Consider the following 55,690-nt stretch of genomic DNA (forward strand, 5'->3'; position numbering starts at 1 on the left):
TTGCCATCGACGGAACGGACATCCGCTGTGCTCGCCGTGCACGACCTAGAGATCCGCGTGGGCGCCCGCGTACTGATGTCGGACGTCTCGTTCCGCGTGTCCGACGGAGACAAGATCGGGCTCGTCGGTCGCAACGGCGCCGGCAAGACCACCCTGACGAAGGTGCTCGCGGGCGACCTGATCCCCGCCGACGGCAAGGTCGAGCGCTCCGGCGAGCTCGGGTACCTGCCGCAGGACCCGCGCTCGGGCGACCCCGAGATGCTCGCGCGCACCCGCATCCTCGATGCGCGCGGCCTCGGCACCCTCGCGATCGGCATGCACGAGGCATCCCTCGCCATGGGCAGCGACGACGAAGCCGTCGCCGCCCGCGCCATGCGCAAGTACGCGAACCTCACCGAGCGCTTCGAAGCCCTCGGCGGCTACGCGGCCGAGGCTGAGGCGGCCTCGATCGCGCACAACCTTTCGCTGCCCGACCGCATCCTCGACCAGCCGCTGAAGACGCTCTCGGGTGGTCAGCGCCGCCGCATCGAGCTCGCCCGCATCCTGTTCTCGGACGCGCAGACGATGATCCTCGACGAGCCGACCAACCACCTCGACGCCGACAGCGTCGTGTGGCTGCGCGAGTTCCTCAAGGGCTACAAGGGCGGGCTCATCGTCATCTCGCACGACGTGGAGCTCGTCGGCGAGACGGTGAACCGCGTGTTCTACCTCGACGCGAACCGCCAGGTCATCGACGTCTACAACATGAACTGGAAGAACTACCTGCGCCAGCGGGTGGCCGACGAGGAGCGCCGTAAGAAGGAGCGCGCCAACGTCGAGAAGAAGGCGACCGTCCTGCAGCAGCAGGCGGCCCGGTTCGGCGCCAAGGCCTCGAAGGCCGCCGCAGCGCACCAGATGGTCGCGCGCGCCGAGAAGATGCTCGCCGGCCTCGACGAGGTGCGCCAGGAGGAGCGCGTCGCGAAGCTGCGGTTCCCGAAGCCCGCACCGTGCGGCAAGACGCCGCTCATGGCCTCGGGCCTGTCGAAGTCGTACGGGTCGCTGGAGATCTTCACCGACGTCGACCTCGCGATCGACCGCGGCTCGAAGGTCGTCGTGCTCGGCCTCAACGGCGCGGGCAAGACGACGCTGCTGCGCATCCTCGCCGGCGTCGACCAGCCCGATACCGGACAGCTCGAGCCCGGCCACGGACTCAAGATCGGCTACTACGCGCAGGAGCACGAGAACCTCGACGTCGACCGCTCGGTGCTCGAGAACATGATGTCGGCCGCGCCCGACATCAACGCCACCGAGGCGCGCAAGGTGCTCGGGTCGTTCCTGTTCACCGGTGACGACGTGCTCAAGCCCGCCGGTGTGCTGTCGGGCGGCGAGAAGACGCGCCTGTCGCTGGCGACCCTCGTGGTCTCCAGCGCGAACATGCTGCTGCTCGACGAGCCCACCAACAACCTCGATCCCGCCTCGCGCGATGAGATCCTCGGCGCGCTCGCGCACTACGAGGGCGCCGTCGTGCTGGTCTCGCACGACGAGGGCGCCGTCGAGGCGCTCAACCCCGAGCGCGTGCTGATCCTGCCCGACGGCGTCGAAGACATCTGGGGCCGCGATTACGCGGACCTCATCTCGCTCGCGTAGCGGTCAGCGGCCGCGGCACAGAATCGGATCCGCAGGAGCGGCCGACGGCACAGAATCGGATCCGCAGGTGCGGAGCAACGGGGCGACACGCCGTCGCCGGTCCTGCCACACCGGCGTGTCGTCCAGCGGGCCCGCAGGCGCGGATCCGATTCTGTGTCGGGTCAGTGACCGGCGGCGTCGATCAGGGCGTCCTCATCCTCGGCGTCGCGGTCGCGGCGGCGGGGGCGAGGGGATGCCGGCGGCGCGGCCGATGCGGCATCACCGGGTCGTTCGGTGTCGGGCTCGGCCTCGTCGTCCTCGGCGTCCTCGCGACGGTGCTTGCGCTCGGTGCGGATCACGTAGCCGATGAAGACGAAGCCCATGATCGCGAACATGATCCACTGGATCGCGTACGACAGGTGGGGCCCGGGATCGTCGGACGGCGCCTCGAGCGCGTTCGGCACGGTGGACGGCGCGGGATCCTCGCTCACCATGACGCCGTAGGCGCTGCGCTCCAGCGCCTCGCCGGCGTCGGGCGGGATCGTGTCGGCCACGAGGTCGAGGTTGATCGTGGGCACCTGGCCGGCGGGCGCCGAGCGGCCCGACGACGGCAGCGCCTCGCCCGGGCGCAGGCGCACCACGACGGTCGCCTCACCCGCCGGGGGTGCGGGCACGGCATCGGGCTCGGGCTGATCGTCTCCCGGTGGCACCCAGCCGCGGTCCACGAGCAGCACGCGCCCGTCGTCGAGGCGGAAGGGCACCAGGACCTCGAAGGACGACGTGCCGCCGTGCGGGCGGTTGCGCGCCAGCAGCTGGTCCTCGGCGAGGTACTCGCCGGTCAGCGTGACCGGGCGCCACTCGTCCTGCGGGTCGAGTTCGCCGCCGGGCGGGATCGCCTCCGCGAGCGGCACGGGGTCGGCGCCATAGTTCTGTGCGACCAGCGCGAGCTGGTGCGAGCGCTCCTCGTTGCGCGAGAACTGCCAGTGCGACAGGAAGGCGCACGCGATCGCGAACACGACGGCCAGGGCGACGTAGATCGCCCACCGGCCTGCGCGGGGCAGATTCTGCATGCTGACGCCGCGGCTCATCGCGACACTCCCGTGTCGGCGAGTGACGAGACCTCGAGGGGGAAGTCGCGCGCGGCGAGGAATTCTCGGAGGTAACCGACGTGCTCATCGCACGCGACCCACGTCTTGCGGCGGTCGCCGGTGTGGATGCGCGGATTGCGCCAGTCGATCCGCCATTTTGCGGGCAGACGGCATCCGGCGCGCGAGCAGGTCGCGGCGACGTCGTCGCTCATGCCGCGGGTCCGGGGGTCTCGGGGTCGTCCGTCGGCGCTTCCGGCCCTGGCGCAGACGGCGCCTCGCGCGGCGCTTCGCGCTGCTCCTCGACGCGGATCACGCGGGTGTCGGTGTTCGCGCCGGCCGAGGCGGGACCGGGGGCGGCGGGAAGGGACGGCTCCGGGTCCTCACGGCGGTTGCGTCGCGCCTCCTGTCCCACGTTCGCCGAGACGACGGCGATGTACGGCAGGAAGATCGCCGCGGCGCCGAACACCCAGGTGTACCAGCCGTACGGGGTGATGACGACCATCAGGATGAAGCACAGGATGCGCACGCCCATCATCACGAGATAGCGGGTCGAACGCGCGCCGACGTCGTCGCGCGGAGCGCGCGGCAGGGACGTGGCCGACGGGGCGTGGCTGGAGTTCTTCACGGTGCTTCCAGGGTACGCCGGTTGCACCGCGTGATCGCCCCGGAGCAGGGCTCCGGGGCGATCTGCGATGGTCAGCTGCCGTAGCCGCCCGAATAGGTGCTGGCCGTCGAGTAGATGGCGACGAAGAACAGGACGAACGCCACGATGCCGATGATCGTGAGGCCGATTCCGACCCAGCCGACGATCGTGCCCGCCAGCGCCATGCCGCGGCCCTGCTCGCCGCTCGTCTTGAGCTGCTTGAGCGACATGTGGCCGGTGATGACGCCCACGATCGACCCGACGAGGGGGAGGATCACGAAGCTCGCGATCGATGCGATGAGCGACACGATCGCGAGGGTGTTCGTCTTGGCGGGCGCGCCGTAGCCGTAGCCCGGTGCTGCGGCGTACCCCGGTGCGGCCCCGTAGGCGGGCGCGGTGCCGTACGGCGCGGGCGACGCCGGGGTGCCGTAGGCGGGCGGCGGGTACGCACCCTGGGCGGGCGGCGGGTACGCGGCGGGGGCAGCCGGAGCCGCGGTCTCGGTCGCGGGCGGCGGATATGCGCCCGGCTGCGCGGCCGGGGGAGCGGGCGGCACGGGCGGGTACGCGCCCGGCTCGGGAGTGGGGGAGGTGTCGCTCACGGCGAGGCCTTTCGTCGGTGTCTGCGTCCAGCGTCCCAGCGGCGCGGCGGCAGTGTCAAACACATCCGGGGTGCGGCGCCGCTCGCCGCTAGGCTGGTGCGGTTCCGTCGCAAACCACCGGGAGTGAACCATGTCCACCGATCGCGTCGTCCTCGTCACCGGCGGCAACCGCGGCATCGGCCGCGCCATCGCCGAGCGCTTCGTCGCAGCCGGCTACAAGGTCGCCGTGACCGCCCGTTCCGGCGAGGGTCCCGAAGGCACCCTCACGGTGCGTGCTGATGTGACGGATGCCGCAGCCGTCGACGCCGCCTTCACCGAGGTCGAGAACACGCTCGGACCGGTCGGGATCGTCGTCGCCAACGCCGGCATCACGAAGGACACACTGCTGCTGCGCATGACGGAGGACGACTTCGACAGCGTCGTGGCGACCAACCTCGGTGGTGCGTTCCGCGTCGTCAAGCGCGCGTCGAAAGGGATGCTGCGTGCCAAGTGGGGCCGCGTCATCCTCATCTCCAGCGTCGTCGGCCTCTACGGCTCGCCCGGCCAGATCAACTACGCCGCGTCCAAGAGCGCGCTCGTCGGCTTCGCTCGCTCTCTCACCCGGGAACTCGGCGGCCGCGGCATCACCGCGAACGTCGTCGCCCCCGGCTTCATCGAGACCGACATGACGGCCGAGCTCACCGACGAGACGCAGGCGGAGTACAAGAAGAGCATCCCGGCCGGGCGCTACGGGTCCGCCGATGAGGTCGCCGGTGTCGTGACGTGGATCGCGTCCGACGACGCCGCCTACATCTCCGGCGCCGTCATCCCCGTCGACGGCGGGCTCGGCATGGGCCACTGACGCCCGAGGTTCCGCGGGCGCAGCTGATCTGCGATGCGCCCGCGGAACCCGTGATCAGCCGATGGCCTGCAGGATCGCCTCGGCCACCGCGCCAGGGCGAGAGAACTGCGGCCAGTGGCCGGTCGCATCTCCAGGCTCACCGAGCTCGATGATGTCGACCTGCTGCAGCGCGGCGAGCTCGGCTGCCCACGCGGGCGGGGCAGCGATGATCTCGCGGATCTGCGCCGCCGGCACGGTGCCGGTGATGATCGTCACGGGTACCGCACGGCGTCGTTCGTCCATCAGCCGGATCGGATCCGTGGGGATCTGCTCGGGCACCGACTTCGCGCGGGCAGCCGCATCCGCGCGGGTCTGCGGGTCGAGGTCGGCGACGTCGGACTCGTCGAAGAAGTCCCACCCGGGGAAGGGGACCACCCCGTCGACGATCGGGAACTCCGAGATCGTCCCGCCCTCGCCGGGAGGCCACGTGTCGAGCAGGACGAGGTGGGTCACGCGGTCGGGACGGGCATCGACCGCGCCGTACGCGACGTTGCCGCCGCCGGAGTGGCCCACGAGCACGATCTGACCGTCGAGGGCATCGATCTCGGCGGCGACGGCGGCGACCCAGTCCGCCATCCCGATGCCGGCGGACTCGGACGCGATCGCGCCGACCCCCGGCATTGTGAGGGGGCGGGTGCGATGACCGGCGGCTTCGAGGGCGGGGGAGACGTCGCCCCAGGACGACGCGTCCAGCCACAGGCCGGGGACGAGGATGATGTGCATGTCCTGAGGCTATCGACGGCCGCCGACACGCGCCCGGGCATCGCGCGGCATCAGGGAAGCAGAGCGATGACCTCGCGCAGATCGACCGGGCCGATCACGACGTCGGCCTGGGAGCGCACGGCGGGCTTCGCGTTGAACGCGACTCCGAGCCCCGCCTCCGCCATCATGGCGAGGTCGTTCGCGCCGTCGCCGATCGCGACGGTGCGCGAGAGGTCGACGCCGCGTTCGGACGACCACTCGCGCAGGGCCCGTGCCTTGCCGCCGGCATCCACGATCTCTCCGTCCACCACACCGGAGAGCACGCCGTCGCGCGTCGCGAGGCGGTTCGCGCGCCACACGTCGACGCCGAGGTCCGGCGCGACGATGTCGAGGATCTCGTGGAACCCGCCCGACACGACGCCCACCGCGCCGCCGCGGGCATGGACGGCGTCGATCAGCTCGCGCACGCCGGGAGTCGGCTCGATGCGCGCCAGCACGCGGGCGAACGCCGCGACCGGCACGCCGGCGAGGGCTTCGACGCGCGAGCGCAGGCTCGTGGCGAAATCTACCTCGCCGCGCATCGCGGCCTCGGTCGCCGCGGCCACCTCGGGCCCGCGCCCCGCCTCGTCGGCGATCAGCTCGATGACCTCGTTGCGGATCAGAGTCGAATCGGCGTCGAGCACGACGAGGAAGCGCGCGGGTGCGGAAGGCATGCGTCAACGCTAGCGAACGGTGGATGCCGCACCCGACCGCATGTCGGCCGCAAGCGGTCAGCGCTCGACGCGGACGCCCTTTCCGACGACGGTGATGCCGCTGTCGGTGACGGTGAATCCGCGGGCGAGGTCCTTCTCGCGATCGACGCCGACGGTCGCGCCGTCATCGAGCACGACGTTCTTGTCGAGGATCGCGCGGTGCACCCTCGCACCGGCGCCGACGTGCACATAGTCGAACAGCACCGAGTCGGTGATGGTCGACCCGCCGCCGGCCAGCGTCCACGGCCCCACGACGCTGCGCTCGAGGTGCGTGCCCGACAGCACCGAGCCGAGCGAGACGATCGAGTCGATCGCGTTGCCGATGCGCCCCACCGAGTCGCGCACGAACTTCGCGGGCGGCGAGTTGACCGCCTGCGAGTGGATCGGCCAGTCGGTGTTGTACAGGTTGAAGATCGGCAGCGTCGAGATCAGGTCGCGGTGCGCGTCGAAGAACGAGTCGATCGTGCCGACGTCGCGCCAGTAGTAGCGGTCGCGGTCGGTGGAGCCGGGCACGTCGTTGCGGTTCATGTCGTACACGCCGGCCTCGCCGCGCGACACGAAATAGGGGACGATGTCGCCGCCCATGTCGTGGTTCGACGTCGGCAGCTCGCCGTCGGACTCGACCGCCTCGATGAGCGCCTGCGTGTCGAAGATGTAGTTGCCCATCGAGGCGAGCACCTGGTCGGGCGCGTCGGCGAGTCCCACCGGGCTCTGCGGCTTCTCGAGGAACTCGCGGATGCGGCTGGGGTCGGCCGGGTCGACGTCGATGACGCCGAACTGGTTCGCGAGCGAGATCGGCTGACGGATGCCGGCGACCGTTGCCCGCGCGCCCGACTCGATGTGGGCGGCCAGCATCTGGCGGAAGTCCATGCGGTAGACGTGGTCGGCGCCGATCACGACGACGATGTCGGGCTTCTCGTCGGTGATGAGGTTGAGGCTCTGCAGGATCGCGTCGGCAGAGCCCGAGAACCACCGCTTGCCGAGTCGCTGCTGGGCGGGGACGGAGGCCACGTACGAGTCGAGCAGAGCCGACATGCGCCAGGTCTGGGAGATGTGCCGGTCGAGGCTGTGGGACTTGTACTGCGTGAGCACCACCACCTGCCGGAGCCCCGAGTTGATGAGATTCGAGATCGCGAAGTCGATGAGCCGGTACTGGCCCCCGAAGGGGACGGCAGGCTTCGCTCGATCCGCAGTCAGGGGCATCAACCGCTTCCCCTCGCCGCCGGCGAGGATGATTCCGAAGACCTTGGGCGCTGCTGGCATGTGACCCACACTAGGACGCGTTTCGACCGATGTACTAGCGTTCGAGCATGCGAGTCGACATCGTCACGAAGGAGTACCCGCCGGAGATCTACGGCGGTGCCGGAGTCCATGTCACAGAGCTGGTGAAAGCGCTGCGGGCAGAGCTGGATGTGCGCGTCCGGGCGTTCGGCGCGGACCGCTCGGAAGAGGGGACGACCTCGTACGCCGTCCCGGCGGGACTCGGGGCGGCCAACGCGGCCGTGCAGACCCTCGGCACCGACCTGGAGATCGTCTCCGACGTCGCCGGCGCCGACGTCGTGCACAGCCACACCTGGTACGCCAACTTCGCCGGCCACCTCGCGTCGCTGCTGCACGGCATCCCGCACATCGTCACGGCCCACAGCCTCGAGCCGCTGCGGCCGTGGAAGGCCGAGCAGCTGGGCGGCGGGTACGCGGTGTCGAGCTGGATCGAGAAGACCGCGTACGAGGGCGCGGCGGCGGTCGTCGCCGTGAGCAACGGCATGCGCGAGGACATCCTGCGCAGCTACCCCGCCCTGGAGCCCGACCGGGTGCGCGTCATCTACAACGGCATCGACGTCGAGGCCTGGCATCCCGTCGAGGATCCGGAGCTGCTCGCCGAGCTGGGGATCGATCCGGCGAAGCCGTCCGTGGTCTTCGTGGGCCGCATCACGCGCCAGAAGGGGCTGCCCTACTTCCTGCGCGCCGCCGAGCGACTGCCCGCGGACGTTCAGGTGATCCTGGCCGCGGGGGCTCCCGACACGCCGCAGATCATGGCCGAGGTCGAGGAGCTCGTGCGCGGGCTGCAGGCGACCCGCGAGGGTGTCGTGTGGCTGGACCGCATGCTGTCTCGCCACGAGCTGTGCACCATCCTCAGCGCCGCGACGACCTTCGTGTGCCCCTCGGTGTACGAGCCGCTCGGCATCGTGAACCTCGAGGCGATGGCGTGCGGCGCCGCCGTCGTCGGAACCGGGACCGGCGGCATCCCCGAGGTCGTGGTGGACGGCGTGACCGGGCGCATCGTCCCGATCGACCAGGTGCAGGACGGCACCGGCACACCGACAGACCCCGAAGCCTTCGTGTCCGATCTCGCCCGCGTCCTCACCGAGGTCGTGAGCGATCCCGCCCGGGCGCGGGAGTACGGGGCCGCCGGACGCCGCCGTGCCACGGAGGACTTCAGCTGGCAGCGGATCGCCGAGCAGACCGCCTCGCTGTACGCGGAGGTGGCCGCCGGCGGCCGGTAGGCTGGGAGCATGCCCCAGGTGCTCGAGTTCTCCGACGTCGTCGTCCGCCGAAACGCACGCAACATCGTCGACCACCTGGACTGGACCATCAACGACGACGAGCGGTGGGTCGTCCTCGGCCCGAACGGCGCCGGCAAGACCACGGTCCTGCAGATGGCCGACACGCTGCTGCACCCGACCTCGGGGGTCGTCACGATCCTCGGCGAGCGACTGGGCCGCACCGACGTGTTCGAGCTGCGCCCGCGCATCGGATTCGCCTCGTCGGCCATGGCGCGCCGCGTGCCGCCGGAAGAGACCGTGCTCAACGTCGTGCTGACGGCGGCGTACTCGGTGCTCGGCCGCTGGCGCGAGGACTACGAAGACATCGACGAGCGCCGGGCCCTGCGGGTGCTCGCCGAGTGGAAGCTCGATCACCTCGCCGACCGCACGTTCGGCACGCTGTCGGACGGCGAGCAGAAGCGCGTTCAGATCGCGCGCGCGGTCATGACGGACCCCGAGCTGCTGCTGCTCGACGAGCCGACGGCGAGCCTCGACCTCGGCGCGCGCGAAGAGCTGCTCATCCTGCTCGGCGGCTACGCATCGGCGCCGACCACGCCCGCGATGATCATGGTCACCCACCACGTGGAAGAGATCCCGGTCGGCTTCACGCACGTGCTGCTGCTCCGCGACGGCAAGGCTGTGGCCTCCGGCCCCATCCGCGAGACGCTCACCGGCGATGCTCTCACCGAGACCTTCGGCGTGCCGATCCGGCTCACCGAAGACGGCGGGCGCTTCGCGGCACGCGCCGCGCACTGAGGCTGGTAGACTAGATCCTTGGTGCGTGCACACGCGTGCCCGCACTCAAGACTTTGACCGCCCTGGCAAAATCCAGGGCACCATCCTCAAAGGACCATCATGAAGACTGACATCCACCCGGACTACCAGGCCGTCGTGTTCCGTGACCTCGGCTCGGGCGAGACCTTCCTCACCCGCTCGACGGTGACCAGCGACAAGACGATCGAGCTCGACGGCGTCGAGTACCCCGTCATCGACGTCGAGATCTCGTCGGCCTCGCACCCGTTCTACACGGGCAAGCAGCGCATCATGGACTCGGCCGGTCGTGTCGAGAAGTTCAACCAGCGCTTCAAGAACTTCGGCGGCGCTTCCAAGTAAGCCCCGCCCGCCACGAAAGCCCCGCACATCGTGTGGGGCTTTCTGCGTTCCTGGGGGCAGCCGGCGTCAGCGGATGGGCCACCGGCCGTCGAGGCGGTCGTCGGGGTCGAGCCGGCCGATCTGGATGAAGTACTCCGTGAGGCTGGCCGCCTGCGCGCGCGCCCACGCGACCTGTCGCGTATGGAGCTCGTGCGCCGTTTCGGGCAGCCACGGCGCGTAGCGCTCGGCGAGGGCCTGAGCGACGCGCCCGGCTGCGACGGCGTCCGCCGACGCCTCGTGCGCGGCGTCGAGCTTCACGGCGTAATGTGCCGCGACGACCTCGAGTGTGCGCTTTCCTCTGCGCCAGCGATCGTACGCCTTGTCGACGACGAGGGGGTCGATCACGGGCGAGGGATTCTCGATCGGCGGCACGCCGTGGCGCAGCGACTCGTATTTGAGCAGCGAGAAGTCGAACGGCGCGTTGTATGCGACGACGGGGATGCCGGCGTCCAGCAGTCCGCGCAGCGCCGCTACCACCTCGGACACCACCTCGTGGGCGGGGCGGCCGTTCGCCCGGGCGTACTCCGTGCTGATGCCGTGGATCGCGCTGGCGCCCTCGGGGATCGGGATGCCGGGATCGGCGAGCCAGTCGCGCGCGCGGACGATGAGGCCCGAGGCGTCCAGCAGGCCGACATGTGCGGTCACGATGCGATCGCCCGTGACGTCGACGCCCGTGGTCTCCAGATCGAAGACCCCGACCAGCCGCACCCAGTCCGGCACGTCCCACAGCGACAGCTGCTCAGCGTGGCGGGTGGTCATGCCGTTCACGGTATGCGCGGGCTCCGACATCGTGGCGCAGGCGCTCCGAGCGCTGCGCAGGCGGGCCCGGCGCGGCGGACGTGCGGGCGCCGGAACGTAGACTCGACGGGTGACCGCGCCCAACCCGTACGCCTCGATGCTCGACGAGATCCCTGTCGAGCGGCGTGAGGTCGCGGTGCTCGGCGGCGTGACGGCGTACTGGGTCTACGGGCCGGAGGACGCCGAGCGCACCGTTGTCGCAGTGCACGGCTTCCGCGGCGAGCATCACGGGCTGGAACCGGTCGTCGCCCACCTGCCCGGCATCCGCGTGATCTCGCCCGACCTGCCAGGCTTCGGCGAGACCGCGCCGATCCCCGGCAGAACGCACGACCTCGCCCTCTACGTGCAGTGGCTGCAGGAGTTCGTCACCGCCGTCGCGCCGGGAGCGGTGATCCTCGGCCACTCCTTCGGGTCGATCGTCGTGTCGGCGGCCGTCGCAGACGGTCTGCCGACGCCGCAGATGATCCTCGTGAACCCGATCGGCGCGCCCGCGCTGGAGGGACCCCGGGGGATCCTGACGCGTCTCGCCGTCTTCTACTACTGGGCCGGCGCCCGGCTCCCCGCGCGTCTCGGCGACGCCCTGCTGCGCAACGGGCTGATCGTGCGGGTGATGAGCGTGTCGATGGCCAAGGCCAAGGACCCCGGCATCCGTCGCTTCGTCCACGACCAGCACGACACGTACTTCTCGCGCTTCGCCGACCGCGACGTGCTGCACGACGCGTTCGTCGCGTCGGTGTCGCACGACGTGCGCGAGGCCGCCCCGCGCATCGCGCAGCCCACGCTGCTCGTGGCCGCGCAGCGCGACGACATCACGCCCATCGAGGCCGAGCGACGGCTCAGGGCGATGTTCGCCGACGCCGAGCTGGTGGAGATCCCCGAGGTCGGCCACCTGATCCACTACGAGACGCCGGCGGCCGCCGCCGACGCGATCACGCGCTTTCTCGCGCCTTCCGACGCCGGTACGCGTTGACGTTCATGCGGTTGCCGCAGTTGCCCGAATCGCAATAGCGCTTCGACCCGTTCTTGGAGTAGTCGACGTAGACGCCGTCGCAGTCGTCGGCCGCGCACACGCGCACGCGGTCGTACTCGTCGGCGCGGATGACATCGACGAAGGCCATCGCCGCCTCGACCAGGATGCGGGTCTGCAGCGGCGCATCGTCGCTCGTGGCGTGCACGTGCCAGTCGAAGCCGTCGTGGATCACGAGGCGGGGGAGTGCCCGGCCGTCGCGCAGCAGCTCGTTCACGAGCGGCACCGCGCCCTCGCGGTCGACCTCCCACAGTTCGCGCAGCCGCGGGCGGATCACCCGGATGGCCTCGAGCTCGGCCTCGTCGCGCCGGATCACGCCGGTGTAGGGGTTCACCCGCAGGTAGTCGTCGAACTGCTCGAGCGTCGTGAGCGTGTCTTGGCCGTCGTAGCCGGGCATCGTGTTGACGAGGTACGCGGCCGCGCGCAGGCTCTGTTGCGTGTCATGAATGAAAACCACATTGACTCCTGACATCAGCCTCGCTACTGTCACCAGTGTAAACAGCTTTCACCCCTGACAGTCGGATGCCGCCCATGACCGCCTCGACCGCGTCCGTTCCCGTCATCGCGCCGGGTCCCGCATCCGTCTCCACCGCGCGCCTGCGCACCACGGGGCTGCTCATGGGAGTCGCCTCCGCCCTGGCGTTCTCATCGAGCGGTCCGTTCGTGAAGCCGCTGCTGGAGGCGGGGTGGTCCCTCGGTGCCGCCCTGCTCGTGCGGATGGGCGTGGCCGGACTGATCCTGTCGCCGGCGCTGTTCCGGGCCATGCGGCGCCAGCGCGGCTTCCTGCGCAGGCACTACAGGCTCATCATCGGGTTCGGTCTCATGCCGGTGCTCGGCTGTCAGCTGTTCTTCTTCTCTGCGATGCAGCGGATGCCGGTGGCAGTGGCTCTGCTCATCCAGTACCTGGCGCCGGTGATGCTGGTGGGCTTCGTGTGGATCCGCACGCGCACGGCGCCGTCGGCGCTGGTGCTGTGGGGATCCGCCGTCGCCATGGTGGGACTCGTGCTCGTCGTCGACATCTCGGGGGCCTCGTTCGACCTGGTCGGCACCCTGCTCGCCCTGGCGGCGGCGGTGTGCGTGTGCGCGTACTTCGTCATCTCGGAGCGTGCCGGTGACGATCTGCCGCCTCTGGCGCTGGCCGCGAGCGGACTGCTGACCGGCGCGCTGGCGATGGGTGTGCTGTGCCTGACCGGCATCCTGCCCTTCCGGGCGCCCGCCGTGACGGTCGTGCTCGCCGGGACCGAAGTGCCGTGGTGGATGCCGCTGCTCTGGGTCGCCGCGGTCGCGACGACCCTCGGCTATGCGCTGGGCGTCATGGCGGTGCCGCGCATCGGATCGCGCGTGGCGTCGTTCGTCGGCCTCTCGGAGGTGCTGTTCGCCCTCATGTTCGCGTGGATCTTCCTGGCCGAGGTCCCGGCGCCGATCCAGTTCGTCGGCGGTGCGCTGATCCTCGTCGGCGTCGTGCTCGTGCGCGCCGACGCGACGGCGACCGCGCCCCCGGCGGCGGTCACTCCCGCCGTGCCAACTCCATGAGCGGGGTCACGCGATGGGCGATGACCTCGCCCATCACGAGTGAGGTCTCGGTGCGCTCGACGCCCTCGATCGCGAGGATGCGGGCATCGGTGTCGAACAGGTGCTGCGTGTCGCGGCAGGCGACGCGCACCAGCAGATCCACCTGACCCGACAGGCCGTGGGCCTGTACGACCTCGGGCACGCGCGCGAGCTCGACGGCGATGCGGGGAAGGTCGGCCTGCCGCACCATGACGCTGATGAAGGCCTCGATCGGGAACCCGAGGGCCGCCGACGAGATCGCGCGCTCGTAAGAGAGGAACACGCCCGTGCGCTCCAGCCGGGCCATGCGCGCCTGGACGGTGTTGCGCGACAGCCCCAGCCGTTCGGCGAGCGCGACGACGGTCGCGCGGGGATCGGCAGAGAGCGCCGCGAGCAGCTCCAGGTCGACGTGATCGAGGGCACTCATAGTGCGAAACGTTAGCACGGGTTTCGGGGGCAGAATTCATCAACATGCTCAAGCGGATCCCGAATGCTTGAGCGAGGTGCGACCCCGACGTAGCCTCGAGGTGTCGGCGAAGAGGCCGGCGCGCACACGAGGCGGCTCCTCACAAGGGGGCCCGCAACGAGGAGTGATGACGATGACGCACACCCTGACCCCCACGGCGGATCTCGGCACCGATATCGAGGATGTCGCCCGCCTGCTCACCCCCGACGGCGAGCGCATCGCCGATCCCGAACTCGACCGCTGGATCGCGGACGTCGACTCGGCCGCGCTGCGGTCGCTGTATCGCGACCTGGTGCTGCTGCGCCGCATCGACGTCGAAGGCGTCGCCCTGCAGCGGCAGGGGCAGCTCGGCCTGTGGCCGCCCTGTCAGGGCCAGGAGGCGACGCAGATCGGCACCGCCCGGGCCCTGCGCGCCGACGACTTCGCGTTCCCCAGCTACCGCGAGACGGGCGTCGTCTACGCCCGCGGCGGCAAGCCCTCGGACTTCGTGCTGGCCTGGCGCGGCGAGGAGCACTCCACCTACGACCCGTACGAGCTGAACACCGCGACCCAGCAGATCATCATCGGCGCGCAGTCGCTGCACGCGGTCGGCTACGCGATGGGCGTCCAGCGCGACGGGACCGACCAGGTGTCCGTGGCGTACTTCGGCGATGGAGCGTCCAGTCAGGGCGACGTCAACGAGGCGATGGTCTTCGCCTCGTCGTTCGGCGCGCCCGTCGTCTTCGTGTGTACGAACAACCAGTGGGCGATCTCGGAGCCCGTCGCCCTGCAGGCGAAGGTCCCGATCGCCGGCCGCGCGCCGGGTTTCGGCATCCCGAGCATGCGGGTGGACGGCAATGATGTGCTGGCGTGCCTCGCCGCGATGCGCTGGGCACTCGACCACGCCCGCAGCGGCAAGGGACCGGCCTTCATCGAGGCGGTCACATACCGGATGGGCCCGCACACCACGTCGGACGACCCGACCCGCTACCGCGACAAGGACGAGGTCGAGACCTGGCGGCGCCGCGATCCGATCGCCCGCGTCGAGGCGCTGCTGCGCTCGCGCGGCGAGTTCGACGACGCGTTCGTCGCGAGTGTGGACAGGGATGCCGACACGCTGGCCGCCTCCGTCCGCGAGGCGGCGATGACGGCCACGACCCGGGCGCCGCTCACGGTGCTCGACCACGTGTACGCCGAGCCCCACTCGGGCATCGACGAGCAGCGCGAGTGGTTCGGCGCGTATCTCGACGGCTTTGCTCCCGTCGAGCTCAGTGCTCCCGCGCAGGAGGCGTGACATGGCGCAGCTGACGATGGCGAAGGCCATCAACGAAGGTCTCCGCCGTGCGATGGCGGACGACGACAGGGTCCTCGTCATGGGCGAGGACATCGGCAAGCTCGGTGGCGTGTTCCGCATCACCGACGGGCTGCAGTCGCAGTTCGGGGCGCAGCGTGTGATCGACACCCCGCTCGCCGAGGCGGGCATCATGGGCACGGCCGTCGGACTCGCGTTCCGCGGCTACCGTCCCGTGGTCGAGATCCAGTTCGACGGCTTCGTCTACCCGGCGTTCGACCAGATCGTGTGCCAGGTGGCGAAGCTGCACTACCGCACGCGCGGCAACGTCACGATGCCGATCACGATCCGCATCCCGTGGGCCGGCGGCGTGGGCGCCGCCGAGCACCACTCCGAGTCGCCCGAGGCGTACTTCGTGCACACGTCGGGACTTCGCGTCGTGGCGGTGTCGAACCCGCAGGACGCATATGTCATGCTGCGTCAGGCGATCGCCTCGAACGACCCGGTGGTCTACTTCGAGCCCAAGCGCCTGTACCACTCGAAGGGCGAGGTCGACCTCGACCTGCCGCTGGCCGACGCGCCGCCCATGGGACTGGCGCGGATCGCGCGGCCGGGCACCGACGTGACACTGCTGACGTATGGTGCACAGGTGGCGACCGCGATGGATGCCGCCACCGCCGCCGAGGACGACGGGGTGTCGATCGAGGTCATCGATCTGCGCTCGATCTCTCCCGTCGATTACCGGACCGTGACGGCGTCGGTCCGCAAGACCGGCCGCGTCGTGGTGACCCACGAGGCCGCGCGCGAGGCCGGTGTGGGCGCGGAGCTCATCGCCAGTGTCACCGAGCGCTGCTTCAACTACCTTGAGGCGGCGCCGCAGCGGGTGACCGGTCACGACATCCCGTACCCGCCCGCGAAGCTCGAGAAGCATCATCTGCCCGATCTCGACCGCATCCTCGACGCCGTCGACCGCGTCATGGACCGGCCGAACAGCCTTTCGGGGGTGGCGGACCGATGACGCAGGACTTCCGACTGCCCGATCTCGGCGAGGGTCTTCCCGAGGCCGAGCTCGTGCAATGGCTCGTCGCCGTGGGCGACACGGTCGCGCTCAACCAGACGATGGCCGAGGTCGAGACCGCGAAGGCGGTCGTCGAGCTGCCGTCGCCGTACGCCGGCACGATCACCGCGCTCCACGCCGACGCCGGTGACGTGATCGAGGTGGGCTCAGTGCTCGTCACGTTCGATACGGGTCAGGGGGATGCCGCACCGCAGCCGGTCGCCGTGACGGAGCAGTCCGCGCCCGCGGCCGACGGCGAGAAGGCCGAACCGAACCTGGTCGGGTACGGCGCCGCCCCGCGCGGCGCCGGACGACCGCAGCGGCGCGCACGGGTCGCGGGACCGGCATCCACCCGGTCCGACACCGCCGTCCTCGAAGCCGCACCGCACGACGCGATCACTCTCGACGCGCCCGGCTTCGGCGACAACGGCGGACAGGCCCCGGAGCGCCCGCGGTCGACGCCGCCGGTGCGGGCCCTCGCGAAGCAGCTCGGGATCGACCTCGCGCTCGTCGAGGCGACGGGAGCGTCCGGCGTCATCACGCGCGCCGATGTCGAAGCGTATGCCGAACGCGTCGGGGTCGCGGCGACGCAGGGTGCGGCGGCGGTCGAGGACTCCGGCGTCCCCGACACCGCTGAGGAGCTCGCGCCGGAACGCGCGCCGGGGGAGCGGACGACGCGCACCCCCATCCGCGGGGTGCGACGGATGACGGCGGACGCGATGGTGCGCAGCGCCTTCACGGCTCCGCACGTGACCACCTTCCTCACCGTGGACGTCACCGCCACCAGCGAGCTCATCGCGTCGCTGAAGGCGGACAAGGCCCTCGCCGACCACCGCATCGGCGTGATGGCCGTGGCGGCCAAGGCCGCCTGTCTCGCGCTGGGGCGCCACCCGGGGCTCAATTCGAAGTGGGACGACGAGGCGGGCGAGATCGTCGAGCATCACTATGTCAACCTCGGCATCGCCGCGGCCACGGGGCGCGGGCTCGTCGTGCCCAACATCCGCGACGCGCACGAGCTCACGCTCGTGGAGCTCGCGGATGCGATCCGCGCGCTCGCCGAGACGGCGCGTGCGGGTAAGACGGCGCCGGCCGACATGATGGGCGGCACCTTCTCGATAACGAACGTCGGGGTGTTCGGCGTGGATGCGGGCACGCCGATCATCAACCCGGGGGAGGCGGGCATCCTGGCGCTCGGCGCGGTGCGACGCCAGCCGTGGGAGCACCGCGGCGAGATCGCGCTGCGCGACGTCATGACGCTCGCGCTGTCGTTCGATCATCGACTGGTGGACGGCGAGCAGGGGTCGCGGTTCCTGGTCGAGGTCGCCGACGTGCTGCGCGAGCCGGGGAGGGCGATGCTGCTGCGCTGAGCCGCGGCGGCATCGATCGGCCGGCCCTGCGGGGCCGGCCGATCAGTCCTTCTTGGGGTAGAAGAGCCCGAGTCCCTTGGCCTGCAGGAGGCGGTACGCGTCGGCGTAACTCTGCGGGTCCTCGCCGTCCGCGCTGCCGTACTTGGCCAGCAGCAGGCCGAGCAGCCCCTTGCCGGGCGGACTCAGCGGTTTGTCGCGGTGCGGCCCGTTCTTGAGGTCGGTGCGCTGATCCTCGGCGGTGTTCGGTGGGACGTACAGCGGATGCACCAGCGGCCAGGTCGCGGGATCGCGTGGTCGGTCCAGATTGACGACCGAGTACAGATCGCGCGCCTCGGCATCGCGACGGGTCAGCGGCCGCAGCCCGTGCCGCTTCGCGAGCGTGGCCGCGAGCGCCCCGTGGTGCATCTCGTCGTGCACGATCGTCCCGGCGCGCGTGTAGGCCGACACGGCGATCGCCGGCACGCGCAGTCCGAGACGGTCGAAGGCGAAGCCCATCTCGCCCGTCGCCGCGTCGGCGTGCGGCGGGATCGCGGCCGGTGGCACCACGTGGTCGTAGGTGCCGCCGTGCTCGTCGAAGGTGATGAGCAGCAGCGTGTTCATCGCGTTCGAGCCGTCCGGGCTCGCGCTGGTGCGGATCGCGTCGTACACCTCGGCGACGAGCTTCTCGCCGGCGCGGACGTCCGACACGGCCGAATCGAGCACCGGCTCGCCGTCGACGTCGCTCTCGCGGTACACGCCGACGGGCGGGTGGAAGTCGTTGTGGTTGTAGACGAGACGCGGCTCGATGAACGCGTAGGCAGGCAGCGTGCCGTTCTTCGCGTCGCGCGAGAACTCGTCCATGTACACGAAGTGATCCGTGCGCCAGTACTTCTCCAGGCTCGGCGAGTGCAGGATCCCGGTGAGCGAGACCAGCTGCAGCTCGTCGAAGTAGACCTTCCAGGTGAGTCCGGCCTCTTCGAGCCGGTCGAACACGGTCGGCGTCGCATCGGCCTCGAGCCACTTGCGATAGCCGCCGTGGTCGCGGTTGGTGACGAATCCGTGCGAGGTCGACGCGTGGAAGAAGGACCGGTTGCAGTACGTCTGGGACGGCACCGCGCAGAACCACGCGTCGAAGACGGCGAACTCCTGCGCGAGCGTGGAGAGCACCGGCAGCTGTTCGGGCGAGAACCCGCCCATGATCCGCGACACCTCGTCGAGGCTCGGCTCGGTGCCGTGGCGGAGCCGAACGAGGTTGTTGCGGTAATCGAGGGCGAAGCCGTCCATCGTCGGCGTCGTCCCCCGCCGCGGAGCGTTGAACGGCGCGACCATCTCCGGAATGTCGGCGGCGGCGTTGCGCGCCGGATCCACCACGCCGAACAGCTGGGTGTTGACGTGCGGGTACTCCTCGCCGGGATCGGGATCCGGGCTGCCCATGATCGCGTCGGTGCCGCCGGTGTAGACGTGTGCGGCGATGCGCTCGCCGGTCGGAGCGCGGTTGGCATAGTCGCCGAACTCCAAGCCGTCGAACGTCTCACCGTCGGGCAGCGTCTCACGCGTGTAGAGCCGGCCGAGCAGATTGTCGAACGATCGGTTCTCGCCCATGAGCACGACGACGTGGTCGAACCCGGGCTCCGCTCGTGGGGGCACCGCGCCGAGATCGCCGGATCCTTCGCGGACGCCGAGCTCGTGTCCGATCGTGGCGCCGCCGGTGGCGCCGATGGCGCCGCCCACGACCAGCCCCGCCGTCGCGATGCCGCCGAGCTTCAAGAAGTCACGACGTGAGCCCTCGTCGATCTCGGGCGCCGGCGGGCGCGCAGGCTCGGCCGGCTCGCCGCCCGCTGCCGGCTCTGCTCCGCTCTCGTGGCTCGCCCCCGCCATCCTGTTCAGACTAGGCGGTGACGTCGCGCAGGATCAGGCGGTGAGTGCGGCGCGGGCCATCGAGCGGAGGATGCCGCGGACTTCGGAGTCGGCGGGCCGTGAGCGCCCGACGCGCACGGTGTGGGGCGTGGAGTTGATGAGGCCGAAGCACGCGTGCGCGCGCACCCGCAGGTCGTCGTCCTCGCGGTCGGGGTGGACGACCGACAGGATGCCGATCCACACCTCGACGTACTCGCGCTGCAGCCGCCGCACGGTGTGGCGGTCCTCGTCGCTGAGACTCGCCATGTCGCGGTCCTGCACGCGGATGACATCCGCGTCGTGCAGAGCGAACGCGACGTGGAAGTCGATCAGGGCGTCGAGCTGCGCATCGGCGCCCTCGTGCGTCGCCACGACCGCGCGGCCGCCGGCCAACAGCCGCTCGCTCACCTCGACCAGGATCGCGCCCAGCAGTGCCTGCTTGCCCGCGAAGTGCCGGTACAGCGCGGGACCGCTGATGCCGACGGCGCTGCCGATGTCTTCGAGGCTCACGCCGCTGAAGCCGCGCTCGGCGAACAGCGTTGCAGCCTGCTGCAGGATGGCGGCGTGGCGATCGGCCTTGGCGCGGTTGCGGTCGGTGACACCGTTTGTCATCTGTGCTCCGGGGTGGCGGGAGGTCTTGCGAACTCAGTTAATGCTCGCTAACCTAAACCTCAGTTAGTGAACACTAACCAATCGGGATGCGCCGGGACAAGAACCCCGTCCACAGGTGTGACCCGATCGTGACGTCGACGAGGATGACACGGAGCGCAGAGCCATGAGCGTGCTGACCACCGAGGCCCGGCCCGACGATGCGTTCGCGCGTGCCGAGAAGGCCCAGCGCGCGCTCGCCGAGGATCTGCGGCGGCGCCTGGCCGCGGCATCCCTCGGAGGTCCTGCCGCGGCGCGGGACCGTCACGTCGCCCGCGGCAAGCTGCTGCCTCGCGACCGCGTCACGCGACTGCTCGACGAGGGGAGCCCCTTCGTCGAGATCGCCCCGCTCGCCGCGGAGGGCCTCTACGGCGGCGAGGCGCCGGCAGCGGGCGTCATCGCCGGGATCGGGCTCGTGCACGGGCGGCACGTGATGGTCGTGTGCAACGACGCCACGGTCAAGGGCGGCACGTACTACCCGATGACGGTCAAGAAGCATCTGCGCGCGCAAGAGGTCGCGCTGGAGAACCGGTTGCCCTGCGTCTACCTCGTCGACTCCGGTGGCGCGTTCCTGCCGATGCAGGACGAGGTGTTCCCCGACCGCGACCACTTCGGCCGCATCTTCTTCAACCAGGCCCGGCTCTCGGCCGCCGGCATCCCGCAGATCGCCGCCGTGCTCGGCTCGTGCACCGCCGGCGGCGCCTACGTGCCGGCCATGAGCGACGAGACGGTGATCGTGCGCAACCAGGGCACGATCTTCCTCGGCGGGCCGCCGCTCGTGAAGGCGGCGATCGGCGAAGTCGTGACGGCCGAAGAGCTCGGCGGGGGAGAGCTGCACGCGCGGCGGTCCGGGGTGGTCGACCACCTCGCCGAGGACGACGAGCACGCGCTGGAGATCGTCCGCGACATCGTCGCGACGCTGCCGCCGCCCGCGGAGCCGGCCTGGGAGGTCGTGCCGACGGTGGCGCCCGCCGCCGACCCTGCGGAGCTGTACGGCGTGGTGCCCGTCGACGTCAATCAGCCGTACGACGTGCGCGAGGTGATCGCGCGCCTGGTCGACGGCAGCGAGCTGCACGAGTTCAAGCGCGAGTACGGCACGACGCTCGTCACCGGGTTCGCCCGCATCCACGGGCATCCGGTCGGGATCGTCGCCAACAACGGCGTGCTGTTCGGCGAGTCGGCCCTCAAGGGCGCCCACTTCATCGAGCTGTGCGACCAGCGGGGCATCCCCCTGCTGTTCCTGCAGAACATCTCGGGCTTCATGGTCGGCCGGGACGCCGAGGCGGGCGGCATCGCGAAGGACGGCGCCAAGATGGTCACGGCCGTCGCGACCACCCGCGTGCCGAAGCTCACCGTCGTCATCGGCGGCTCGTTCGGCGCCGGCAACTACTCGATGTGCGGCCGGGCCTACTCGCCGCGGTTCCTGTGGACGTGGCCGGCTTCGCGCATCTCGGTGATGGGCGGCCCGCAGGCGGCGTCTGTGCTCTCGACCGTCAAGCGCGACCAGCTCGAAGCGCGCGGCGAGGAGTGGTCGGCCGACGACCAGGCCGCCTTCGAGGCGCCCATCCGGGCGCAGTACGAAGAGCAGGGCAACCCGTACTACGCCACCGCGCGACTGTGGGACGACGGCATCGTCGACCCGCTCGACACCCGTGATCTGCTAGGCCTCGCCCTGGACGTCGTGTCGCGCACGCCGCTGTCGGAACCCCGCTTCGGCGTCTTCCGGATGTGAGAGTCATGAACGACATGTTCGACACCGTCCTCGTCGCCAACCGCGGTGAGATCGCCCGCCGCGTGATCCGCACGCTCCGGCGGCTCGGCATCCGCTCCGTCGCCGTCTACAGCGACGCCGACGCCTCCGCGCCGCACGTGCGCGAGGCCGACGTCGCGGTGCGCATCGGACCCGCGCCCGCCGCGCAGTCGTACCTCGACGTCGGCGCGGTCGTTGCCGCGGCGGTCGAGACAGGCGCGCAGGCCGTGCACCCGGGTTACGGGTTCCTGTCCGAGAACGTCGCCTTCGCGCGGTCCTGCGCCGCCGCGGGCATCGTGTTCATCGGACCAGGCGAGCGCGCACTGGAGGTGATGGGCGACAAGATCCGGGCGAAGGAGCATGTCGCCGACCACGGCGTGCCGACGGTGCCCGGCTTCAGCGCCGCAGGAATGACCGATGCCGACATCGTGGCTTCGGCCGACGCGACGGGCTACCCGCTCCTCGTCAAACCGTCGGCCGGCGGGGGCGGCAAGGGCATGCAGGTCGTGCGCTCCGCCGCCGAGCTGCCCGATGCGCTCTCCACCGCCCGGCGGGTCTCGGCAGCCGCGTTCGGCGACGACACCCTGCTGCTGGAGCGGCTCATCGAGCGCCCCCGCCACATCGAGGTGCAGGTGCTCGCCGACGCGCACGGGCAGATCATCCACCTCGGCGAGCGCGAGTGCACCCTGCAGCGACGTCACCAGAAGGTGGTCGAAGAGGCGCCGTCGCCGGTGGTCGACGCAACGACGCGCGCACGCCTGGGCGCCGCCGCCTGTGCGGCGGCGGCATCCGTCGACTATCGCGGGGCCGGGACCGTGGAGTTCCTCGTCGCCGCCGAACGACCGGACGAGTTCTTCTTCATCGAGATGAACACGCGCCTGCAGGTCGAGCACCCGGTGACCGAGCTCGTGACGGGCGTGGACCTCGTCGAGCAGCAGCTGCGCATCGCCGCGGGGGAGCCGCTGCGACTCGCCCAGGGCGACGTGCGCCTCGACGGCCACGCCATCGAGGCGCGCGTCTACGCCGAGGCGCCCGAGCGGGGCTTCCTGCCCGCGACGGGAGAGGTGCTGTCGTGGCGCGCGGCCGAGGGCGTCCGCACCGACGGCGCCGTCGAGACGGGCAGCGCCGTCACCGCCGACTACGACCCCATGATCGCGAAGGTCATCGCCCACGCCCCCGACCGGGCGACGGCGCTGCAGCAGCTGGACGCGGCGCTCGCCGAGACGGTGGTGCTCGGCGTCGACACCAACATCGGGTTTCTGCGGTCGCTCCTCGCCGACGACGGTGTGCGCGGCGGTGACATGGACACCGGGCTCATCGAGCGTCTGCCCGCCTACGCGGCCCCCGCCCCTTCTGCCGCCGCGCTGGCTGCTGCTGCTGCTGCCGCCACCGCCGCCGGCGACAACGCGGTTTCTCGCCGAGCAACCCCGATGTCGGCGTCAGGAACGGGGTCGCTCGGCGAGAAACCGCGTTCTGGGCAAGGGGGAGGCGGGGGAGGCGCGGGGCACGCGTCGGCGCTGTGGCTGACCGCGTCGGGCTGGCGGGCGGGCGCTCCGGCGGTGCCGGTGTCCACAGCCTTCGAGACCGGCGACGGCAGCATCGTGCTGGGCGAGGCGACGGAGCCCGGGCCGATCGTCGCGGCCGGCGCCCGGCGCGAGAGAGCCCGCACCGTCGGCCGGGCACTCGCCGACGGCGTCGCCGTGGCGATCTCGGACGACGGCATCCTCTGGGTCCACGCCGACGGCGTCACCACCGCACTGCGCCCGCTCACCCGCCGGCAGGCCGCCGAGCGGCGACGGGCGGCGCGCGAACGGGGGGCCGCGGCATCCGATCCCGAACTGCGCGCCCCCATGCCCGGCGCGGTCGTCGCCGTCCACGTGGCCGACGGCGCCCCGGTCGCCGCGGGGGACCGCATCGCGACGATCGAGGCCATGAAGATGGAGCACCCGGTGACGGCTCCGCACGCCGGGATCGTGCGGATCGACGTCGCCGTGGGCGACCAGGTGCGGCGCGACCAGGTGCTCGCACACGTGAAGGAGAACGACTGATGCCCGATTACGACTACGACGTCACCGACGACGAGCGCGAGCTCGCGGGGCTGGTGCGCCAGTTCGCCGACGAGGTCGTCGCGCCGCGCTCGTACGAGGCCGACCGCACGCACACGCTGCCGCTCGATGTCGTCGCGCAGATGGGCGAGCTCGGTCTCTTCGGGCTGCCGTTCCCCGAGGAGTACGGCGGGCAGGGCGGCGACTACTTCGCGCTGTGCCTCGCGATCGAGGCCCTCGGCCGCGTCGACCAGTCCCTCGCGATCACCCTCGAGGCCGGCGTCAGCCTCGGCGCGATGCCGGTGTTCCGGTTCGGCACCGAGGAGCAGAAGCACGAGCTGCTGCCCGACCTGCTCGCCGGGCGCGCGCTCGCCGGGTTCGGGCTCACCGAGCCCGGGGCGGGATCGGATGCCGGCGCGACGCGCACGACCGCGCGCCTGGACGGTGCTGGTGCAGGCGGGGGCGAGTGGGTGATCAACGGGTCGAAGCAGTTCATCACCAACTCGGGCACCGACATCACACGCTTCGTCACGGTGACCGCTGTCACGGGCGAGTCGGGCGGACGGAAAGAGATCTCGACGATCGTCGTGCCCAACGGCACGCCGGGCTTCACGGTCGAACCCGCGTACGACAAGGTCGGCTGGCACGCCTCCGACACGCATCCGCTCACGTTCCAGGACGTCCGCGTACCGGAGGGGAACCTGCTCGGCGAGCGCGGCCGCGGCTTCGCGAACTTCCTGCACATCCTCGACGAGGGGCGCATCGCGATCGCCGCGCTGTCGACCGGCGCGGCGGAGGGATGCCTCGAAGCCGCCGTCGACTACGCGCAGAAGCGCACCGTGTTCGGCGAGGCTCTCGCGACGCGGCAGGGCATCCAGTTCCTGCTTGCCCGCATGCAGCAGCGCGTGCACGTCGCACGACTCGCATGGCACCACGCCGCGCGCCTGCGCGACGCCGGCAAGCCGTTCAAGACGCAGGCCGCGATCGCCAAGCTCACGGCGAGCGACGCCGCGATGGACAACGCCCGTGACGCGACCCAGGTGTTCGGCGGCAACGGGTTCATGAACGAGTACCCGGTGGCGCGCCACTATCGCGACTCGAAGATCCTCGAGATCGGCGAGGGCACCAACGAGGTGCAGCTGCTCGTCATCGCGCGCGCCCTCGGGGTAGCGTGACACCGTGAGCGACCACGTCCAGCGCGGGCTGTACTACGACGAGCTCGAGGTCGGAGCGCGGTATCTGCACCGCCCTGGCCGCACCGCGACCGAGGCCGACAACGTCCTGTTCTCGTCGCTCACGATGAACGCGCAGGCCCTGCATCTGGATGCCGCCTACGCGGCCTCCCAGCCGTTCGGCCAGCGCCTCATGAACTCGATGTGGACGCTCGCCACGATGGTCGGGGCATCCGTCTCGCAGATCACGCAGGGGACGCTCGTCGCCCAGCTCGGACTCACCGACATCTCGTTCCCCGCACCCCTGTTCCACGGCGACACGCTGTACACCGAGACCGAGGTCGTGTCCAAGCGGCTGTCGGCGTCGCGACCCGGTCAGGGCATCGTGACCCTGCGCCACACCGGACGCAACCAGAAGGGCGAGGTCGTCGCGCTCGCCACCCGCACCGCCTTGATGTGGTGCCTGCCCGAGACCCCGGAGGAGACCCCGTGAGATTCGACCTCGGACCCGCGCTGCTGTTCTGCCCCGCCGACCGCCCTGAGCGGTACGCGAAGGCGCTGGAACGCGCCGACGGCGTCATCCTCGACCTGGAGGACGCGGTCGCGCCCGCCGACAAGACGGCCGCGCGCGGCCACGTGATCGAGTCGGAACTCGACCCGGAGCGGGTCATCGTGCGCGTGAATCCGCCCGAGACCGACGCGTTCGCCGCCGATCTGTCGACGCTGTCCCAGACGGACTACCGGCGCATCATGGTCGCCAAGGCGCAGTCGCCCAAGCGCATCGGGAGGCTGGATGCCCGGTTCGAGGTGGTCGCGCTGTGCGAGACGGCCAAGGGCGTCGCACAGGCCGACCGCATCGCCGCGCTCGACAACGTGGTGGCGCTCATGTGGGGGGCCGAGGATCTCGTCGCCTCGCTCGGCGGCACGTCCAGCCGCAAGCCGAACGGCCGATACCGGGACATCGCGCGCTACGCCCGTTCCCGCGTGCTGCTGGCCGCCGGCGCCCGCGGCAAGGCGGCCGTCGACGCGGTGCACCTCGACATCGACGACACGAAGAGGCTCGCGGTCGAGGCGGCGGATGCCGCGGCCTCCGGCTTCCGTGCGACCGCCTGCATCCATCCCTCGCAGGTGCCGGTGATCCGTGCCGCCTACCGTCCCGACGAGCGGACGGTGGCGTGGGCGCGCGGTGTGCTGCACGCGGCGACGGGGGAGCGGGGGGTCTTCTCGTACCAGGGAGCGATGGTCGACGAGCCGGTGCTGCGACACGCGCGCAGCGTGCTCTCGCGCGCGAGCGGCTGAGGGCCGCTACGCCGCGACGGCCGTGTACGACAGCAGGCGCACGCTGTCGCGGTCGACGACGAAGCGGTGGGCCGAGGCGTTGCCCAGGCGCTCGCCGGCGAGGGGGAGCGTGTCACCGCTGGCGTGGCGGATGAGCTCGCCGATGAGGCCGCCGTGCGACACAGCGATCACGGGCACATCGGTGGGCGCCGTCACCCGCCGCACATCGCGGGCGATGCGGTGCAGCGCGTCGACGCCGCGCGCCCGCAGCAGCGTCCGCTCCTCTTCGCCCTCGGCAGGCGGCTGACCGGGCTCGCCATGGCGCGCGCGGTACTCGGGCACGAGCATGCCCTCCGCCGCGCCGTAACGGCGCTCGCGCAGCTGCGGGTAGAGGATCGGCGCCTCGGCGTCGAGGACGGCGGCGATGATGCGCGCCGTCTCGTGAGCGCGCTGCAGATCGCTCGACACGACGACCGGGGTCACCCCGAGACGGTCGAACTCGGCGGCCAGTTCGTCGGCGGCGGCGCGGGCCTGCGCGCGTCCGGTGTCGTTCAGGGGGATGTCGGTGGCCCCTTGGATCCGTCGGTCGCGGTTCCAGTCGGTCTCGCCGTGGCGGATCAGAGTCAGCGCAGTCACCTTCCGACCCTATCGACGCCGGATGACAGGTCGCTCTGAAGAGCCCGGGCAGGCCGTCAGCCGAGGGCCGGGAGCGCGTCGGCGAGCGCGTGGAGCACCTCGCTCGTGCCGGCGTCGATCTTCACGGTCGCGCGGGTGTCGCCGCGCGTCTGACCGCGGTTGACGATCACGACCGGCAGGCGACGGCGCCGGGCGCGCTCGAGCAGCCGGATGCCGGAGTTGACGACCAGCGACGACCCCGCGATCACGAGGGCCTCGCTGGTGTGGACGAGCTGCTCCGCCTCACGGAACTTCGCCGCCGGGATGAACTCGCCGAAGAAGACGACGTCGGGCTTGAGCATGCCGCCGCACACGCTGCACGCCGGGATGACGAACCCTTCGGTGGTCTCGGGCAGTACGTCGCCGTCGGGCCCGAGCGGCACATCGGCGGGTACGCGGATCCAGGGGTTGTCGTGCTCCACGCGGCGCGCGATGTCGCGGCGGTCGAACACCTGGCCGCAGTGCGTGCAGAAGACGCGACGCATGGTGCCGTGCAGCTCGACCACCCGGCGGCTGCCGGCGCGCACGTGCAGTCCGTCGACGTTCTGCGTGATCACGCCGGTCGCGAGGCCCCGGGCTTCGAGCGCGGCGAGCGCGCGGTGCCCGGCGTTCGGCTCGGCGGCCGCGAACGCCTTCCAGCCCAGGTGGCTGCCCACCCAGTACCGGCGGCGCGCCGACTCGCTCGACAGGAACGTGTCGGCCGTCATCGGCGTGCGGACGGGGGCGCCCTCGCCGCGGTAGTCGGGGATCCCCGAGTCCGTCGAGACACCGGCACCGGTCAGCACCGCGATGCGTCGGCCGGACAGCTCCGAGATCGCTGCGGCCACAGCATCCGTCGTCCTCGCGTCGAACCAGGTCGCGGTCGTCGTCACGGCGCACCCCCTTCGCGGTCGAGTGTAGGCCCCGCGGTTTTCAGGCATGTTACGGCGCGGGCCGGAGCGTGCCAGGATGAGCGCGTGGGCGGCTTCGGCGGAGTGAGCGCGCAGGACTACGCGGCGTTCATGGGTCGGTTCTCGTCGCCGCTGGCGGTGCAGTTCGCGGCGATGGGTCTCGACGGCGTGCCCGCGGACGCGCGCGTGCTCGACGTCGGGTGCGGACCGGGGATGCTGACTCTCGAGCTCGCGCGGCGACGCGGGGCCGACATGATCGCTGCCGTCGACCCCGAACCCGTGTTCGTCGCGGCGACGGCCGAGGCCTGCGCCGGAGCGGATGTGCGGGTCGCCGTCGCCGAGGATCTGCCGTTCCCGGACGACGCGTTCGGCGCCGCTCTCGCGCAGCTGGTGGTCCACTTCATGAGCGACCCGGTGCGCGGCGTGGCCGAGATGGCGCGGGTGACCGCCCCGGGCGGACGCGTGAGCGCGTGCGTGTGGGATCACGGCGGCGGCAGCGGGCCGCTCTCGGACTTCTGGCGCGTCGCCGCCGGTCTCGATCCCGCGGTCCGCGGCGAGGCGGCGCTCCAGGGCGCGTCCGAAGGCCAGCTCGTCGGCATCTTCCAGCGCGCGGGCCTCCACGACGTGACGCAGTCGGTCGTCGACTGCACCGTGGCCTTCCTTGACTTCGACGACTGGTGGCGGCCGTTCCTGCAGGGCGTCGGCCCCGCGGGCCGGTACGTCGCGACGCTCGACGACGTCGCGGTCGCACGGCTGGAGCGTGCACTGCGGGACGAGCTCGGCGACACCGGCTTCGAGATCACCGCGCGTGCCTGGGCCGCGGTCGGCATCGTGGGCTGACAGCACCGACGTGGGACGATGGGGCGTGCCCGTCCTCGAGATCTCCGACGCCTCCGACGAACGCCTCGCCGACTACCGCGACCTCACCGATGTCGCTCTGCGCCGGGTGATCGAACCCGAGGGCGGGCTGTACATCGCAGAATCCGCGAAGGTGATCTCGCGGGCGCTCGCCGCCGGTCACCGCGCCCGATCGGTGCTCGTGCAGCAGAAGTGGCTCGCCGACATCGAAGGACTGGTGGATGCCGTCACGCCGGTGTACGTCGTGACGCCCGAGATCGCCGAGTCTCTGACCGGCTACGCCGTGCACCGCGGCGCGCTCGCGGCCATGCACCGGCCGGGACTGCCGCCGGTCGCCGAGGTCGTCGCCGACGCGCGGCTGGTCGTGGTGCTCGAAGACATCGTGGACCACACGAACGTCGGAGCGATCTTCCGCGCCGCCGCGGGCCTCGGAGCCGACGCCGTGCTGGTGAGCCCGCGGTGCGCCGACCCGCTGTACCGACGGAGCGTGCGCGTCAGCATGGGCACGGTGTTCCAGGTGCCCTGGACGCGGCTTCCGGAGTGGTCCGAGGCGCGCGGGGTGCTTCATGACGCGGGGTTCGAGCTGGCGGCCCTGGCGCTGGCCGACGACGCCGAGTCGCTCGACGCGTTCAGCGCCCGCCGACCCGAGCGGGTCGCGCTGATGCTCGGGGCCGAGGGCGACGGCCTGTCGCGCCGTGCGCTCGAGGCCGCCGACACCGTGGTGACGATCCCGATGGCCGGCGGCGTCGATTCGCTGAACGTGGCGGCGGCGAGCGCCGTGGCACTGTGGGAGCTGCGTGCCCGCTGATTCGTCTCGCGGAGGAGGAGCGGGCGTCAGGCTCCGGGGCGCACCGTCAGTTCGGTGAGCTCGGCGTCGCGGGGCAGATCGAGCGCGGTGACGATGGTGGTCGCGACCGAGGCGGGGTCGATCCAGCGGGCCGCGTCGTAGGCGGCGCCCTCCTGCTGGTGCACCTTCTCCTGCATCGGCGTCGCGGTGCGGCCGGGGTAGACGGTGGTCACCCGCACCCCGTTCGCACGCTCCTCCTCGCGTAGCGCATCGGCGATCGCACGCACGGCGAACTTGCTCGCAGCGTACGAGCCCCACTCCGGACTCACCCGCAGGCCGGCGCCGGAGTTCACGAACACGACGTGTCCGCGCGCGGTGCGCAGCGCCGGCAGCATGAGCCGCGTGAGCTCGGCGGGGGCGACGGCGTTGACGTTCAGCTGCTGCTGCCATGTCGCGACCGGCGTGTCGGCGATGGGGCCGAGCTCGACGATGCCGGCGACGTGGACGAGCGCGTCGAGCTGCGGCGGCACGCTCTGGTGGCTGAACGCCCACGACAGCCGCGCCGGGTCGGCGAGGTCGCCGACGAGCGTCTGCGCCCCGGGGAACCGTTCACGCAGCTGCGTGGCGCGGCCGGCGTCGCGCACGAGCAGCCAGAGCTCGTCGCCGCGCGCGGCGAGCTGGTCGGCCAGCGCCGCCCCGATGCCGGAACCCGCGCCCGTGATGAGGTACGTCGCCACGGCTCAGGCCTCCTCACCGCGGTGCGCCGCCTCTGGGCCCACGCCGCCAGAGGCTCCGCGCGACGCGCCAGCGTCGTGTGGAGGGGCGGTGGGGATCTTACCCGGCGCCAGCGTCGTGACGGGAAGCGGGTCGGGACGCTTGGCAGAGATCGTGTCGCCCGAGGACTGGTGCCGCAGCCGCCGCAGCACCCACGGCACGAGGTACTCGCGCGCCCAGACGAGGTCGACCGCGCGCGCTTCGCGCCACGTCCGGATCGGGAGCGGGTCGGGCTGCATGGGCTGCAGATCGTTGGGCACGTTGAGGGCGCGCAGCACCATGCGGGCCACCTCGTGGTGGCCGAGCGCGTTGTAGTGCAGGCGGTCGTCGTCGAAGAAGCGCATGTCCTGCACTTCTTTGAGCGCCCACTGGTCGGCGACGATGCAGTCGTACTTGTCGGCGATCGCCCGGATGTTCTCGTTGTAGATCGCGACCTTGCCGCGGATGCCGCGGAACACCGGCGTGAAGGCGGTGTCGATGCCGGTGAACACGACGACGGTCGCCCCGCCCTGCGAGAGGCGCACGACGGCATCCTCGAACAGCTGCGCGACGTTGTCGGGGTCGCCGTTGGGGCGGATGACGTCGTTGCCGCCCGCCGAGAAGGTGACGAGGTCGGGCTTCAGCGCGATCGCCGGCTCCACCTGCTCGTCGACGATCTGGCCGATGAGGCGCCCGCGGATCGCGAGGTTCGCGTAGGCGAAGTCGTCGACCTGCTCCGACAGCACCTCTGCCACGCGATCAGCCCAGCCGCGCAGTCCGTTCGGCGCCGCGGGCTCTGGGTCGCCGACCCCCTCGGTGAACGAGTCGCCCAGTGCGACGTAGCGCCGCCACGGGTGCTGCTCCGCGTTGGCGACGTAGGGACTCCGGTGATCCTCGCGTGTGGGCATGTGGCTCGCGTCCTCCTCGGCTTGTGACCGACAGTCAGGCTATCGCGGCACGGACAGGACGCGATCGGATGCCGCGACCCGGCGGCCCTTCGGCGCCCGATGTCGTCCGGGTCGTTTATCGTGGTGACTCGTTGTCAACGGGGGAAGGGGTGTTCGGTGACCGACGAAGCCGCCGCCGCACCCGAGCTCGACGAACGCCCCGACGTGACGGCATCCGACCCTCATATCGGGTCCTTCGCGGCCGAGCATCTCTCGCCGACCTACCCCCAGCGCGCGCCGTGGGGCACCGCCCAGCGGCTGCGCGCGTGGCAGGCGGAGGCGCTCGACCTGTACTTCGGGCTCGACGGTCCCGACGGCGTGGGCGGCGGTCCGCGCGACTTCCTCGCGGCGGCGACGCCGGGCGCAGGCAAGACCACGTTCGCCCTCCGCCTCGCGAGCGAGCTGCTGCGCCGCCGCATCGTCAACCGCATCGTCGTGGTGGCCCCCACCGAGCACCTGAAGACCCAGTGGGCCGATGCGGCGGCGCGTGTCGGCATCCGCTTGGATCCCGCGTTCAGCAACCGCCACTATGCGCCGGCGCGGCAGTACCACGGGGTCGCCGTGACGTATGCGCAGGTCGCGGTCAAGGCATCGGTGCACCAGCGCCTCACGATGGACGCCAAGACGCTCGTGATCCTGGACGAGGTGCACCACGGCGGCGACGCGCTCAGCTGGGGCGACGCCCTGCGCGAGGCCTACGCACGGGCGACGCGTCGCCTGCTGCTGAGCGGCACGCCCTTCCGCAGCGACACCGCGCCGATCCCGTTCGTCGAGTACCACCCGGATGCCAAGGGCATCCGCGTCTCGCGCACCGACTACGCGTACGGCTACGGACGCGCGCTCGAAGACGGCGTCGTCCGCCCTGTGCTGTTCATGGTCTACGCCGGTCAGATGCGCTGGCGCACGAAGACCGGCGAAGAGATGGAGGCGCAGCTCGGTCAGGACAACACGAAGGACATCACGGCGCAGGCCTGGCGCACCGCCCTCGACCCCGAGGGCGACTGGATCCCCGCGGTGCTGCGTTCGGCGGATCGCCGGCTCACCGAGGTGCGCGAGCATGTTCCGGATGCCGGCGGCCTCGTGATCGCGACGGATCAGACCGCCGCGCGCGCGTATGCCGCGATCCTGCACGAGGTCACGGGGGAGCAGCCGACGGTCGTGCTCTCGGACGAGGCGGAGGCGTCGAGTCGCATCGAGGAGTTCTCGAAGGCCGCCTCACGCTGGATGGTCGCCGTCCGCATGGTGTCAGAGGGGGTCGACGTGCCGCGGCTCGCCGTGGGCGTCTACGCCACGAGCGCGTCCACGCCGCTGTTCTTCGCCCAGGCCATCGGCCGCTTCGTGCGCGCCCGCCGCCGCGGCGAGACCGCGAGCGTGTTCCTGCCGAACGTGCCGCAGCTGCTCGCCCTCGCGAACGAGATGGAGGCGCAGCGCGATCACGCGCTGGACCGCGACTCGGACGGCGACGACGAGTGGAACGCCGAAGAAGACCTGATGGACGCCGCCGAGCGCGAGGACAAGGCGTCCGACGCACTCGAGCAGGAGTTCACCTACCAGGCGCTGGGCTCGCTCGCCCATTTCGACCGCGTGCTGTTCGACGGCAAGGAGTTCGGCCAGCTCGCGGTGCCCGGCACGCCCGAGGAGGAGGAGTTCCTCGGCATCCCCGGGCTGCTCGAACCCGATCAGGTGCACGAAGTGCTGATGTCGCGGGTCTCGCGCCAGTCCCGGCACCGTTCCGCGCGCGAGGCCCAGGAACGCGCGAAGGCCCCCGACGAGGAGCCCGCACTGCCCCAGGCGCTGCACCGCACGCTCAAGGAGCAGCGGCAGCTGCTCAACAGCCTCGTGGGGCTGTATGCGCGCCAGTCGGGCGAGGCTCACGGTCTCGTCCACGCCGAGCTGCGCCGGATCTGCGGCGGCCCCGCCGTCTCGCACGCGACGGTCGCGCAGCTCCAGGCGCGCATCGAGGTGCTGCGCAAGCGCGTCCACTCCTGATGGGCCGCCGCTGTTCGGAACCCCGAAATGCTGGCAATCCCCGGTTTCGGACAGATCCGGCCGCAGCCGCTGACTACCGTTGACAGGTCCCGAACCCCGACTTGGAGGCCCGAGTGAGCGCGCCCGCCGCACCGACCGACCGTGATCGCCGCCGATGGGCGCAGTACCTCGTGAACGAGCGTGCCGAGGCGCGCGTGTACCGGGAGCTCGCCGGACGCCGTGAGGGTGAGGAGCGCGAGATCCTGCTGGCGCTCGCCGAGGCCGAAGGGCGGCACGAGGCGCATTGGCTGGGGCTGCTCGGCGGCGAACCCGCGAGGCTGCCTCGCCCCGACGTCCGCACGAGCCTGCTCGGCTCGATGGCCAAGCGGTTCGGCTCGATCTTCGTGCTCGCCCTCGCGCAGAACGCCGAGGCGCGCTCGCCGTACGACGACGAGCCGTTCGCCACCCCGACGATGGCCGCCGACGAGAAGGTGCACCACGAGGTCGTCCGAGGCCTCGCCGCCCGCGGCCGGCGGCGGCTGTCGGGCACGTTCCGTGCGGCCGTGTTCGGCGCGAACGACGGCCTGGTGTCGAACCTGGCGCTCGTGATGGGCATCGGCGCGACGGGCGCCAGCAGCCAGTTCGTGCTGTTCAGCGGCATCGCCGGTCTGCTGGCGGGAGCGCTGTCGATGGGTGCGGGCGAGTTCGTGTCGGTCCGTTCGCAGCGCGAGCTCCTCGCCGCCACCGAGCCCAGCGACTTCGCCGACATCGCGCTGCCGCACCTCGACATCGACGCGAACGAGCTCGCCCTGGTCTACCGGACACGGGGGATGCCGGAGGCCGAGGCCTCCGCGCGCGCCCGGCGCGTCGTCGAGCAGGCGCAGGCGCTCGGCCGCGGCCGCGCCGACAGCGGTCCGATCGACCTCGTCGACCACGGCGAGGTCGTGGGGAGCGCCTGGGGAGCGGCGCTGTCGAGCTTCCTGTTCTTCGCGTCGGGCGCCATCATCCCGGTCCTGCCGTGGATCTTCGGTCTCTCCGGCCTGACTGCGGTGATCCTGGCGCTCGTGCTGGTGGGGATCGCGCTGATGTCGACCGGTGCAGCGGTCGGCCTGCTGTCGGGTGCCCCGCCCCTCAAGCGCGCGCTGCGTCAGCTCGCGATCGGCTTCGGCGCCGCGGCGGTGACGTACGTGCTGGGTCTGCTGTTCGGCGTGTCGATGGGCTGACGCGCCCGGGCTGCGCGCGATTCGTTGAACCCCGGGCGACGTGGTAATGTCATTCCTCGGTTGCGAAACCGAAAACCACCTGCGCGGGTGGCGGAATAGGTAGACGCGCTAGCTTGAGGTGCTAGTGCCCGTATAGGGCGTGGGGGTTCAAGTCCCCCCTCGCGCACAGTGAAGAAGGCCCCCGAAAGGGGGCCTTCTTTCGTCGACAAGATAGGTTGTCCGCATGCCCGAAGCCGAACTGCCCGAAGTCGCCGCGCTCGCGAGGGACCTCATCCGCTTCGACACGACGAACCACGGCGGCGGCCGCTCGGCCGGCGAGCGCGAGGCTGCGGAGTACGTCGGCGCCTACCTGGAGCGCCTCGGGCTGACTCCCGAGTTCTACGAGCCGATCCCGCGCCGCACCAACGTGATGGCGCGCGTTCCCGGTCGCGATCGCGACAAGCCCGCCCTGGTGCTGCACGGCCACCTCGACGTCGTGCCGGCGATCGCCGAGGACTGGAGCGTCGACCCGTTCGAGGGCGTCGTCAAGGACGGCCTGCTGTGGGGCCGCGGCGCCGTCGACATGAAGGACATGGATGCCATGATCCTGACGTCGGTCGCCGACATCCTGCGCGCGGGGGAGCAGCCCGAGCGCGACCTCGTGCTGGCGTTCTTCGCCGACGAGGAGAACGGCGGCGTCGAGGGCTCGGCTCTCGTCGTCGAGAACCACCCGGAGTGGTTCGCCGGCGCCACCGAGGCGATCAGCGAGGTGGGCGGGTACTCGATCCCGGTGGGCGACCGCCACGCATACCTGCTGCAGGTGGGCGAGAAGGCGCTCATCTGGATCCGGCTCGTGGTGCGCGGCCGTGCCGCGCACGGCTCCAGCTTCCACTCGCAGAACGCGGTGACCCGTCTCGCCGAGGCCGTCGCGGCTCTCGGCCGCACCGCCTGGCCGGTAACCCTCACCGACGCGACGCGCGAGATGACCGAGCGCCTCGCCGAGATCACGGGCTCCCGTGCCGACGACCCCGATGCCGTCGCCGCGGCGACAGGGGCGGCATCCGGATTCCTCCGCTCGACGCTGCGGACCACGACCAACCCCACCGGCCTCGTCGCCGGCTACAAGCACAACGTGATCCCCGACCGCGCCGAGGCGCTCGTCGACGTCCGCGTGCTGCCGGGAACCGAAGAGGCGGCTCTCGCCGACATCCGCCGCATCGTCGGCGACGACGTCGAGGTCCAGATCGTCCACCAGGACATCGGCCTCGAGGTCCCGTTCTCGGGCGATCTCGTCGATGCGATGGTCGGCGCGCTCGGGCGGCACGACCCGGGAGCCCCGGTGATCCCGTACCTCATGGGCGGCGGCACCGACAACAAGGCGCTCGCGACCCTCGGCATCTCGGGCTACGGTTTCGCGCCGCTGCGGCTGCCAGCCGACCTCGACTTCACCGGCATGTTCCACGGCGTCGACGAGCGCGTCCCCATCGACGCCCTCGTGTTCGGGCAGTCCGTGCTCACCGACCTTCTTCGCACGTACTGAGAGCGAGGGGATGCCGGGCCCCCGGCATCCCTGTCCCATCCCCTCCCGCCACCCGCACGGCTGAAAGGCGCCCATGCTTCTCGAGGCGATCATCCTGGGACTCGTCCAGGGTCTGACCGAGTTCCTCCCGATCTCGTCGAGCGCGCACCTGCGCATCCTGGGGGAGTTCCTGCCGGGCGCGCAGGACCCCGGCGCCGCGTTCACCGCCATCACCCAGATCGGCACCGAAGCGGCCGTCGTGGTCTTCTTCTGGCGCGACATCGTCCGGATCATCGGGCACTGGTTCCGCGCGCTGTTCGGAAAGATCCCGCGCAACGATCCCGACGCGAAGATGGGCTGGCTCATCATCATCGGCTCGATCCCGATCGTGGTGCTCGGCATCCTGTTCCAGGACCAGATCGAGACCGTGCTGCGGTCGCTGTGGATCACAGCCGTCATGCTGATCTTCTTCGGCGTGCTGCTGGGGATCGCCGACCATTACGGCGCCAAGAAGCGCAAGCTCGAGGACATCACCGTCAGCCACGGCGTGATCTACGGCTTCGCCCAGGCGCTCGCCCTGATCCCGGGCGTGTCGCGGTCGGGCGGCACCATCACGGCCGGGCTCTTCATGGGCTACGAGCGCGCGGCCGCGGCGCGGTACGCCTTCCTGCTCGCGATCCCCGCCGTGTTCGGGAGCGGGTTCTTCCAGCTGTTCAAGAGCCTCGACGAGCCGGGCGTGTTCTCGCTCGGCGAGACGGCGGTGGCCACCGGCGTCGCCTTCGTGGTGGCACTCGGCGTGATCGCGTTCTTCATGAACTGGATCTCGAAGCACAGCTTCCTGCCGTTCGTCGTCTACCGCGTGGCGGTGGGGTCGACGCTGCTCGTGCTGCTGAGCCTGGGCGTCATCAGCGCCTGAGCGTGCCCGGCGACCCGGCCGTCAGCGGCGCGGGTCGTCGCGGCCGGGCTTCTGCGGCCCGTCCCCGGGGCGGCCGTCGGTGCGCCGCAGGTAGCGCTCGAACTCCTGCGCGATGGCGTCGCCCGACGCCTCCGGCGAGTCCCATGTGTCGCGGGTGCGCTCGAGCTGGCGGATGTACTCCGTCATCTCTTCGTCGTCCGCCGCGGCTGCGTCGATCGTCGCCTCCCAGGCAGCCGCCTCGGTGGCGAGGTCTCCGCGTGAGACCGATGCCCCGGTGAGGTCCTCGAGCTTGTCGAGAAGAGCGAGCGTCGCCTTGGGCGACGGCGTGTGGCCCGCGACGTAGTGCGGGACGCTCGCCCACAGGCTCGCCGAGGGGATCCCCGCGCGCTCGGCCGCGTCGCCCAGCACGCTCAGGATGCCGACCGGACCCTCGTAGGTGCTGCGCTCCAGCTCCAGCGCGCCGCGCAGAAGCTCGTTGTCGCTGCCCGCGAAGACCGAGATGGGGCGGGTGTGCGGCACGTCCGACATCATCGAGCCGATCGCCACGAACCCGGTGATGTCTTCGCGCAGGGCGACGTCGATGAGCTCAGAAGAGAACGCCTGCCACGCGCGGGCGGGTTCGACGCCGGTGAGCAGCCACAGCTGGGTTCCGCCGCGCGTGGTGCGGGCAGGACGCAGCAGGGTCGCCTCGGGCCAGCGCAGCGTGCGACGCCCCTCGCCGTCGGTCTCGACGCTCGGGCGCGTGTACTGGTAGTCGAAGTACAGCTCGGGGTCGACCGAGAACACGGTCTCGTACGAGCCTCCCTCGCGCAGCTGCGTGATGGCGGATGACGCGGCTTCGCCCGCGTCGTTCCACCCGTCGAACGCCGCGACGAGCACCCGGCGACCCAGTCCGTCCACGAGACCCCCTCCACCCGCAGCGGCTGCGGGTTCTCTCCAGGATAGGCCCGGGCCTGCCGCAGGGGGCCGAGGACCGTGCGGCAGGCCTATGACCGCGGAGGCGTCGCGACCCGCTGTGAAAAGATGAGACGGTGAATCCGCCTCGTCTTGCCGCGGTCCTCTGGGACATGGACGGAACCCTCGTCGACACCGAGCCCTATTGGATGGCCGCCGAGACTCCGCTCATCGAGAGCTACGGCGGCTCGTGGACCCACGAGCAGGCGCTCGGGCTCGTCGGGCTCGGCCTCGAGGACTCGGCCCGCATCCTGCAGGATGCGGGGGTGCGCATGAGCACCGCCGCGATCATCGACCACCTGACCGGCGAGGTCATGCGTCAGCTCGCAGAGACCGGCATCCCGTTCCGTCCCGGGGCGCGCGAACTGCTCGCTGATCTGCGCGCGGCCGGCATCAGGACCGGACTCGTCACGATGTCGATGCGCCGGATGGCCGACACCGTCGTCGACCTCATCGACTTCGACGCGTTCGACGTGATCGTCGCCGGCGACGACGCGACGCGCCCGAAGCCCTTCCCCGACCCGTACCTGCAGGCGTGCGAGGCGCTCGGCGTCACGCCGGACCAGACGGTCGCCATCGAGGACTCGCCCAACGGGCTGCGCTCGGCGGTCGCCTCCGGTGCCTCGGTCATCGGGGTGCCGCTCATGGTGTCGCTGACCGGCGCCGGCGCGCACACGATCTGGGAGACGCTCGACGGCCGCACGGCCGACGACGTCGCCGCCTTCCACCGGACCCACCGTGCCCGCCTGCACGAGAGCCCGACGACCCCCGCCGAGGAGACCGCGCGATGACCGACGACACGACCCGCCCGAGCGGTCCCTTCCGCCTCGGCGACCGCGTGCAGCTCACCGGCCCCAAGCAGCGCCTGCACACCATCACCCTGCGCGAGGGCGGCGAGCTGCACACGCACCACGGCGTGCTCAAGCACGAGCAGCTGGTCGGCCAGCCCGACGGCTCGGTCGTCGCCAACAGCGGCGGACACGAGTACCTCGCGTTGCGCCCGCTGCTGCGCGACTTCGTGATGTCGATGCCTCGCGGCGCCGCGATCGTGTACCCGAAGGATGCCGCACAGATCCTCGCGGAGGCCGACATCTTCCCCGGGGCCAGCGTCGTCGAGGCCGGCGTCGGCTCGGGCGCGCTGTCGCTGTGGCTGCTGCGCGCCATCGGCGCGGAGGGGCGGCTGGTGTCGTTCGAGCGCCGCGAGGACTTCGCGGCCGTCGCCAAGGCGAATGTCGAGACGTTCACCGGGGCCGTGCCCGCCAACTGGGACGTCGTCGTGGGCGATCTCGCCGAAGACCTGCCACACACGGTGGCCGCGGCATCCGTCGACCGCGTCGTGCTCGACATGCTCGCCCCGTGGGAGTGCATCGATGTCGTCGCCGACGCGCTGACCCCCGGCGGCGTCGTGGTCTGCTATGTCGCGACGGCGACTCAGCTGAGCCGGGTCGCGGAGTACATCCGGGGCACCGGGCTGTTCACCGAGCCCGACGCGAACGAGACCATGGTGCGCGGCTGGCACGTCGAGGGTCTCGCAGTGCGACCCGACCACCGCATGATCGCGCACACGGGATTCCTGGTCTGGGCGCGCCGGCTCGCACCGGGCGCGGTGCCGCCCGAGGTCAAGCGCCGCGCGTCGAAGTCCAGCTATGGCGACGAGGATGTGGAGCTGTGGACGCCCGGCGCCGTCGGCGACCGCCAGATCACCGACAAGAACCTCCGCAAGCGCGTGCGCGAGGCCGAGCGCGCCGCAGAGGGGGCCCGTCGGGCGTCCAGGCGTGCCGAGGACACGGACGACACGGACGGCACGGAACACCCCGAGCACACCGCCTAGACTGTTCCGGTGCGCAAGATCCCCGCTGCCCTCGTCGTCCTGGGCCTGGTGACCGTCGGCCTCACCGGATGCTCGCTGCAGAACGTGTCTGCCGCGGACTGCTCGCGAACCCCGGTGTCCGAGCCCGATGTGATGAAGCTCATCGACGTCACCGGCGACACCGACAGCGAGCCCGATGTGGACGTGTACACGCCGCTGCACGCGCCGAGCCTCGGCTACGAGGACGTCGTGACCGGTGACGGCACCGCGATCACGTCCGACAACCAGCTCATGGTGATGGACGTCGCGCTGTTCAGCGGTGCGACCGGTGACCCGATCGTCGCGACCGCCTACGACGGCGACCTGTCACAGGTGTCGGCGCCGTCGCAGTGGACGACGAACTTCCCCGGCTTCGGCACGGCGCTGGAGTGCGCCACGGCCGGATCGCGCATCGCGGTGGCGCTGTCGCCCGACGACATGGCCGACGGCATCGCCGCCAGCTTCGGACTGAAGGACGACGACTCCGTCGTCGCCGTGCTCGACATCCGCAAGGTGTATCTCGCATCGGCCGCCGGTGCGCTGCAGTTCAACAGCGGCTTCGGTCTGCCGAGCGTGGTCCGGGCACCCGACGGGCGTCCCGGCATCACGATCCCCAGCGGCACCCCGGCCCCCGAGGATCTCGTGGTCCAGACCCTCATCAAGGGCGACGGCGACGAGGTCACCGGCGACCAGCCGGTGCGGGTGCAGTACACGGGTGTGGTGTGGGGCGCCGACGAGGCGTTCGACACCACCTGGGACGGACAGGCCGCCTCGGTCACGCTCGACGGCGTCGTCCCGGGCTTCGCCGAGGCGATCAAGGGCAAGACCGTCGGTTCGCAGATCATGGTCGTGATCCCGCCCGAGCTCGGCTACAAGGACGAAGAGAAGGCGTCGATCCCGGCGAACTCGACGCTCGTCTTCGTGATCGACATCGTGGGCCTCGACGCGGTCGCACCCACGGCCGACGAAGGCTGATCGCGCGCGGCCGAGACCGGGCTGCGGCCCGGCCATAGGATAGGCGGGTGCCTGCCACCGCCGCTGCGAAGATCCCGCCCGAGGAGCGCCTGCTCAACCTCGTGGTGGCACTCATCGCGACCGATCAAGGCCTGACCAAGGACACGATCCTGACCTCGGTCGCGGGCTACCGCGAGCAGAGCGAGGCGGGGGCTTCCAAGGACGCGCTCGAGAAGATGTTCGAGCGCGACAAGGAGTCGCTGCGCGGTCTCGGGGTGCCGATCGAGACGATCGGCGACTGGGCCGACCCCGACGACCTCCGTGAGGCCCGCTATCGGGTGCCGAGCGCCGAGTACGAGCTGCCGGAGGACATCGAGTTCACGCCGGCCGAGCTCGCCCTGCTGAACCTGGCCGGGGGAGTGTGGAGCGAGAGCTCCATGTCGGACGACGCGCGCAGCGGACTGCGCAAGATCCGGGCGCTGGGCGATCTGGTCGACGAGCCGATCATCGGGTTCTCGCCGCGGCTGAACCCGCGCGATCCGGCGTTCCCGGCGCTGCACCAGGCGATCGAGGCGAGCCGGGTGGTCACCTTCCCGTACCTCAAGCCCGGCGAGGACACACCGCGCACGCGCCGGATCCAGCCATTGGCGCTCGTCGAATACGAAGCGCGCTGGCACGTGTTCGGCATCGATCTCGACGTGCACGCCGATCGCACGTTCCTGCTGTCGCGCATCGTGGGACCGGTGGCGCTCGCGCGCGGATCGTTCGATCCGGTGCTGCGCGAGGGCGCGGGCGAGCGTGCGCTCGCGGGGCTCGAAGAGGTCGCCTCGCGCAACAGCGCCCTCCTCGAGGTGAACCCGGGAACCGAGGCGGCGCTGCGACTCGCCCGGCGGGCGATACGGGCGGAGCAGGGCATCCGCGTGCCCTACGTCGACGTCCACATCTTCGCCGACGAGCTCGCCTCCTACGGCCCCGAGGTCCGCGTCGTCGAGCCCGCAGATCTGCGCGACCGCGTGATCGAGCGGCTCGTGATCACGCGCGACGCCCACGGAGGCACATCATGAGCCCGCGTCCCCTGATCGCGACCGACCGCGCGGCGCTCATGCTTCAGCTCGTGCCGTACCTCGTCGGCAAGGGCGAAGTCTCGCTCGACGAGGCTGCGGCCGAGTTCGACGTCACTCCCGCGCAGATGCGCGCCATGGTCGAGAAGCTCACCGTCATCGGTCTGCCGGGGGACCGGGGGTACTGGCAGATGGCGAACGACCTCTTCGACATCGACTGGGACCTGCTCGACGACCAGGACCTCATCGTCATCACCAATGCGGTCGGCCTCGAGCGCGCGCCGAAGCTCACCGCCCGTGAGGTGGCGGCCCTGCTGGCGGGGCTTCAGCTGTCGCGCTCGATCCCCGGGGTCGGCGACACCGAGCTGTATGCGGGGCTTCTCTCCAAGCTCGCGCGCGGAGCCTCGGCGACCCCTGCGGAGGTCATTCTGGCGCCCGAGCCGGTCGACGCGGTGCGCGACCTGGTCGCCGACGCGCTCCGGCGGCACGTGGCCGTCTCCTTCACGTACAAGGCGCCGGATGCCGCGCCCACGACCCGCACCGTCGACCCGGTGAAGGTGCACATCGCGAGCGGCCAGTGGTACCTCCAGGGGTGGTGCCACCTGCGTGAGGCGATGCGCACGTTCCACCTCGACCGTGTGAGCGATCTCGAGCTGACCGGCATCCCGAGCACCCACTCCGAAGAGCCGGCCCCGGCGTGGTTCGACACCGATGCGGGCGAGGTCGTCGCGCGCGTGCGCTTCCCCGAGGGGGCGGCGCCGCTGCTGGGCGATTACATCGACCGTGCGGTGCTCGAGACCGCTGCGGGCACGACCGTGGCGACGATGCGCGTCGCCGACGAACTGAGTCTTCGCCGCCTCGCAGCGCGACGAAGCGGCATCGTCGAGGTGCTCGAGCCCCCGGCGGCGCGACGGGCAGTGGCCGAATGGGCCGAGGCCGGACTCGCGCAGTACCGCTGAAGTCGGCATCCGGCCGACCGCAGCGGGTTACACTTGACCCACATCCGCACCGACAAGGAGATTCCGCATGGGCGCATTCGGATGGCCGCATCTTCTGATCATCCTCGCGGTGATCCTGCTCCTGTTCGGGGCTGCGAAGCTCCCGGCCCTCGCCAAGAGCGTCGGGCAGTCCGCTCGGGTGTTCAAGGGCGAGATGAAGGCGATGAAGGACGACGACGTCCCCACCGCGTCGGCGAAGGCCGACAACGCCGCGCCTGAGAAGCCGGCGGCCGACACCCCCGCGAGCTCGAGCAGCACCTCAGACCCGTCCTCCTGACCTGCCGTGGTCACCACGGAACCACCGCGCATCGAGGAGCCTGAGCAGCCTCGGCGCGACACACGCATGTCGCTCAGAGGTCATCTGCTCGAACTGCGCAAACGCCTGTTCATCGCCGCCGCCGGCCTGATCGTGGGCATGATCATCGCCTTCATCATCAGCGGCTGGGTGATCGATCTGCTCTCGGAGCCGATCGAGCAGATCGCTCATCAGGCCGGACGCGAGTACACGGCGCTGAACTTCACGACCGTCTCCAGCGGCTTCGACCTGCACATGCGGATCGCGTTCGCGATCGGCCTGCTGATCTCGGCGCCGGTATGGCTGTGGCAGCTGTGGGCGTTCGTGATGCCCGGTCTGACGCGCAAAGAGGTGCGCTACACGGTCGGGTTCCTCGCCTCGGCGATCCCGTTGTTCGTGGTCGGTCTGTATGTCGGCTGGCTGATCATGCCGCACATGGTGATCATCATGGCGAACTTCGTGCCGAACGGTCAGGGGATCGCGCAGTTCTACGACTACGCGACGTACTACGACTTCGTCTTCAAGCTGCTGCTGGTGATCGGGGTGTCGTTCGTGACGCCCGTGTTCCTGGTCGCGCTGAACCTCGCCGGTGTGGTGTCCGGTCGCGACATCCTGAAGGGGTGGCGGGTCGCGGTCATCGTGATCACGGTGTTCGCGGCGGCGGCGACCCCCGCGGCGGACGTCACCTCGATGCTGCTGCTCGCCGGCATCCTGTGCGTCCTGTACTTCGCCGCGGTCGGGCTGTCGATGCTCTTCGACCGCCGCAAGGCCAAGCGCGATGCGAAGCTGCTTCCGCCCGAGGTCTCGTGAGCGATCCCGGCCCCGCCGAGCGCTACGCACGCGCGAGCGATGCCGCGCGCCACGGCCGCAGTCATCCGCTCACGGCGGCGTTCGCGGCATCCCAGCCTTTCGATCTCGACCCGTTCCAGATCGATGGATGCCGCGCCCTCGAGGAGGGTCGGAGCGTCCTGGTCGCCGCGCCCACCGGCGCGGGCAAGACGATCGTCGGAGAGTTCGCCGTGCATCTGGCGATGCGCGAGCCGGGCGACAAGGCGTTCTACACGACGCCGATGAAGGCGCTGTCGAACCAGAAGTTCCGTGAGCTGCAGGAGGTGTACGGCCCCGACGAGGTCGGCCTGCTCACCGGCGACACCAACATCAACGGCAACGCGCGGGTCGTCGTCATGACGACCGAGGTGCTGCGCAACATGCTGTACGCCGACTCGCCGGCGCTGCGGGGCCTGCGGTACGTCGTGATGGACGAGGTGCACTACCTCGCCGACCGCTTCCGCGGCGCGGTGTGGGAAGAGGTCATCATCCACCTCGCGTCGAGCGTCAAGCTGGTGTCGCTGTCGGCCACGGTGTCCAACGCCGAGGAGTTCGGCGACTGGCTCGACACCGTGCGCGGCGACACCCAGGTGATCGTCTCCGAGACGCGTCCGGTGCCGCTGGAGCAGCATGTGCTCGTCCGCGGCGACCTGCTGCCGCTGTTCGACGACCGTGCCGGCATCGCGACCGCGCAGGTCAACCAGGAGCTCATGCGCATCCGCTCGTTCAAGGGCTCCAATTTCGACAACAACCGTCGGGTCCAGGCGTCGAACAGTGCCCGGCACGGCGGGTACGAGGCATCCTCCCGACGTCCTCACCGCGGCATGAAGAGGCCGGTGCGCACGGCGAACGTGCGGCGCATCGAGCGGATGGACCGTCCCGAGGTGGTCGAGCTGCTGCGGCGCGCCAACCTGCTGCCGGCGATCTTCTTCATCTTCAGCCGCGTCGGGTGCGATGCGGCCGTGCAGCAGGTGCGGCGCGCGGGCGTGCAGCTGACCACGCCCGAGGAGCGGCGCGAGATCCGCGAGGTGATCGAGGAGCGCACGCGCACCCTGCTGGAGGAGGACCTCGCCGTCCTCGGCTTCTGGGAGTGGCGCGAGAACCTGGAGCGCGGCGTGGCCTCGCACCACGCCGGGCTGCTGCCGGCGTTCAAAGAGGTCGTCGAGGAGCTGTTCCAGCGCAAGCTCGTGAAGGTCGTGTTCGCAACCGAGACGCTCGCGCTCGGCATCAACATGCCGGCTCGCACCGTCGTGCTGGAGAAGCTCGAGAAGTTCAACGGCGAGGCCCGGGTCGCGATCACGTCGGGCGAGTACACCCAGCTCACCGGCCGCGCCGGGCGGCGCGGCATCGACGTCGAAGGCCATGCCGTCATCCAGTGGACCGAGGGACTCGACCCGCAGGCGGTCGCCGCGCTCGCGTCGCGACGCACGTACCCGCTCAACTCCAGCTTCCGTCCCACGTACAACATGGCGGTGAACCTCATCGACCAGTTCGGGCGGGCGAAGGCGCGCGAGATCCTGGAGTCCTCGTTCGCGCAGTTCCAAGCAGACCGGGCGGTCGTCGGGATCGCACGCCAGGTGCGCGAGCAGGAGGAATCGTTCGCCGGCTACGCCAAGGCGATGTCGTGCGACCGCGGCGACTTCGCCGAGTACTCGCGCATCCGTCGCGAGCTGAGCGACCTCGAGAAGACGAACCGCAAGGACGCCAACGCCTCACGCCGTACCCGCGACGAGCGCCAGCGACACATCGCGGGCCTGCGCAAGCAGATGCAGCGTCATCCGTGTCACTCGTGTCCCGACCGCGAGCACCACGCACGCTGGGCTGAGCGGTACTGGCGCCTCAAGCGCGACATCGACAAGCTGCGCCGTCAGATCGAGACGCGCACCGGGACCGTCGCGCGCATCTTCGACCGCGTCGTGGACGTGCTCGGCGCCTTGGAGTACGTCACGATCGCCGACGACGGCGCGACCTCGCTGACCCCGTCCGGCCGCACGATGCGCCGCATCTACGGCGAACGGGACCTGCTCGTCGCCGAGTCGCTCCGCCGCGGGATCTGGAAGAACCTGGATGCTCCGTCCCTCGCCGCTCTCGCCTGCGCGCTGGTCTACGAGCCGCGCCGTGACGACGGTGGCCCGGGGGAGCGGGGGCTGCCGCGCGGCGGGTTCCGGGGTGCGTTCGATGCGACGCTGACGCTGTGGCAGCAGCTCGACGACCTCGAGCGCGACCACCGTCTTCCCGGATCCGAGCCCATCTCGGCCGGATTGTCGGGGGCGATGCACACGTGGGCGCGCGGCGGCGCGCTCGACCGGGTGCTGATCGAGGCCGACATGGCCGCCGGCGACTTCGTGCGGTGGGCGAAGCAGACCATCGACCTGCTGGACCAGCTGTCCATCGTGGCCGACCAGCCGACGGCGAGCACGGCGCGAAAGGCGCTCGACGCCGTGCGCCGGGGAATCGTCGCGTACTCGGGAGTGTGATGGAACGTCCCGTACTGCCCTTGTGGGCAGCCGTCATCGCCGCGGCCGCCGGAGGCTTCGCGCTCACGACGGCGTTCCCGGCGCTCGCGTGGTGGCCGATGGTGTTCGTGGCGATCCCGCTCACCCTCGTGAGCCTGATCGGACGGCGCGCGTGGAGCGCGCTGCTGGTGGGCCTCGTCTTCGGGCTCGCGTTCTTCCTGGTCAACGTGTCGTTCACGGCCCGCTACCTCGGACCGGTGCCGTGGCTCGCGCTGTCGATCTTCGAAGCGGTGCTCACAGCGGTCGCCGCCGTGCCGATCGCGCTGGCATACCGGTGGCTCCCGCGGGTGCGAGGCGGCGCGTGGGCGCGTCTGGTGGCGCTGCCGGCGCTCGTGGCGGCGCTGTGGGTGCTGCGCGAGCAGCTGCTCGGCACGTGGCCGTACGGCGGGTTCCCGTGGGGCCGCGTGGGCATCACCCAGGCCGACAGCCCGCTGGCGAGCGTGGCGTCATGGGTCGGTGTGGCGGGCCTGTCGTTCCTCGTCGTGATGCTGTGCGCGACCGCCGTCGAGTGGGTGCGCCTCGGTCGGTTCCGCGACCTGCGCACGCTGCTGCCGGCGGTCACGCTCGTCGGGCTGCTGTTCGCGCTGCCGCAGTTCCCGACGACGGATGCCGGGACGATGCGTGTTGCCGCGGTCCAGGGCAACGGCCCCGCCGGGTACTTCGACGAGCGCGCCCGCGGCGATGTGCTCAACGCGCAGCTGGAGGCCACCGCTCCGCTCTTCGGCGAGGACGTCGACGTGCTGCTGTGGCCCGAGGGCGGCGTGGACTCGGACCCCACGACCGACGAGAGCACGGCACGCACGCTCGACGCGCTGGCGGCTCGGATGGACGCCCCGCTCGTCGTCGCCGCCGTCACGCAGCGTGGCGACGAGTACTTCAACTCCTCGCTGCTCTGGGAGCAGGACGCCGACAACCCGGTCGACGTGTACGACAAGCGGCACCCGGTGCCCTTCGGCGAGTGGGTGCCCGATCGCGCCTTCTACCGGCTGTTCGCGCCGGATCTCATCGACCTGATCCAGCGGGAGTACACCCCGGGCGGCGCGCGTCCGTACTTCGACGTGAACGGCGTCGGGGTGGGACTGGCGATCTGCTTCGACGTGATCTACGACGACGTCATCTGGGACGGCGCGTGGGACGGCGCCGAGATCTACATGTTCCAGACGAACAATGCCGACTTCCGCGGTACCGACGAGAACCTGCAGCAGCTCGCCTTCGCCCGCATGCGCGCCGTCGAGACCGGTCGCTCCGTGGTGAACATCTCCACCGTCGGCACGAGTCAGATCATCGCGCCGGACGGGTCGGAGATCGCCGGCATCGCCGCCGACACCGCCGGTCACATGCTGGAGGACGTCCCGCTGCGCACCGGGCTCACCCCGGCGGTGATCGCGGGCGGCGCCATCCAGCTGCTGCTGGTGTGGGGCGGGGTCATCGGACTGCTCGTGGCCGGCGTCGTGGGTCGCCGACGCAACGCGAAAGCGCCGGCCCCCGAGGGGACCGGCGTCGCGGGAATCGACTGACGTCAGGCGCTGAGCTTCGCAGCGTCCTCGCCGCCGCGGCGGGCGCGCAGATAGGCCAGGCGCTCTTCGAGGAGCTCTTCGAGCTCGGGGATGGTGCGGCGCTCCAGGAGCATGTCCCAGTGGCTGCGCGGCGTCTTGTCGCCGGAGTGGTCGACCGTCGCGGTGCCCTCGCCGACGCGCAGCAGCGCCTCGGCGCCACACGTGCGGCACTCCCAGGCCGGGGGGACCTCGGCGTCGGCCGCGAAAGTCAGGGTCGTGTCACGTCCACAGGACGAACACGTGTAGATGTGCTGTGCACGCTCATGGAACACGACGCCCTCTTCGCTCTGTAGGCTCTGGGCGCCGAGTCGGATGCCGCGCAGGCTGCGGTCTGCCATTTTGTGGTCCTCTCGTCGCTGTACAGGTATAACGAACCGACCTGTGCGGATCATCCGAGCGGGGCCCGTTCAACGACCTTTCACAGTGGATGCACAGGGGTGCGTGCGCCCCGTCACCGAGGTGTGCTAGGCGAGGGTCTCGAGTGCGACGTCGGCGCGGTCCGTGACGATCCCGTCGACACCCTGCTCGACGAGCCGCACCATGTCCTGCGGGTCGTTGACGGTCCAGACGTGCACCTCGACGCCATGCCGGTGCGCGGCCGCGATCAGCCGTGGCGAGACCAGGCGGATGCGCCCCTGCCTCTCGGGGATCTGGAGGGCGTCGATGCCGCGCAGCGCTCGCGCGACGAGCCGGTCCGAGCGAAGCGAGAGGGCGGCGAGCAGCCGCGTGATCGTGGCCGTTCCCGCCGACGTCGCGGGGACGATACCGCCACCCGCTGCCGACGCCGCGGCCAGTGCGCGGCGCCGCCTGTCGTCGGAGAAGCTCGTGACGAGCACGCGCTCCGCGAACGGCGCGACCGTCGCGCCCACGGGAACGGCGGCCTCCTCCGCCTTCACGTCGAGGTTGAACCTCACCGTGGGGAAGGCGTCCAGCGCCTGCTCGAGCGTGATGAGTCCGCCCCGGTCGGCCATCAGGGATTCGAGCTCACCGACCGTCACCTCGGCGATGCGCCGCGGATCGCCGGTCACGCGCGACAGGTCTTCGTCGTGGAACAGCACGACCACTCCGTCCGCGGTGAGGTGGCAGTCCGACTCGACATAATGCGCACCGACGGAGTGCGCGGCGGCGATCGCCGCGAAAGAGTTCTCAGCGATGCCGCCGGTCGCCGCGTCGGAGGGCACCAGACCGCGATGGGCGAGCACGCGCGGCGTGGAGACGCCACGGAACCACGGATGGGTCACGGCGTGGCGTCGGTACCCCGGGTCACGGCGCCGGTAGTCGACGTGCGGCCCTTGCCGGCGGCATCCATCACTCCCGCGAAGGAACCCGACAGACCCTTGAGGGCCTCGGTGAACTCGCTGGGGATGATCCACAGCTTGCTCGACGCGCTGTCGGCGATCTTCGGCAGCGTCTGCAGATACTGGTAGGCCAGCAGCTTGTCGTCCGGGTTGCCGGAGTGGATGGCGTCGAACACCGTCTGGATCGCCTCGGCCTCACCCTGCGCACGCAGCACGGCGGCCTGCTTGTCACCCTCGGCCTTGAGGATCTCTGCCTGCCGCTGACCTTCGGCGGTGAGAATCGCGGACTGCTTGGTGCCCTCGGCCGTCAGGATCAGCGCCCGGCGGTCGCGCTCGGCGCGCATCTGCTTCTCCATCGAGTCCTGGATCGACAGCGGCGGGTCGATGGCCTTCAGCTCGACGCGTCCGACGCGGATGCCCCACTTGCCGGTGGCTTCGTCGAGCACGACGCGCAGCTGGCCGTTGATCTCGTCGCGGCTGGTGAGCGCCTCTTCGAGGTTCAGGCCGCCGACGACGTTGCGGAGGGTCGTGGTGGTGAGCTGCTCGACGGCGCCCAGGTAGTTCGCGATCTCGTACGTCGCCGCGCGGGCGTCGGTCACCTGGAAGTACACGACGGTGTCGATCGAGACGACCAGGTTGTCTTCGGTGATCACGGGCTGCGGCGGGAACGACACCACCTGCTCGCGCATGTCGATGAGCGGACGCAGGCGGTCGATGAACGGCACCAGCAGGTTCAGGCCGGGGCTGAGCGTCTTGTGATAGCGGCCGAGCCGTTCGACGATGCCAGCGCTGGCCTGCGGGATGATGCGGATCGAGCGGATCAGCACGACCAGCACGAAGATGAAGACGGCGATCGCGAGCAGCCAGCCGATCGTCGTGGGGATGATGGAGTCGTTCACAGGCGGGGCTCCTCGGGGGCCTGGGGGGCGAGCGGTTCGGGGGTGCGGACGATCGCCGTGGCTCCGTCGATGCGACTGACCAGCACGCGGGTGCCCGGTTCGAGCTCGACGCTGTCCGCTGACTGATGGGAATCGGCGCGCGCCGTCCACACGTCGCCGTTGGCGAGTTTGACCTGACCGCTGTGCATGCCGACGGTCGAGACGACGGTGCCGCTCAGTCCGATGAGCCGGTCGACGTTCGACGGCGTGGCGTCCTCGCCGCGTCGCAGGCGCCGCAGCAGCGGCGGACGGAGGAAGAGGACGAGCGCCGCACCGGCCGCCGCGGCGATGATGACCTGCAGCCAGATCGGGGCTCCGAGCAGGTCTGCGCCGAGTCCGGCGAGCCCACCGATCGACAGCATCAGGAACGTGAAATCGAGCGTGAGCATCTCGATGACGAGGAAGACGAGGATCAGGACGAGCCAGCCGATCCACGCCCACTGCTCGATGGTCTGGATGAGCTCCACGGTGCGCCTCCTTGCCTCGAACCTACCAGGTAGGGTCGTTGCGTGACTGAGTCAACCAACGCGACTTCCACCCCGATTCCTGCCGGTTCGCTGAGCGGCAAGACCGCCCTCGTGACCGGCTCGTCACGTGGCATCGGCGCCGACACGGCGCGGTACCTCGCCGAGGCCGGTGCGAACGTCGTCATCAACTACCGCAACAAGGCGCCGCGCGCCGAGAAGCTCGCCGGCGAACTGCGCGAGCTCGGCGTGCAGACGCTCGTCGTGGGCGCGGACCTCACCGACCCGGCATCCGTGCAGGAGATGTTCGACCAGGTGAAGGACACGTTCGGCGGGCTCGACATCCTGGTGCTCAACGCGTCCGGCGGCATGGAGTCCGGCATGGCGGAGGACTACGCACTCAAGCTCAACCGCGACGCGCAGGTGAACGTCCTCGAGACGGCGCTGCCGCTGCTCGGCGAGGGGTCGCGCGTCGTGTTCGTCACGAGCCACCAGGCCCACTTCATCCGCACCACCCCGACCATGCCCGAGTACGAGCCGGTCGCGCTGTCCAAGCGCGCGGGGGAGGACGCGCTCCGCGAGCGCATCCCGGGGCTGTCCGAGATCGGCGTCGAGTTCGTGGTCGTCTCGGGCGACATGATCGAGGGCACGATCACCGCGACGCTGCTCGAGCGCGCGAATCCGGGTGCGATCGCCGCCCGGCGCGAGGACGCGGGCAAGCTCTACAACGTGTCGGAGTTCGCCGCAGAGGTGGCCGCCGCGGCGTATGAGCCGGTCCCGGCCGGCAACACGCGCCTGATCGGCGACGTGTCGTCGTTCGGAGCGGAGTGACCGATGCGCGCCACTGACATCGAGACGCTGATCTCCGTCTCGCGGCCCGACATCGCCCCGGACGGGTCGTTCGCGGTGTTCGCGACCTCGCGCCCCGACATCGCCGCCAACCGCGGCGTCGGCCAGGTGTGGCGCGTGGACCTTCCCGGCGGCACGCCTCGACGCCTCACGCGCGGCACCGCCGACGGCGCACCGCGCCTGTCGCCGGACGGCACGCGCCTGGCGTTCGTGCGCGGCGACGCGAAGGGCAAGCCGCAGGTGCACGTGATCCCCGCGGCCGGCGGCGAGCCGGTCCAGGCGACCGAGGCTGTCCTCGGCGTCGAGGACTATGCATGGTCACCCGACGGCGCGTCGATCGCGTTCCTCGCGCGCGTCCCCGAGAAGGGGCGCTACGGCAGCGTCGAAGGATTGGATGCCGCGGCCGAATCGCCGCGGCACATCACCGGCATCCGCTGGCATGCCAACGGACTGGGCTACATCGGCGACCGTCCGTCGCACGTCTTCGTGATCGCCGCTCCCGACGTGGCGGCCGAGCCGTTCTACGAGCCGGCGGCCGCGGTGCGCGACGATGACGCCCCGGCGCCTAAGAAGACCGTCGTGGCCGCCGAGGCGCGGCAGCTGACCGAGGGCACGACCTCGCACGCCGGGCTCGCGTTCACGTCGGACGGACGCGAGGTGCTCACGTCGACGGACGAGATCGAGCCGGCCGTGCGCGACCTGCGGACCCGGATCGTCGCGATCGCCGTGGACGGCTCGGGCGAGCGCGACGTGCTCGGCGTCGACGCGGGGCTGTCGGTGTTCGACATCGCCGTCGCGGACGACGGCGCGGTGGCGGTACTGGGTCACGAGGTCGGCGACGGTCGCGACTTCATCGCCCCGGGCGTCGGACTGTGGCTGCTCGGATCCGAGGGGCCGCGCCGACTCACGGACGTCGACGAGGTCTACCTCGGCGAGGGACACCTCACCGCGGAAGGCGACGACTTCTATGTGCACGACGCGACGCGGGGTCGCGTCCGCCTGCTGCGCGTGGCACGCGACGGCGCCATCACCGAGGTGCTCGGCGGCGATCTCGAGGTCGGCGGTCACGCCGCCGCCGGCGACCGCGTCGTGGCGGCGGTGGCGCGCCCCGACTCGTTCGGCGAGCTGGTGCTCGTCGACGGCGGCGTCGTGCATACCCTCACCGACTTCGGAGCGGCGGCCGCGGCATCCGGGATCTCGCTTCCGCGCGAGCTCACCGTGACCGGCCGCGACGGATACCCGGTGCACGGCTGGGTCGCGACGCCCGAGGGCGAGGGGCCGTTCCCGGTCATCCTGCAGATCCACGGCGGACCCTTCGCGTCGTACGGCGTGCATCTGTTCGACGAGACGCAGGTGCTCGTCGACGCCGGCTACGCGGTCGTCTACTCGAACCCGCGCGGTTCGGCGGGGTACGGCCCGGCCCACGGCCGGAGCATCCGCCAGCAGATGGGCACCGTGGACTTCGCCGACGTCATCGACTTCTTCGAGGGCGCCATCGCGTCCGACGAGCGTCTGGACGGCAGCCGCGTCGGCGTGCAGGGCGGCTCGTACGGCGGCTACCTGACGGCCTGGGTGATCGCGCACGACCACCGTTTCGCCGGCGCGATCGTGGAGCGCGGCTTCCTGGAGCCGGTGTCCTTCCAGGGCACCAGTGACATCGGCTCGTTCTTCGGTGATGAGTACGTCGGGGTGTCGCCGGACGACATCGCGCGGCAGAGCCCGATGGCCGTCGTGGGCCAGGTGACCACTCCCACGCTGGTGATGCACTCCGAGCTGGACTTCCGGTGCCCGCTCGAGCAGGCGACGCGCTACTACTCAGCCCTCAAGCGCCAGGGCACCGAGGCCGAGATGCTGGTGTTCCCGGGCGAGAACCATGAGCTGACCCGTTCGGGCCAGCCGCGCCACCGCGTCGAGCGCTTCGATGCCGTGCTCGATTGGTGGGCCCGGCACCTGCCTGTCGACTGACTCCACGACGAGAAGACCCCGGGAGCACGAGCTCCCGGGGTCTTCTGTCGTTCAGCCTCGGATCAGAGGTCGCCCTTGAAGGTGAAGGCGCGAACGATGTTGATGATGCCGAGGACGATGAGCGAGATGCCCAGGATCCACCAGAGCACGATCGTGCCCCAGACCGGCGAGAACAGCACGATGATTCCGGCGATGATGCTCAGGATGGCGAAGAAGATCGACCAGCCCTTCGACGCGGCGTCACCGAGCGTCGAGAGCGCGACGATGCCCTCGACGATCCACATGATGCCGACGAGGATGCCGATGAACAGCAGCAGGTACGCGCTCGAGGCGGTGAGGTTGAACAGCGCCACGACACCGGCGATGATGAACAGCACGCCGAGGAGGATGTGGCCGACGCGCGCCCATCCGCCCTTGGTCTTGGAGAAGATGCCGAGACCGGCGTAGACGAGTCCCGCGGCGATGGCGTAGATCGCGATGATGGCGGTGACGACGGCGAACGTCTTGCCCGGCCAGACCAGGATCAAGATGCCGACGATGAGCGCGAGGACGCCGCCGATGCCGAGCGCGGTGCGGATTCCGTTGACGGCCGACTTCTCGGCCTCGGATGCGGTGGACATGAGAGGTGCCTTTCTGAGTGTTTCCTGAATGGAATGCGGGTAAAGCTTAGACCCCATGTCGAACATCGGTGCGACGACCGGCCGCGGGGTGTAGAACAACGTCATGGCCGTCATCTCCAGAGGATTCGGCGCGCGGCGCCGTGACAGTGATCCGCACCTGCCGCCGGGGCAGTATCTGACCGAGGATTTCCCGGTGCTGTCCGCCGGTCCGACGCCGCGCATCGACACCGATGCGTGGCGCTTCGGGATCCGGTCGGAGGCGGGTGCAGATGTGTCGTGGACCTGGGACGAGTTCCTCGCCCTGCCGGTCGAGGACATCGACACCGACATCCACTGCGTCACGCGGTGGTCGAAGCTCGGCACGTCCTGGCGCGGAGTGTCGCTGGATACGCTGCTGGAGGGCGTCGAGACGGAGGCCTCGTACGCCATGGCGCACTCGTACGGCGGCTACACGACCAATGTGCCGCTCGATGAGCTGCGTGACGGCCGGGCGTGGGTGGCCTTCGAGTTCGACGGCGAGCCGCTCGATCCCGAGCACGGCGGTCCCGCGCGGCTGCTGGTGCCGCACCTCTACTTCTGGAAGAGCGCCAAGTGGGTGCGCGGCCTCACCCTCATGGACGAGGACGAGCCGGGATTCTGGGAGCAGAACGGCTACAACATGCACGGCGATCCGTGGACCGAGGAGCGATATTGGTGACGGTCGGCGGCTGGCGCGCCGCGAAGGTCGTCGACGTCGCCGACGTCACGCCGTCGGCGCGTGTGCTTCGCATCGAGGTGCCGGGGTGGGCGGGCAATGACGCCGGTCAGCATGTGGACGTCCGGCTGACGGCCGAGGACGGCTATCAGGCCGTGCGGTCGTACTCGCTCGGGTCGTACGGTGCGTCCGAGACGATCGAGCTCGCGGTCGACGAGATCCCGGACGGCGAGGTGTCGCCGTACCTCGTCCGCGATGTGCGGCCGGGTGACGAGCTCGAGGTCAAGGGCCCCCTCGGCGGCTACTTCGTCTGGCGGGTCGGGGGAGCGGAGCCGGTGCAGCTGATCGCGGGCGGGTCGGGGATCGTCCCGCTGGTCGCGATCACCCGGGCGATGGTGGATGCCGGGGCTGCGGCATCCACTCGCCTGCTCTACTCGGTGCGTACACCGACAGACGCGATATATCGCGATGAGCTGGAACGTGCGGGCGGTGACGGGGGAGTGGCGGTCACCTGGCGCTACACGCGCACCGCTCCGGAAGGGTGGACGGCGCCGGTCGGGCGCCTCGACGACGACGCGCTGCGCGCCGCCGTGTGGCCGCCGGATCGGGAGCCGATCGTCTACGTGTGCGGACCGACCGGGTTCGTGGAGCATGTCGCCGATGCGCTGGTCGGCCTCGGGCATCCGCCGGCACGGATCAAGACGGAACGCTTCGGAGGTGCGTGATGCGGGCTGAGAACGCGACCAGCACAGTGGACGGCAACGCCGTCGCAGGGATGCTGTGGGATGTGTTCGGCGCGGACGTCACCGCGGTCGTCGGCGTGTGCGGCGGCTGCGGCTCGGCGGCGCCGTTCGCCGAGGCCGTGGTCGAGCTCGATGAGGCGGCCGCGATCGTGCGCTGCCGCTCGTGCACGCACACGCTCTTCACGGTGCTGAGCGACGAGTCGAGGACGCGGCTGATCCTGGGGACGCTGCACGAGATCGTGCGGGAGTGATCCGTCGCGGGGGAGTCAGCCCAGCAGCAGCGTCACGAGGATCAGCACCGGCACGCAGCCGATCGTCGTGAGGA

At 70.8% G+C, this 55,690-nt stretch carries 58 protein-coding genes and 1 tRNA gene (1 of these 59 only partly in view); 36 read left to right on the forward strand and 23 right to left on the reverse strand.

Annotation, left to right across the window (positions count from 1 at the left end; genetic code table 11):
* Window positions 1-27 precede the first annotated feature (27 nt).
* Window positions 28-1,626 (forward strand): ABC-F family ATP-binding cassette domain-containing protein, encoded by a 1,599-nt coding sequence (locus IF188_RS03890; RefSeq protein ID WP_191170482.1) that lies wholly within the window; start codon window positions 28-30, stop codon window positions 1,624-1,626.
* A gap of 161 nt (window positions 1,627-1,787) precedes the next feature.
* On the opposite strand, the gene IF188_RS03895 is transcribed toward IF188_RS03890, so the two are convergent.
* From IF188_RS03895 to IF188_RS03910, 4 genes are all read right to left on the reverse strand, one after another.
* Window positions 1,788-2,693, reverse strand: a complete 906-nt coding sequence (locus IF188_RS03895; protein ID WP_224751407.1) for an SURF1 family cytochrome oxidase biogenesis protein — start codon at window positions 2,691-2,693, stop codon at window positions 1,788-1,790.
* Entirely contained in the window at window positions 2,690-2,905 is a 216-nt protein-coding gene (locus IF188_RS03900) for a hypothetical protein (RefSeq protein WP_191170483.1), read from the reverse strand. The genes IF188_RS03895 and IF188_RS03900 overlap by 4 nt, the downstream gene beginning before the upstream one ends.
* Window positions 2,902-3,318: a DUF3099 domain-containing protein gene (locus IF188_RS03905; RefSeq protein ID WP_191170484.1), complete on the reverse strand. Its 417-nt coding sequence runs from the start codon at window positions 3,316-3,318 to the stop codon at window positions 2,902-2,904. Before IF188_RS03905 ends, IF188_RS03900 begins: the two co-directional genes overlap by 4 nt.
* 71 nt (window positions 3,319-3,389) lie before the next feature.
* On the reverse strand, window positions 3,390-3,935 hold the full coding sequence (locus IF188_RS03910) for a DUF4190 domain-containing protein (protein WP_318152767.1): 546 nt from the start codon (window positions 3,933-3,935) through the stop codon (window positions 3,390-3,392).
* A 130-nt stretch (window positions 3,936-4,065) separates the two neighbouring features.
* On the opposite strand from IF188_RS03910, the gene fabG reads away from it, so the two are divergent.
* Window positions 4,066-4,776: a 3-oxoacyl-ACP reductase FabG gene (gene fabG, locus IF188_RS03915; protein WP_191170486.1), complete on the forward strand. Its 711-nt coding sequence runs from the start codon at window positions 4,066-4,068 to the stop codon at window positions 4,774-4,776.
* Between the two features lie 54 nt (window positions 4,777-4,830).
* Here fabG and IF188_RS03920 read toward each other — a convergent pair whose 3' ends face one another.
* The 3 genes from IF188_RS03920 to IF188_RS03930 are packed head-to-tail and all read right to left on the reverse strand — an operon-like array spanning window position 4,831 to window position 7,532.
* On the reverse strand, window positions 4,831-5,538 hold the full coding sequence (locus IF188_RS03920) for an alpha/beta fold hydrolase (RefSeq protein ID WP_191170487.1): 708 nt from the start codon (window positions 5,536-5,538) through the stop codon (window positions 4,831-4,833).
* A gap of 50 nt (window positions 5,539-5,588) precedes the next feature.
* Window positions 5,589-6,230, reverse strand: coding sequence for a phosphoserine phosphatase SerB (gene serB, locus IF188_RS03925; protein ID WP_191170488.1), 642 nt, complete (start codon window positions 6,228-6,230; stop codon window positions 5,589-5,591).
* Window positions 6,231-6,287: 57 nt separating this feature from the next.
* Complete coding sequence (locus tag IF188_RS03930) at window positions 6,288-7,532, reverse strand: glucose-1-phosphate adenylyltransferase (RefSeq protein ID WP_191170489.1); 1,245 nt, start codon at window positions 7,530-7,532, stop codon at window positions 6,288-6,290.
* Window positions 7,533-7,579: 47 nt separating this feature from the next.
* Between IF188_RS03930 and glgA the strand changes: the two genes are divergently transcribed.
* The 3 genes from glgA (at window position 7,580) to IF188_RS03945 (ending at window position 9,925) form a co-directional block, all read left to right on the forward strand.
* Window positions 7,580-8,773: a glycogen synthase gene (gene glgA / locus IF188_RS03935; protein ID WP_191170490.1), complete on the forward strand. Its 1,194-nt coding sequence runs from the start codon at window positions 7,580-7,582 to the stop codon at window positions 8,771-8,773.
* A 9-nt stretch (window positions 8,774-8,782) separates the two neighbouring features.
* Window positions 8,783-9,568, forward strand: a complete 786-nt coding sequence (locus tag IF188_RS03940; RefSeq protein WP_191170491.1) for an ABC transporter ATP-binding protein — start codon at window positions 8,783-8,785, stop codon at window positions 9,566-9,568.
* Window positions 9,569-9,667: 99 nt separating this feature from the next.
* Window positions 9,668-9,925, forward strand: a complete 258-nt coding sequence (locus IF188_RS03945; RefSeq protein ID WP_018170680.1) for a type B 50S ribosomal protein L31 — start codon at window positions 9,668-9,670, stop codon at window positions 9,923-9,925.
* Window positions 9,926-9,991: 66 nt separating this feature from the next.
* Here the strand turns inward: IF188_RS03945 and IF188_RS03950 are convergent, their stop codons facing one another.
* Window positions 9,992-10,723 (reverse strand): 3'-5' exonuclease, encoded by a 732-nt coding sequence (locus IF188_RS03950; protein WP_224751408.1) that lies wholly within the window; start codon window positions 10,721-10,723, stop codon window positions 9,992-9,994.
* 109 nt (window positions 10,724-10,832) lie between these two features.
* Between IF188_RS03950 and IF188_RS03955 the strand changes: the two genes are divergently transcribed.
* On the forward strand, window positions 10,833-11,732 hold the full coding sequence (locus tag IF188_RS03955) for an alpha/beta fold hydrolase (protein WP_191170493.1): 900 nt from the start codon (window positions 10,833-10,835) through the stop codon (window positions 11,730-11,732).
* Here the strand turns inward: IF188_RS03955 and IF188_RS03960 are convergent.
* Entirely contained in the window at window positions 11,692-12,246 is a 555-nt protein-coding gene (locus IF188_RS03960) for a CGNR zinc finger domain-containing protein (protein WP_191170494.1), read from the reverse strand. The two genes, IF188_RS03955 and IF188_RS03960, sit on opposite strands and share 41 nt — an antisense overlap.
* A gap of 74 nt (window positions 12,247-12,320) precedes the next feature.
* Here IF188_RS03960 and IF188_RS03965 point away from each other — a divergent pair, with 74 nt between their 5' ends.
* On the forward strand, window positions 12,321-13,322 hold the full coding sequence (locus tag IF188_RS03965; protein WP_191170495.1) for an EamA family transporter: 1,002 nt from the start codon (window positions 12,321-12,323) through the stop codon (window positions 13,320-13,322).
* On the opposite strand, the gene IF188_RS03970 is transcribed toward IF188_RS03965, so the two are convergent.
* Entirely contained in the window at window positions 13,297-13,767 is a 471-nt protein-coding gene (locus IF188_RS03970; RefSeq protein WP_191170496.1) for an Lrp/AsnC family transcriptional regulator, read from the reverse strand. The genes IF188_RS03965 and IF188_RS03970 overlap by 26 nt on opposite strands.
* 166 nt (window positions 13,768-13,933) lie before the next feature.
* Between IF188_RS03970 and pdhA the strand changes: the two genes are divergently transcribed.
* Genes pdhA through IF188_RS03985 form a run of 3 tightly spaced genes read left to right on the forward strand, consistent with a single transcriptional unit; the run spans window position 13,934 to window position 17,500 of the window.
* On the forward strand, window positions 13,934-15,079 hold the full coding sequence (pdhA, locus tag IF188_RS03975) for a pyruvate dehydrogenase (acetyl-transferring) E1 component subunit alpha (protein WP_191170497.1): 1,146 nt from the start codon (window positions 13,934-13,936) through the stop codon (window positions 15,077-15,079).
* Between the two features lies 1 nt (window position 15,080).
* A complete protein-coding gene (locus IF188_RS03980; RefSeq protein ID WP_224751411.1) occupies window positions 15,081-16,094 on the forward strand; it encodes an alpha-ketoacid dehydrogenase subunit beta in 1,014 nt (337 codons plus the stop codon).
* On the forward strand, window positions 16,091-17,500 hold the full coding sequence (locus tag IF188_RS03985; protein WP_191170498.1) for a dihydrolipoamide acetyltransferase family protein: 1,410 nt from the start codon (window positions 16,091-16,093) through the stop codon (window positions 17,498-17,500). The genes IF188_RS03980 and IF188_RS03985 overlap by 4 nt, the downstream gene beginning before the upstream one ends.
* 42 nt (window positions 17,501-17,542) lie before the next feature.
* On the opposite strand, the gene IF188_RS03990 is transcribed toward IF188_RS03985, so the two are convergent.
* Together IF188_RS03990 and IF188_RS03995 are read right to left on the reverse strand one after the other, a co-directional pair.
* Window positions 17,543-19,357: an alkaline phosphatase family protein gene (locus IF188_RS03990; RefSeq protein WP_191170499.1), complete on the reverse strand. Its 1,815-nt coding sequence runs from the start codon at window positions 19,355-19,357 to the stop codon at window positions 17,543-17,545.
* 33 nt (window positions 19,358-19,390) lie between these two features.
* A complete protein-coding gene (locus tag IF188_RS03995; RefSeq protein WP_191170500.1) occupies window positions 19,391-19,987 on the reverse strand; it encodes an SACE_7040 family transcriptional regulator in 597 nt (198 codons plus the stop codon).
* Between the two features lie 163 nt (window positions 19,988-20,150).
* On the opposite strand from IF188_RS03995, the gene IF188_RS04000 reads away from it, so the two are divergent.
* From IF188_RS04000 to IF188_RS04020, 5 genes are read left to right on the forward strand one after another with little or no spacing between them, the layout of a single operon-like run.
* A complete protein-coding gene (locus IF188_RS04000) occupies window positions 20,151-21,755 on the forward strand; it encodes a carboxyl transferase domain-containing protein (RefSeq protein ID WP_191170501.1) in 1,605 nt (534 codons plus the stop codon).
* Window positions 21,756-21,760: 5 nt separating this feature from the next.
* Window positions 21,761-23,821 (forward strand): acetyl/propionyl/methylcrotonyl-CoA carboxylase subunit alpha, encoded by a 2,061-nt coding sequence (locus IF188_RS04005; protein WP_191170502.1) that lies wholly within the window; start codon window positions 21,761-21,763, stop codon window positions 23,819-23,821.
* Window positions 23,821-24,993 carry an acyl-CoA dehydrogenase family protein gene (locus IF188_RS04010; protein ID WP_191170503.1) on the forward strand — a complete coding sequence of 391 codons (1,173 nt, stop codon included), beginning with the start codon at window positions 23,821-23,823 and terminating at the stop codon, window positions 24,991-24,993. Before IF188_RS04005 ends, IF188_RS04010 begins: the two co-directional genes overlap by 1 nt.
* Before the next feature lie 4 nt (window positions 24,994-24,997).
* Window positions 24,998-25,483, forward strand: a complete 486-nt coding sequence (locus tag IF188_RS04015; RefSeq protein ID WP_191170504.1) for a MaoC family dehydratase — start codon at window positions 24,998-25,000, stop codon at window positions 25,481-25,483.
* Window positions 25,480-26,289, forward strand: a complete 810-nt coding sequence (locus IF188_RS04020; protein WP_191170505.1) for an HpcH/HpaI aldolase/citrate lyase family protein — start codon at window positions 25,480-25,482, stop codon at window positions 26,287-26,289. Before IF188_RS04015 ends, IF188_RS04020 begins: the two co-directional genes overlap by 4 nt.
* Before the next feature lie 6 nt (window positions 26,290-26,295).
* Here IF188_RS04020 and IF188_RS04025 read toward each other — a convergent pair whose 3' ends face one another.
* Together IF188_RS04025 and IF188_RS04030 are read right to left on the reverse strand one after the other, a co-directional pair.
* Entirely contained in the window at window positions 26,296-26,904 is a 609-nt protein-coding gene (locus tag IF188_RS04025) for a histidine phosphatase family protein (RefSeq protein WP_191170506.1), read from the reverse strand.
* 56 nt (window positions 26,905-26,960) lie between these two features.
* Window positions 26,961-27,815, reverse strand: coding sequence for a Sir2 family NAD-dependent protein deacetylase (locus tag IF188_RS04030; RefSeq protein ID WP_191170507.1), 855 nt, complete (start codon window positions 27,813-27,815; stop codon window positions 26,961-26,963).
* Window positions 27,816-27,899: 84 nt separating this feature from the next.
* Here IF188_RS04030 and IF188_RS04035 point away from each other — a divergent pair, with 84 nt between their 5' ends.
* A complete protein-coding gene (locus tag IF188_RS04035; RefSeq protein WP_318152770.1) occupies window positions 27,900-28,673 on the forward strand; it encodes a class I SAM-dependent methyltransferase in 774 nt (257 codons plus the stop codon).
* A 25-nt stretch (window positions 28,674-28,698) separates the two neighbouring features.
* A complete protein-coding gene (locus IF188_RS04040; protein ID WP_191170508.1) occupies window positions 28,699-29,499 on the forward strand; it encodes a TrmH family RNA methyltransferase in 801 nt (266 codons plus the stop codon).
* A gap of 26 nt (window positions 29,500-29,525) precedes the next feature.
* Here the strand turns inward: IF188_RS04040 and IF188_RS04045 are convergent, their stop codons facing one another.
* Together IF188_RS04045 and IF188_RS04050 are read right to left on the reverse strand one after the other, a co-directional pair.
* A complete protein-coding gene (locus IF188_RS04045) occupies window positions 29,526-30,215 on the reverse strand; it encodes an SDR family oxidoreductase (protein WP_191170509.1) in 690 nt (229 codons plus the stop codon).
* Between the two features lie 3 nt (window positions 30,216-30,218).
* Window positions 30,219-31,139, reverse strand: a complete 921-nt coding sequence (locus IF188_RS04050; RefSeq protein WP_191170510.1) for an SGNH/GDSL hydrolase family protein — start codon at window positions 31,137-31,139, stop codon at window positions 30,219-30,221.
* A 99-nt stretch (window positions 31,140-31,238) separates the two neighbouring features.
* On the opposite strand from IF188_RS04050, the gene IF188_RS04055 reads away from it, so the two are divergent.
* The 5 genes from IF188_RS04055 (at window position 31,239) to IF188_RS04075 (ending at window position 36,783) form a co-directional block, all read left to right on the forward strand.
* Window positions 31,239-33,167, forward strand: a complete 1,929-nt coding sequence (locus IF188_RS04055) for a DEAD/DEAH box helicase (protein ID WP_224751412.1) — start codon at window positions 31,239-31,241, stop codon at window positions 33,165-33,167.
* Window positions 33,168-33,280: 113 nt separating this feature from the next.
* On the forward strand, window positions 33,281-34,369 hold the full coding sequence (locus IF188_RS04060) for a VIT1/CCC1 transporter family protein (RefSeq protein WP_191170511.1): 1,089 nt from the start codon (window positions 33,281-33,283) through the stop codon (window positions 34,367-34,369).
* Between the two features lie 81 nt (window positions 34,370-34,450).
* A tRNA-Leu gene (locus tag IF188_RS04065) sits at window positions 34,451-34,535 on the forward strand.
* Between the two features lie 57 nt (window positions 34,536-34,592).
* Complete coding sequence (locus tag IF188_RS04070; RefSeq protein WP_191170512.1) at window positions 34,593-35,888, forward strand: M20/M25/M40 family metallo-hydrolase; 1,296 nt, start codon at window positions 34,593-34,595, stop codon at window positions 35,886-35,888.
* Window positions 35,889-35,961: 73 nt separating this feature from the next.
* The gene (locus IF188_RS04075; protein ID WP_191170513.1) at window positions 35,962-36,783 is read left to right on the forward strand and encodes an undecaprenyl-diphosphate phosphatase; all 822 of its coding nucleotides are present in this window, start codon (window positions 35,962-35,964) and stop codon (window positions 36,781-36,783) included.
* A gap of 21 nt (window positions 36,784-36,804) precedes the next feature.
* Here the strand turns inward: IF188_RS04075 and IF188_RS04080 are convergent, their stop codons facing one another.
* Window positions 36,805-37,683 (reverse strand): PAC2 family protein, encoded by an 879-nt coding sequence (locus IF188_RS04080; RefSeq protein ID WP_191170514.1) that lies wholly within the window; start codon window positions 37,681-37,683, stop codon window positions 36,805-36,807.
* A gap of 131 nt (window positions 37,684-37,814) precedes the next feature.
* On the opposite strand from IF188_RS04080, the gene IF188_RS04085 reads away from it, so the two are divergent.
* The 9 genes from IF188_RS04085 to lnt all read left to right on the forward strand — a co-directional run bounded on the left by IF188_RS04085 (window position 37,815) and on the right by lnt (window position 47,755).
* On the forward strand, window positions 37,815-38,528 hold the full coding sequence (locus IF188_RS04085) for an HAD family hydrolase (protein WP_396652737.1): 714 nt from the start codon (window positions 37,815-37,817) through the stop codon (window positions 38,526-38,528).
* Window positions 38,525-39,568: a tRNA (adenine-N1)-methyltransferase gene (locus tag IF188_RS04090; protein WP_191170515.1), complete on the forward strand. Its 1,044-nt coding sequence runs from the start codon at window positions 38,525-38,527 to the stop codon at window positions 39,566-39,568. Before IF188_RS04085 ends, IF188_RS04090 begins: the two co-directional genes overlap by 4 nt.
* Before the next feature lie 9 nt (window positions 39,569-39,577).
* A complete protein-coding gene (locus tag IF188_RS04095) occupies window positions 39,578-40,561 on the forward strand; it encodes an FKBP-type peptidyl-prolyl cis-trans isomerase (RefSeq protein WP_191170516.1) in 984 nt (327 codons plus the stop codon).
* Window positions 40,562-40,608: 47 nt separating this feature from the next.
* Window positions 40,609-41,604: a helix-turn-helix transcriptional regulator gene (locus tag IF188_RS04100; RefSeq protein WP_191170517.1), complete on the forward strand. Its 996-nt coding sequence runs from the start codon at window positions 40,609-40,611 to the stop codon at window positions 41,602-41,604.
* Window positions 41,601-42,560, forward strand: a complete 960-nt coding sequence (locus IF188_RS04105) for a helix-turn-helix transcriptional regulator (protein WP_191170518.1) — start codon at window positions 41,601-41,603, stop codon at window positions 42,558-42,560. The genes IF188_RS04100 and IF188_RS04105 overlap by 4 nt, the downstream gene beginning before the upstream one ends.
* 67 nt (window positions 42,561-42,627) lie before the next feature.
* Window positions 42,628-42,876 carry a Sec-independent protein translocase subunit TatA gene (gene tatA / locus IF188_RS04110; protein WP_191170519.1) on the forward strand — a complete coding sequence of 83 codons (249 nt, stop codon included), beginning with the start codon at window positions 42,628-42,630 and terminating at the stop codon, window positions 42,874-42,876.
* 66 nt (window positions 42,877-42,942) lie between these two features.
* A complete protein-coding gene (gene tatC / locus IF188_RS04115; protein ID WP_191170520.1) occupies window positions 42,943-43,704 on the forward strand; it encodes a twin-arginine translocase subunit TatC in 762 nt (253 codons plus the stop codon).
* Entirely contained in the window at window positions 43,701-46,199 is a 2,499-nt protein-coding gene (locus tag IF188_RS04120; RefSeq protein WP_191170521.1) for a DEAD/DEAH box helicase, read from the forward strand. Before tatC ends, IF188_RS04120 begins: the two co-directional genes overlap by 4 nt.
* Window positions 46,199-47,755 (forward strand): apolipoprotein N-acyltransferase, encoded by a 1,557-nt coding sequence (gene lnt, locus IF188_RS04125; RefSeq protein ID WP_191170522.1) that lies wholly within the window; start codon window positions 46,199-46,201, stop codon window positions 47,753-47,755. The genes IF188_RS04120 and lnt overlap by 1 nt, the downstream gene beginning before the upstream one ends.
* Before the next feature lie 2 nt (window positions 47,756-47,757).
* On the opposite strand, the gene IF188_RS04130 is transcribed toward lnt, so the two are convergent.
* The 4 genes from IF188_RS04130 to IF188_RS04145 all read right to left on the reverse strand — a co-directional run bounded on the left by IF188_RS04130 (window position 47,758) and on the right by IF188_RS04145 (window position 50,497).
* On the reverse strand, window positions 47,758-48,132 hold the full coding sequence (locus IF188_RS04130) for an RNA polymerase-binding protein RbpA (RefSeq protein ID WP_191170523.1): 375 nt from the start codon (window positions 48,130-48,132) through the stop codon (window positions 47,758-47,760).
* Between the two features lie 126 nt (window positions 48,133-48,258).
* A complete protein-coding gene (locus IF188_RS04135) occupies window positions 48,259-49,035 on the reverse strand; it encodes a glycerophosphodiester phosphodiesterase family protein (protein ID WP_191170524.1) in 777 nt (258 codons plus the stop codon).
* Entirely contained in the window at window positions 49,032-49,991 is a 960-nt protein-coding gene (locus IF188_RS04140; RefSeq protein WP_191170525.1) for an SPFH domain-containing protein, read from the reverse strand. Before IF188_RS04140 ends, IF188_RS04135 begins: the two co-directional genes overlap by 4 nt.
* The gene (locus IF188_RS04145) at window positions 49,988-50,497 is read right to left on the reverse strand and encodes an NfeD family protein (RefSeq protein WP_191170526.1); all 510 of its coding nucleotides are present in this window, start codon (window positions 50,495-50,497) and stop codon (window positions 49,988-49,990) included. Before IF188_RS04145 ends, IF188_RS04140 begins: the two co-directional genes overlap by 4 nt.
* 42 nt (window positions 50,498-50,539) lie before the next feature.
* On the opposite strand from IF188_RS04145, the gene IF188_RS04150 reads away from it, so the two are divergent.
* A complete protein-coding gene (locus IF188_RS04150; RefSeq protein WP_191170527.1) occupies window positions 50,540-51,325 on the forward strand; it encodes an SDR family oxidoreductase in 786 nt (261 codons plus the stop codon).
* A gap of 3 nt (window positions 51,326-51,328) precedes the next feature.
* Complete coding sequence (locus IF188_RS04155) at window positions 51,329-53,308, forward strand: alpha/beta hydrolase family protein (RefSeq protein ID WP_191170528.1); 1,980 nt, start codon at window positions 51,329-51,331, stop codon at window positions 53,306-53,308.
* A 62-nt stretch (window positions 53,309-53,370) separates the two neighbouring features.
* Here the strand turns inward: IF188_RS04155 and IF188_RS04160 are convergent, their stop codons facing one another.
* A complete protein-coding gene (locus IF188_RS04160) occupies window positions 53,371-53,928 on the reverse strand; it encodes an HdeD family acid-resistance protein (protein ID WP_018170722.1) in 558 nt (185 codons plus the stop codon).
* A gap of 103 nt (window positions 53,929-54,031) precedes the next feature.
* Between IF188_RS04160 and IF188_RS04165 the strand changes: the two genes are divergently transcribed.
* The 3 genes from IF188_RS04165 to IF188_RS04175 are packed head-to-tail and all read left to right on the forward strand — an operon-like array spanning window position 54,032 to window position 55,616.
* Window positions 54,032-54,625 carry a sulfite oxidase-like oxidoreductase gene (locus tag IF188_RS04165; RefSeq protein WP_191170529.1) on the forward strand — a complete coding sequence of 198 codons (594 nt, stop codon included), beginning with the start codon at window positions 54,032-54,034 and terminating at the stop codon, window positions 54,623-54,625.
* The gene (locus IF188_RS04170) at window positions 54,622-55,347 is read left to right on the forward strand and encodes a ferredoxin reductase (protein WP_191170530.1); all 726 of its coding nucleotides are present in this window, start codon (window positions 54,622-54,624) and stop codon (window positions 55,345-55,347) included. Before IF188_RS04165 ends, IF188_RS04170 begins: the two co-directional genes overlap by 4 nt.
* Window positions 55,347-55,616, forward strand: a complete 270-nt coding sequence (locus IF188_RS04175; protein ID WP_191170531.1) for a DUF6510 family protein — start codon at window positions 55,347-55,349, stop codon at window positions 55,614-55,616. Before IF188_RS04170 ends, IF188_RS04175 begins: the two co-directional genes overlap by 1 nt.
* Before the next feature lie 15 nt (window positions 55,617-55,631).
* On the opposite strand, the gene IF188_RS04180 is transcribed toward IF188_RS04175, so the two are convergent.
* Window positions 55,632-55,690, reverse strand: partial view of an AEC family transporter gene (locus IF188_RS04180; protein WP_191170532.1) — the 3' portion only. The gene runs 862 nt beyond the window's last position; only the last 59 of its 921 coding nucleotides appear in the window; the start codon falls outside the window, past its right edge; the stop codon is at window positions 55,632-55,634.

The organism is Microbacterium helvum (genome assembly GCF_014779795.1).
Taxonomy (GTDB): domain Bacteria; phylum Actinomycetota; class Actinomycetes; order Actinomycetales; family Microbacteriaceae; genus Microbacterium; species Microbacterium helvum.

What these genes read in the sequence shown, in the direction of transcription:
- IF188_RS03895 (WP_224751407.1), bottom strand. Translation starts at nt 2,693, where the DNA reads ATGAGCCGCGGCGTCAGCATGCAGAATCTGCCCCGCGCAGGCCGGTGG.
- IF188_RS03900 (WP_191170483.1), bottom strand. Translation starts at nt 2,905, where the DNA reads ATGAGCGACGACGTCGCCGCGACCTGCTCGCGCGCCGGATGCCGTCTG.
- fabG (WP_191170486.1), top strand. Translation starts at nt 4,066, where the DNA reads ATGTCCACCGATCGCGTCGTCCTCGTCACCGGCGGCAACCGCGGCATC.
- IF188_RS03920 (WP_191170487.1), bottom strand. Translation starts at nt 5,538, where the DNA reads ATGCACATCATCCTCGTCCCCGGCCTGTGGCTGGACGCGTCGTCCTGG.
- serB (WP_191170488.1), bottom strand. Translation starts at nt 6,230, where the DNA reads ATGCCTTCCGCACCCGCGCGCTTCCTCGTCGTGCTCGACGCCGATTCG.
- IF188_RS03930 (WP_191170489.1), bottom strand. Translation starts at nt 7,532, where the DNA reads ATGCCAGCAGCGCCCAAGGTCTTCGGAATCATCCTCGCCGGCGGCGAG.
- glgA (WP_191170490.1), top strand. Translation starts at nt 7,580, where the DNA reads ATGCGAGTCGACATCGTCACGAAGGAGTACCCGCCGGAGATCTACGGC.
- IF188_RS03940 (WP_191170491.1), top strand. Translation starts at nt 8,783, where the DNA reads ATGCCCCAGGTGCTCGAGTTCTCCGACGTCGTCGTCCGCCGAAACGCA.
- IF188_RS03945 (WP_018170680.1), top strand. Translation starts at nt 9,668, where the DNA reads ATGAAGACTGACATCCACCCGGACTACCAGGCCGTCGTGTTCCGTGAC.
- IF188_RS03950 (WP_224751408.1), bottom strand. Translation starts at nt 10,723, where the DNA reads ATGACCACCCGCCACGCTGAGCAGCTGTCGCTGTGGGACGTGCCGGAC.
- IF188_RS03965 (WP_191170495.1), top strand. Translation starts at nt 12,321, where the DNA reads ATGACCGCCTCGACCGCGTCCGTTCCCGTCATCGCGCCGGGTCCCGCA.
- IF188_RS03970 (WP_191170496.1), bottom strand. Translation starts at nt 13,767, where the DNA reads ATGAGTGCCCTCGATCACGTCGACCTGGAGCTGCTCGCGGCGCTCTCT.
- pdhA (WP_191170497.1), top strand. Translation starts at nt 13,934, where the DNA reads ATGACGATGACGCACACCCTGACCCCCACGGCGGATCTCGGCACCGAT.
- IF188_RS03980 (WP_224751411.1), top strand. Translation starts at nt 15,081, where the DNA reads ATGGCGCAGCTGACGATGGCGAAGGCCATCAACGAAGGTCTCCGCCGT.
- IF188_RS03985 (WP_191170498.1), top strand. Translation starts at nt 16,091, where the DNA reads ATGACGCAGGACTTCCGACTGCCCGATCTCGGCGAGGGTCTTCCCGAG.
- IF188_RS03990 (WP_191170499.1), bottom strand. Translation starts at nt 19,357, where the DNA reads ATGGCGGGGGCGAGCCACGAGAGCGGAGCAGAGCCGGCAGCGGGCGGC.
- IF188_RS03995 (WP_191170500.1), bottom strand. Translation starts at nt 19,987, where the DNA reads ATGACAAACGGTGTCACCGACCGCAACCGCGCCAAGGCCGATCGCCAC.
- IF188_RS04000 (WP_191170501.1), top strand. Translation starts at nt 20,151, where the DNA reads ATGAGCGTGCTGACCACCGAGGCCCGGCCCGACGATGCGTTCGCGCGT.
- IF188_RS04005 (WP_191170502.1), top strand. Translation starts at nt 21,761, where the DNA reads ATGAACGACATGTTCGACACCGTCCTCGTCGCCAACCGCGGTGAGATC.
- IF188_RS04010 (WP_191170503.1), top strand. Translation starts at nt 23,821, where the DNA reads ATGCCCGATTACGACTACGACGTCACCGACGACGAGCGCGAGCTCGCG.
- IF188_RS04050 (WP_191170510.1), bottom strand. Translation starts at nt 31,139, where the DNA reads ATGCCCACACGCGAGGATCACCGGAGTCCCTACGTCGCCAACGCGGAG.
- IF188_RS04055 (WP_224751412.1), top strand. Translation starts at nt 31,239, where the DNA reads ATGTCGTCCGGGTCGTTTATCGTGGTGACTCGTTGTCAACGGGGGAAG.
- IF188_RS04070 (WP_191170512.1), top strand. Translation starts at nt 34,593, where the DNA reads ATGCCCGAAGCCGAACTGCCCGAAGTCGCCGCGCTCGCGAGGGACCTC.
- IF188_RS04075 (WP_191170513.1), top strand. Translation starts at nt 35,962, where the DNA reads ATGCTTCTCGAGGCGATCATCCTGGGACTCGTCCAGGGTCTGACCGAG.
- IF188_RS04090 (WP_191170515.1), top strand. Translation starts at nt 38,525, where the DNA reads ATGACCGACGACACGACCCGCCCGAGCGGTCCCTTCCGCCTCGGCGAC.
- IF188_RS04105 (WP_191170518.1), top strand. Translation starts at nt 41,601, where the DNA reads ATGAGCCCGCGTCCCCTGATCGCGACCGACCGCGCGGCGCTCATGCTT.
- tatA (WP_191170519.1), top strand. Translation starts at nt 42,628, where the DNA reads ATGGGCGCATTCGGATGGCCGCATCTTCTGATCATCCTCGCGGTGATC.
- tatC (WP_191170520.1), top strand. Translation starts at nt 42,943, where the DNA reads ATGTCGCTCAGAGGTCATCTGCTCGAACTGCGCAAACGCCTGTTCATC.
- lnt (WP_191170522.1), top strand. Translation starts at nt 46,199, where the DNA reads ATGGAACGTCCCGTACTGCCCTTGTGGGCAGCCGTCATCGCCGCGGCC.
- IF188_RS04130 (WP_191170523.1), bottom strand. Translation starts at nt 48,132, where the DNA reads ATGGCAGACCGCAGCCTGCGCGGCATCCGACTCGGCGCCCAGAGCCTA.
- IF188_RS04155 (WP_191170528.1), top strand. Translation starts at nt 51,329, where the DNA reads ATGCGCGCCACTGACATCGAGACGCTGATCTCCGTCTCGCGGCCCGAC.
- IF188_RS04160 (WP_018170722.1), bottom strand. Translation starts at nt 53,928, where the DNA reads ATGTCCACCGCATCCGAGGCCGAGAAGTCGGCCGTCAACGGAATCCGC.
- IF188_RS04165 (WP_191170529.1), top strand. Translation starts at nt 54,032, where the DNA reads ATGGCCGTCATCTCCAGAGGATTCGGCGCGCGGCGCCGTGACAGTGAT.
- IF188_RS04175 (WP_191170531.1), top strand. Translation starts at nt 55,347, where the DNA reads ATGCGGGCTGAGAACGCGACCAGCACAGTGGACGGCAACGCCGTCGCA.